The 55988-nt window shown below is 72.4% G+C and carries 49 protein-coding genes (1 of these 49 only partly in view); 20 read left to right on the forward strand and 29 right to left on the reverse strand.

The genetic code is table 11. From position 1 onward, the window contains the following. Together pyrG and QFW77_RS15640 are read right to left on the reverse strand one after the other, a co-directional pair. Positions 1–318, reverse strand: partial view of a CTP synthase gene (gene pyrG / locus QFW77_RS15635; RefSeq protein ID WP_280575713.1) — the 5' portion only. The gene continues 1365 nt to the left of window position 1, outside the view; only the first 318 of its 1683 coding nucleotides appear in the window; its start codon is at positions 316–318; its stop codon lies off the left edge, out of view. Between the two features lie 150 nt (positions 319–468). Beyond that, positions 469–726, reverse strand: coding sequence for a hypothetical protein (locus QFW77_RS15640; RefSeq protein WP_280575715.1), 258 nt, complete (start codon positions 724–726; stop codon positions 469–471). 307 nt (positions 727–1033) lie between these two features. On the opposite strand from QFW77_RS15640, the gene parE reads away from it, so the two are divergent. The 3 genes from parE to QFW77_RS15655 all read left to right on the forward strand — a co-directional run bounded on the left by parE (position 1034) and on the right by QFW77_RS15655 (position 4487). Continuing rightward, positions 1034–2923 (forward strand): DNA topoisomerase IV subunit B, encoded by a 1890-nt coding sequence (gene parE, locus QFW77_RS15645; protein WP_280575717.1) that lies wholly within the window; start codon positions 1034–1036, stop codon positions 2921–2923. Positions 2924–2933: 10 nt separating this feature from the next. Continuing rightward, positions 2934–3812, forward strand: a complete 879-nt coding sequence (locus QFW77_RS15650; RefSeq protein ID WP_280575719.1) for a helix-turn-helix transcriptional regulator — start codon at positions 2934–2936, stop codon at positions 3810–3812. Between the two features lie 117 nt (positions 3813–3929). Then, complete coding sequence (locus QFW77_RS15655; protein WP_280575721.1) at positions 3930–4487, forward strand: hypothetical protein; 558 nt, start codon at positions 3930–3932, stop codon at positions 4485–4487. A 21-nt stretch (positions 4488–4508) separates the two neighbouring features. Here the strand turns inward: QFW77_RS15655 and hutG are convergent, their stop codons facing one another. The 5 genes from hutG to QFW77_RS15680 all read right to left on the reverse strand — a co-directional run bounded on the left by hutG (position 4509) and on the right by QFW77_RS15680 (position 9772). Then, positions 4509–5294, reverse strand: a complete 786-nt coding sequence (hutG, locus tag QFW77_RS15660) for an N-formylglutamate deformylase (protein ID WP_280575723.1) — start codon at positions 5292–5294, stop codon at positions 4509–4511. 65 nt (positions 5295–5359) lie between these two features. Next, positions 5360–6727, reverse strand: coding sequence for a glutathione-disulfide reductase (gene gorA, locus QFW77_RS15665; protein ID WP_280575725.1), 1368 nt, complete (start codon positions 6725–6727; stop codon positions 5360–5362). Continuing rightward, positions 6724–7971, reverse strand: a complete 1248-nt coding sequence (locus QFW77_RS15670) for an NAD(P)/FAD-dependent oxidoreductase (RefSeq protein ID WP_280575726.1) — start codon at positions 7969–7971, stop codon at positions 6724–6726. Before QFW77_RS15670 ends, gorA begins: the two co-directional genes overlap by 4 nt. Before the next feature lie 9 nt (positions 7972–7980). Then, entirely contained in the window at positions 7981–9222 is a 1242-nt protein-coding gene (locus QFW77_RS15675) for a DUF418 domain-containing protein (protein WP_280575727.1), read from the reverse strand. A gap of 70 nt (positions 9223–9292) precedes the next feature. Beyond that, a complete protein-coding gene (locus QFW77_RS15680; protein ID WP_280575728.1) occupies positions 9293–9772 on the reverse strand; it encodes an FKBP-type peptidyl-prolyl cis-trans isomerase in 480 nt (159 codons plus the stop codon). A gap of 38 nt (positions 9773–9810) precedes the next feature. Between QFW77_RS15680 and QFW77_RS15685 the strand changes: the two genes are divergently transcribed. The 4 genes from QFW77_RS15685 (at position 9811) to QFW77_RS15700 (ending at position 12657) form a co-directional block, all read left to right on the forward strand. Continuing rightward, positions 9811–10395, forward strand: coding sequence for a C40 family peptidase (locus QFW77_RS15685; protein ID WP_425603360.1), 585 nt, complete (start codon positions 9811–9813; stop codon positions 10393–10395). A gap of 107 nt (positions 10396–10502) precedes the next feature. After that, positions 10503–11180 carry a C40 family peptidase gene (locus tag QFW77_RS15690; RefSeq protein WP_280575730.1) on the forward strand — a complete coding sequence of 226 codons (678 nt, stop codon included), beginning with the start codon at positions 10503–10505 and terminating at the stop codon, positions 11178–11180. A 154-nt stretch (positions 11181–11334) separates the two neighbouring features. Then, positions 11335–11754 (forward strand): hypothetical protein, encoded by a 420-nt coding sequence (locus QFW77_RS15695; protein WP_280575732.1) that lies wholly within the window; start codon positions 11335–11337, stop codon positions 11752–11754. A 33-nt stretch (positions 11755–11787) separates the two neighbouring features. After that, positions 11788–12657, forward strand: coding sequence for a bile acid:sodium symporter family protein (locus tag QFW77_RS15700; protein WP_280575734.1), 870 nt, complete (start codon positions 11788–11790; stop codon positions 12655–12657). Positions 12658–12750: 93 nt separating this feature from the next. Here the strand turns inward: QFW77_RS15700 and QFW77_RS15705 are convergent, their stop codons facing one another. Further along, positions 12751–15504 carry a protein kinase domain-containing protein gene (locus tag QFW77_RS15705; protein ID WP_280575736.1) on the reverse strand — a complete coding sequence of 918 codons (2754 nt, stop codon included), beginning with the start codon at positions 15502–15504 and terminating at the stop codon, positions 12751–12753. A 119-nt stretch (positions 15505–15623) separates the two neighbouring features. Next, positions 15624–16901, reverse strand: coding sequence for a dicarboxylate/amino acid:cation symporter (locus QFW77_RS15710; protein WP_280575737.1), 1278 nt, complete (start codon positions 16899–16901; stop codon positions 15624–15626). A 142-nt stretch (positions 16902–17043) separates the two neighbouring features. Between QFW77_RS15710 and QFW77_RS15715 the strand changes: the two genes are divergently transcribed. Both QFW77_RS15715 and QFW77_RS15720 read left to right on the forward strand, forming a co-directional pair. Then, positions 17044–18717 (forward strand): alkaline phosphatase, encoded by a 1674-nt coding sequence (locus QFW77_RS15715; protein ID WP_280575738.1) that lies wholly within the window; start codon positions 17044–17046, stop codon positions 18715–18717. A 194-nt stretch (positions 18718–18911) separates the two neighbouring features. Beyond that, positions 18912–19697 carry a 3-hydroxybutyrate dehydrogenase gene (locus QFW77_RS15720; protein WP_280575739.1) on the forward strand — a complete coding sequence of 262 codons (786 nt, stop codon included), beginning with the start codon at positions 18912–18914 and terminating at the stop codon, positions 19695–19697. A gap of 161 nt (positions 19698–19858) precedes the next feature. On the opposite strand, the gene QFW77_RS15725 is transcribed toward QFW77_RS15720, so the two are convergent. Further along, positions 19859–20281 (reverse strand): CopD family protein, encoded by a 423-nt coding sequence (locus QFW77_RS15725; protein ID WP_280575740.1) that lies wholly within the window; start codon positions 20279–20281, stop codon positions 19859–19861. A gap of 88 nt (positions 20282–20369) precedes the next feature. On the opposite strand from QFW77_RS15725, the gene QFW77_RS15730 reads away from it, so the two are divergent. Together QFW77_RS15730 and QFW77_RS15735 are read left to right on the forward strand one after the other, a co-directional pair. Then, entirely contained in the window at positions 20370–20960 is a 591-nt protein-coding gene (locus QFW77_RS15730; protein WP_280575741.1) for a class I SAM-dependent methyltransferase, read from the forward strand. 53 nt (positions 20961–21013) lie between these two features. Then, a complete protein-coding gene (locus tag QFW77_RS15735) occupies positions 21014–22354 on the forward strand; it encodes a polyhydroxyalkanoate depolymerase (protein WP_280575742.1) in 1341 nt (446 codons plus the stop codon). Positions 22355–22390: 36 nt separating this feature from the next. Here the strand turns inward: QFW77_RS15735 and QFW77_RS15740 are convergent, their stop codons facing one another. After that, a complete protein-coding gene (locus tag QFW77_RS15740) occupies positions 22391–23329 on the reverse strand; it encodes a sensor domain-containing protein (RefSeq protein ID WP_280575743.1) in 939 nt (312 codons plus the stop codon). Then, positions 23326–23703, reverse strand: coding sequence for a PadR family transcriptional regulator (locus QFW77_RS15745; protein WP_280575744.1), 378 nt, complete (start codon positions 23701–23703; stop codon positions 23326–23328). The genes QFW77_RS15740 and QFW77_RS15745 overlap by 4 nt, the downstream gene beginning before the upstream one ends. Positions 23704–23988: 285 nt before the next feature. On the opposite strand from QFW77_RS15745, the gene QFW77_RS15750 reads away from it, so the two are divergent. Then, on the forward strand, positions 23989–24891 hold the full coding sequence (locus QFW77_RS15750) for a peptidylprolyl isomerase (protein ID WP_280575745.1): 903 nt from the start codon (positions 23989–23991) through the stop codon (positions 24889–24891). A 436-nt stretch (positions 24892–25327) separates the two neighbouring features. Continuing rightward, positions 25328–25621, forward strand: coding sequence for a hypothetical protein (locus QFW77_RS15755; RefSeq protein ID WP_280575746.1), 294 nt, complete (start codon positions 25328–25330; stop codon positions 25619–25621). 12 nt (positions 25622–25633) lie between these two features. Here QFW77_RS15755 and QFW77_RS15760 read toward each other — a convergent pair whose 3' ends face one another. The 11 genes from QFW77_RS15760 to QFW77_RS15810 all read right to left on the reverse strand — a co-directional run bounded on the left by QFW77_RS15760 (position 25634) and on the right by QFW77_RS15810 (position 39845). Continuing rightward, a complete protein-coding gene (locus QFW77_RS15760) occupies positions 25634–26500 on the reverse strand; it encodes a DUF4349 domain-containing protein (RefSeq protein WP_280575747.1) in 867 nt (288 codons plus the stop codon). Continuing rightward, positions 26497–26847 (reverse strand): GFA family protein, encoded by a 351-nt coding sequence (locus tag QFW77_RS15765; RefSeq protein ID WP_280575748.1) that lies wholly within the window; start codon positions 26845–26847, stop codon positions 26497–26499. Before QFW77_RS15765 ends, QFW77_RS15760 begins: the two co-directional genes overlap by 4 nt. A gap of 29 nt (positions 26848–26876) precedes the next feature. After that, complete coding sequence (locus QFW77_RS15770; RefSeq protein ID WP_280575749.1) at positions 26877–28730, reverse strand: carboxypeptidase regulatory-like domain-containing protein; 1854 nt, start codon at positions 28728–28730, stop codon at positions 26877–26879. Beyond that, positions 28727–31060 carry a hypothetical protein gene (locus tag QFW77_RS15775; RefSeq protein WP_280575750.1) on the reverse strand — a complete coding sequence of 778 codons (2334 nt, stop codon included), beginning with the start codon at positions 31058–31060 and terminating at the stop codon, positions 28727–28729. Before QFW77_RS15775 ends, QFW77_RS15770 begins: the two co-directional genes overlap by 4 nt. Further along, positions 31057–32229 carry a BatA domain-containing protein gene (locus QFW77_RS15780; RefSeq protein ID WP_280575751.1) on the reverse strand — a complete coding sequence of 391 codons (1173 nt, stop codon included), beginning with the start codon at positions 32227–32229 and terminating at the stop codon, positions 31057–31059. The genes QFW77_RS15775 and QFW77_RS15780 overlap by 4 nt, the downstream gene beginning before the upstream one ends. Further along, positions 32226–33119: a DUF58 domain-containing protein gene (locus QFW77_RS15785; RefSeq protein WP_280575752.1), complete on the reverse strand. Its 894-nt coding sequence runs from the start codon at positions 33117–33119 to the stop codon at positions 32226–32228. The genes QFW77_RS15780 and QFW77_RS15785 overlap by 4 nt, the downstream gene beginning before the upstream one ends. An 11-nt stretch (positions 33120–33130) precedes the next feature. Further along, positions 33131–34129, reverse strand: a complete 999-nt coding sequence (locus QFW77_RS15790; RefSeq protein ID WP_280575753.1) for an AAA family ATPase — start codon at positions 34127–34129, stop codon at positions 33131–33133. Positions 34130–34259: 130 nt separating this feature from the next. Then, positions 34260–34958, reverse strand: a complete 699-nt coding sequence (locus QFW77_RS15795) for a DUF4159 domain-containing protein (protein ID WP_280575754.1) — start codon at positions 34956–34958, stop codon at positions 34260–34262. Between the two features lie 81 nt (positions 34959–35039). Continuing rightward, entirely contained in the window at positions 35040–36374 is a 1335-nt protein-coding gene (locus QFW77_RS15800) for a TldD/PmbA family protein (RefSeq protein ID WP_280575755.1), read from the reverse strand. A gap of 25 nt (positions 36375–36399) precedes the next feature. Next, entirely contained in the window at positions 36400–38034 is a 1635-nt protein-coding gene (locus tag QFW77_RS15805) for a TldD/PmbA family protein (protein ID WP_280575756.1), read from the reverse strand. Between the two features lie 167 nt (positions 38035–38201). Beyond that, the gene (locus tag QFW77_RS15810) at positions 38202–39845 is read right to left on the reverse strand and encodes a TldD/PmbA family protein (RefSeq protein WP_280575757.1); all 1644 of its coding nucleotides are present in this window, start codon (positions 39843–39845) and stop codon (positions 38202–38204) included. Between the two features lie 166 nt (positions 39846–40011). Between QFW77_RS15810 and QFW77_RS15815 the strand changes: the two genes are divergently transcribed. After that, positions 40012–41829, forward strand: coding sequence for a DUF885 domain-containing protein (locus tag QFW77_RS15815; protein WP_280575758.1), 1818 nt, complete (start codon positions 40012–40014; stop codon positions 41827–41829). A 238-nt stretch (positions 41830–42067) separates the two neighbouring features. Beyond that, positions 42068–42910, forward strand: a complete 843-nt coding sequence (gene fdhD, locus QFW77_RS15820) for a formate dehydrogenase accessory sulfurtransferase FdhD (protein ID WP_280575759.1) — start codon at positions 42068–42070, stop codon at positions 42908–42910. Here fdhD and QFW77_RS15825 read toward each other — a convergent pair. Beyond that, on the reverse strand, positions 42899–44140 hold the full coding sequence (locus tag QFW77_RS15825; RefSeq protein WP_280575760.1) for a putative bifunctional diguanylate cyclase/phosphodiesterase: 1242 nt from the start codon (positions 44138–44140) through the stop codon (positions 42899–42901). The genes fdhD and QFW77_RS15825 overlap by 12 nt on opposite strands. Before the next feature lie 34 nt (positions 44141–44174). Further along, a complete protein-coding gene (locus tag QFW77_RS15830) occupies positions 44175–45398 on the reverse strand; it encodes an HD-GYP domain-containing protein (protein WP_280575761.1) in 1224 nt (407 codons plus the stop codon). A 207-nt stretch (positions 45399–45605) separates the two neighbouring features. On the opposite strand from QFW77_RS15830, the gene QFW77_RS15835 reads away from it, so the two are divergent. From QFW77_RS15835 to QFW77_RS15850, 4 genes are all read left to right on the forward strand, one after another. After that, positions 45606–46601: an aldo/keto reductase gene (locus QFW77_RS15835; protein WP_280575762.1), complete on the forward strand. Its 996-nt coding sequence runs from the start codon at positions 45606–45608 to the stop codon at positions 46599–46601. 190 nt (positions 46602–46791) lie between these two features. Continuing rightward, the gene (locus tag QFW77_RS15840) at positions 46792–47784 is read left to right on the forward strand and encodes an acyl-CoA desaturase (protein ID WP_280575763.1); all 993 of its coding nucleotides are present in this window, start codon (positions 46792–46794) and stop codon (positions 47782–47784) included. Continuing rightward, entirely contained in the window at positions 47781–48863 is a 1083-nt protein-coding gene (locus tag QFW77_RS15845) for an SRPBCC family protein (protein WP_280575764.1), read from the forward strand. Before QFW77_RS15840 ends, QFW77_RS15845 begins: the two co-directional genes overlap by 4 nt. A 57-nt stretch (positions 48864–48920) precedes the next feature. Beyond that, complete coding sequence (locus QFW77_RS15850) at positions 48921–50228, forward strand: NTP/NDP exchange transporter (RefSeq protein WP_280575765.1); 1308 nt, start codon at positions 48921–48923, stop codon at positions 50226–50228. On the opposite strand, the gene QFW77_RS15855 is transcribed toward QFW77_RS15850, so the two are convergent. From QFW77_RS15855 to QFW77_RS15870, 4 genes are all read right to left on the reverse strand, one after another. After that, a complete protein-coding gene (locus tag QFW77_RS15855) occupies positions 50225–51892 on the reverse strand; it encodes a sulfatase family protein (RefSeq protein ID WP_280575766.1) in 1668 nt (555 codons plus the stop codon). The genes QFW77_RS15850 and QFW77_RS15855 overlap by 4 nt on opposite strands. A gap of 280 nt (positions 51893–52172) precedes the next feature. Continuing rightward, positions 52173–53069, reverse strand: coding sequence for a cyclase family protein (locus QFW77_RS15860; protein ID WP_280575767.1), 897 nt, complete (start codon positions 53067–53069; stop codon positions 52173–52175). Beyond that, the gene (locus QFW77_RS15865; RefSeq protein WP_425603358.1) at positions 53066–53986 is read right to left on the reverse strand and encodes a DMT family transporter; all 921 of its coding nucleotides are present in this window, start codon (positions 53984–53986) and stop codon (positions 53066–53068) included. The genes QFW77_RS15860 and QFW77_RS15865 overlap by 4 nt, the downstream gene beginning before the upstream one ends. Further along, positions 53967–54338, reverse strand: a complete 372-nt coding sequence (locus QFW77_RS15870; protein ID WP_280575768.1) for a cupin domain-containing protein — start codon at positions 54336–54338, stop codon at positions 53967–53969. The genes QFW77_RS15865 and QFW77_RS15870 overlap by 20 nt, the downstream gene beginning before the upstream one ends. 99 nt (positions 54339–54437) lie before the next feature. Here QFW77_RS15870 and QFW77_RS15875 point away from each other — a divergent pair, with 99 nt between their 5' ends. Continuing rightward, positions 54438–55322 carry a LysR substrate-binding domain-containing protein gene (locus QFW77_RS15875; protein WP_280575769.1) on the forward strand — a complete coding sequence of 295 codons (885 nt, stop codon included), beginning with the start codon at positions 54438–54440 and terminating at the stop codon, positions 55320–55322. The last annotated feature ends 666 nt before the right edge of the window (positions 55323–55988 follow it).

The following is a 55988-nucleotide window of genomic DNA, read 5'->3' on the forward strand; positions in this document are numbered from 1 at the left end:
GCGGATCACGCTCTCGTAGATCTTGCCGGTGGTGATCGAGTTGCGCCCCGACAGCCGCACGTTGACGAAGCGCTCGTAGTGGCCGAGGTCGAGGTCGGTCTCGGCGCCGTCGTCGGTGACGTAGACCTCGCCGTGCTGGAACGGGCTCATGGTGCCCGGGTCGACGTTGATGTAGGGATCGAGCTTCATCATCGTCACCCGCAGGCCCCTGGCCTCGAGGATCGCGGCGAGCGAGGCGGCGGCGATGCCCTTCCCGAGGGAAGAGACCACGCCGCCGGTGACGAAAACGAGCGGGGTGACGGAACGCGGGGAGGTCATGGGCGCAGCAGGTCGCTGGAAAGCCCCATTCTACGGCAAGTGCGGGTCCTCCGGTCCCGAGGGCGCGTGTCCCCGACGAAAAAACGCCCCGCCGGAGCGGGGCGTCGCATTGGCTACGACCCGGCCGGCGGGGGCCGGCCGGCGCATCGATCAGGCCGGATCCTCTTCCTCAGGCTCGGCGGCCTGCTCGGCGTCTTCCTCGGCCTGCTCGGACTGCCACTCGGCGGCGTCGGCTTCCTGCTCGGCGCTGGCGGCACTGGCCTCGGCGTTGGCGGCGTTCCGCTCGGCCTGCTGGGCGGCCTGCTCGGCCTCGCGCACGGCCTGCTCGTCGACCTCCTGGGCGAAGGCGGTCGGGGCGGCGAAGGCCGCGGCGATCATGGCGGTGAACAGGATATTGCGATGGGTCATCGTCGTGTCTCCAGAGAAAGCGTAAGTGAAGCCAAGGGGGGACGCCGCTCGACCACCGCGGCAACCGCACCGTAGCCAGCGCACCCCCGCTCGCGACTGAACAACGGGCGCTTAACGGAATTAACCGGTTACACGCACATTTGCAGGGAATTTCCACGCCGGAACCTCGGGTGAGCCACGGCTTACTCGCGGCTGCCTGACCTGATCCGGGGCGACGCACGGCGCCGGCGGGCCGCCCGGCCGCCCGACCTTGACCGCTCCTCCGCCCCGCCCCATTCTGGCCCGCTTCCCGCAGCAGCCGTGCCGAATGAACACCCGCTACAACGCCGTCGACATCGAAGTCCTCTCCGGGCTGGACCCGGTGAAGCGCCGCCCGGGCATGTACACCGACACCACCCGGCCCAACCACCTGGCGCAGGAGGTCATCGACAACGCGGTCGACGAGGCCCTGGCCGGGCACGCGCGCACCATCGAAGTGAGCCTGTTCAAGGACGGCAGTTGCGAGGTGTCCGACGACGGCCGTGGCATGCCGGTGGACCTGCACCCCGAAGAGAAGATTCCGGGCGTCGAGCTGATCCTCACCCGGCTGCACGCGGGCGGCAAGTTCAACAACCGCAACTACACCTTCTCCGGCGGCCTGCACGGCGTCGGCGTGAGCGTGGTCAATGCGCTCTCCACCCGCCTGCAGGTGCACATCAAGCGCGACGGCAGCGAGTACCGGATGGACTTCGCCCACGGCGACGCCGCCTCGAAGCTGGAGGCGGTAGCCAGCGTCGGCAAGCGCAACACCGGGACCCGGCTGCGGTTCTGGCCGGACCCGAAGTACTTCGACAGCCCGAAGTTCTCGCTGCGGGCGCTGCGCCACCTGCTGCGCGCCAAGGCGGTGCTGTGCCCGGGGCTCGCTGTCACCCTGTACGACGAGGCCAGCGGCGAGCGCGACCGCTGGCACTACGAAGACGGCCTGCGCGACTACCTGCAGGGCGAACTGGCAGGCCGCGAGCTGCTGCCGCCGGAGCTGTTCGTCGGTGCCCTGGCCAAGGACACCGAGACCGTCGACTGGGCGGTGGCCTGGGTGTCGGAGGGCGAGCTGGTCCAGGAGAGCTACGTCAACCTGATCCCGACGGCCCAGCACGGCACCCACGTCAACGGCCTGCGCAGCGGCTTCACCGACGCGCTGCGAGAGTTCTGCGACTTCCGCAGCCTGCTGCCGCGCGGGGTGAAGCTGGCGCCGGAGGACGTCTGGGACCGGGTCTCGTTCGTGCTCAGCCTGAAGATGACCGACCCGCAGTTCAGCGGCCAGACCAAGGAACGGCTGTCCTCGCGCCAGGCCGCCGGCTTCATCGAGGGCGCGGCGCACGACGCGTTCTCGCTGTGGCTCAACCAGCACGTCGAGCTCGGCGAGCGCATCGCCCAGCTGGCGATCGAACGCGCCAGCGCACGGCTGAAGACCGAGAAGCAGATCGTCCGCAAGAAGGTCACCCAGGGCCCGGCGCTGCCCGGCAAGCTCGCCGACTGCATCAGCCAGGACCTCTCGCGCACCGAGCTGTTCCTGGTCGAGGGCGATTCGGCCGGCGGCTCGGCGCGGCAGGCCCGCGACAAGGATTTCCAGGCGATCCTGCCGCTGCGCGGCAAGATCCTCAACACCTGGGAAGTCGCCTCCGGCGGCGTGCTCGCCTCGCAGGAGGTGCACGACCTGGCGGTGGCGATCGGCTGCGATCCCGGCAAGGACGACATCTCCGGGCTGCGCTACGGCAAGATCATCGTGCTGGCGGACGCGGACTCCGACGGCCTGCACATCGCCACCCTGCTGGCGGCGCTGTTCCTGCGCCACTTTCCGGCGCTGGTGGCGGCCGGCCACGTGTTCGTGGCGATGCCGCCACTGTTCCGCGTCGACGTCGGCAAGCAGGTGTTCTACGCCCTGGACGAGGAAGAGAAGCGGCTGCTGCTGGAGAAGATCCAGCGCGACAAGCTCAAGGGCACGGTCAACGTCACCCGCTTCAAGGGCCTGGGCGAGATGAACCCGTCGCAGCTGCGCGAATCGGCGATCCACCCCGACACGCGGCGGCTGGTGCAGTTGACCGTCGTCGACGGCGACCAGACCCACGCGCTGATGGACATGCTGCTGGCGCGCAAGCGGGCGCCGGACCGGCGGGAGTGGCTCGAAACCAAGGGCGACCTGGCGACCCTGGAGGTCTGAGTCCAGGCCGATGCCGCAGCCAGCCTCTTCCGCCGCGCCGGTGCTGCGCTCGCGGCCGGTCTGCCCCGGCGCCAGCGTGCACGTCCACGACGTGCATTGCCGAGCCTGCCGCGGCCGCCATGCCGGGCCGGCCGAATGGGTTCCGGATACCCGCATCGTGCTGGCCTACCGCGGCGCGTTCGTGTACCGCGCCGGTCGCCGCGCCGCGCTGGCGGATCCGAATCGAGCCCTCGCCTTCAATGCCGGCGACGAATACGCGATCGATCACCCCGCCGACCACGGCGACCGCTGCCTGTCGATCCGGTTCGCGCCGGAGCGGCTGCGGGAGCTCGCCGGCGGCGATGTGGACGAGGCCGCGCAGGGCGAGCGCCTGCGGCGCCGGGCGTGGCCGGTGGACGCAGGGGCCCAGTGGCTCGCAGCCCGGCTGCGCGCCTGCGGTTCCGCCGATCAGCTGCGGGCCGAGGAACTGGCCCTGGCGCTGGCGCGACGAATCCTGCAGCCGGACCCGGCAGCCCGCCCGCGGCGCGCGGGTCCCGGCCGGCAGCGCCTGCTCGAACGCACCCGGCTGCTGCTGCAGGAGGATCCGGCCCGCCGCTGGACCCTGGGCGATCTGGCCGCGCGGGTGGGCGCGTCGCCTGTGTACCTGACCCAGAGCTTCAGCCAGGTCGAGGGCATGCCGCTGTACCGCTACCAGACCGGCCTGCGGCTGGCCCGGGCGCTGGAGCAGCTGCCGCGCGCGGACGACCTCACCGCGCTCGCGCTGGCGCACGGCTTTTCCGGCCACAGCCAGTTCACCGCCGCGTTCCGGCGCGCCTACGGGCTGACGCCGTCGGCCGCGCGGCGGGCGCTGCGCGCGATGATGGCGCGGCCGATCGGCGCCGGAGGCTAAGGAAACGGACAGCGGTCGCACGCGATCGCGCACATCCTGGCCAAACCCGATCCGGAGCCATCGCCGATGCCGCTTCGCCGTATCCACTTCGCCACCCTGTGGCTTGCAGGAGCCCTCATGTCGACCACCGCGCCCGCCCTGGCCGCGGAGCCCGCCTCCGCCTCCGACTTCGCCGCCGCGCTGCTCGACCCCGGCCCGGCCCACCCCATTCCGCCGCAGCACGACCTGTATGCACCGCTGCTGGGACACTGGCGGGCGCGCGTCACCGACCATCTCGGCGAGGGCCGTACGCGCAGCCTCGAGGGCGAGATCGTGTTCGCGCGGGTGCTCGAGGGCCGCGCGGTGCAGGATCTGTGGATCTTCCCGCAGCGCGCCGCCCGCGATGCCCAGGCCCCGAGGGAAGGAAACCGCTACGGCACCACCCTGCGGGTGTTCGATCCGGCGCGCGGGATCTGGAACGTCGACTGGTTCAATCCGGTCACCGGCGTGCACACCCGGTTGACCGGCCGGCGCTCGGGCGACACGCTCCTGCAGGAAGGCTTCCACGCCGACGGCACGCCGATCCGCTGGATCTTCGAGGAAGTGAGCGAGCAGGGATTCCGCTGGCGCGGCGAACGCTCCGACGACGGCGGCCGCAGCTGGATCCTCGAAACCGAATTTTCGGCCTGGCGTTGACAGCCGTGTGCGGCGTCGGCCCTAGCCGCCCTGATCCAGCGCAGCCTCCAGCAGCCACCCGATCAGCGCCTCCACCGGCGCCGCGCGCTCGGGCAGGAACGCGAAGCTGTCCTCGTCCATGTAGATGCGCTGGCTGATCTCCAGCTGCACCGCTTCGATGCCGTCGGCGGGCGCGCCGTAGTGGCGGGTGATGTAGCCGCCCTTGAAGCGGCCGTCCACCACGTGGTCGTAACGCGACTGCGCGGCGAGCACCGCCTCCAGCCGCGCGCGCAGCGCCGCGGTGCAGCTGCCCCCCCCGGCGGTGCCGAGATTGAGGTCCGGCAGCCTGCCCTCGAACAGGAACGGCAGCTCGCCGCGGATCGAATGGCCCTCCCACAGCAGCACGCGGCCGTGCGCGGCGCGCAGCCGGTCGAGTTCCGCGCGCAGCGCGCTGTGGTAGGGGCGCCAGTACTTGTCCACGCGCAGGGCCACTTCGTCGGGCGTCGGCGCTTCGCCTTCGCGGTACACCGGCTCGCCGGTGAAGCGCCGCACCGGGCACAGGCCGGTGGTGTTCTGACCGGGATACAGCGACACGTCGTCCTCGGCGCGGTTGAGGTCGATCACGTAGCGCGAATGGTGCGGGACGAGCATGGAGGCGCCGAGCGCGCGGGCCACCGCGTAGAGCCTGGCGATGTGCCAGTCGGTATCGGGCACGCAGCGCGCTGCGTCGGTCAGGCGCAGCGCGATGTCGTCGGGGACCACGGTGCCGTCGTGCGGAACGCTGACCAGCAGCGGCGCGGTGCCGCGGTGCAGGGAGAAGATGTCCATCCGCCCATGCTACCGGACCGGCGCGCCGCGATGGCCCACGCGGGCGGCGACAGCCGCCGCGCGGCTCAGCTCATCAGCACCAGCTCCTCGGCGCTGGTCGGATGGATCGCCACGGTGTCGTGCAGGTCCGCCAGGGTCGCGCCGAGCTTGAGCGCCACCGCGAAGCCCTGCAGGATCTCGTCGGCGGCCTCGCCGAACAGGTGGATGCCGACCACGCGCCGCTCCTCGCCCACGCACACCAGCTTGAACAGGCTGCACAGCGGCGTGTCCACCAGCGCCTGCAGCATCGGCCGGAAGCGAGAGCGGTACACCCGCACCGCGTCGCCATGGCGTTCGCGCGCCTGTGCCTCGGTCAGCCCGACGCCGCCGATCGGCGGATGGGCGAACACCACGGTGGGCACCAGCTCGTAGTCCAGCCGCGCGTCCTCGCGGCCGCCGAACAGGCGATCCATCAGCCGCCGCGCCGCGGCGATCGCCACCGGGGTCAGGGTCTCGCGGCCCACCACGTCGCCGACCGCGTACACGCCTTCGGCGGTGGTGTTCTGGAACGCATCGACCGCGATGTTGCCGCGCGCGTCGGTCGCCACGCCGGCCCGGTCCAGGCCGATGCCGGCGCTGTTGGCGCGGCGGCCGATCGCGTACAGCAGCGTGTCGAACGCCTCGGTGGCGGCGCCGTCGGCGTCGAGCAGGCGCACGCGGCCGTCTTCGCCGGGCTCCACTTCGCGCAGGCGGTAGCCGAAGTGCAGGCCGACGCCCAGCTGCCGGTAGTTCTCCTCGAGCTGGGCCACCACGTCCTCGTCGGCATGGCTGAGCAGGCGCGGGCCGCGCACGAAGAGTTCCACCCGGCTGCCCAGCGCCTGCAGCACCCCGGCCAGCTCGACGCTGATGTAGCCACCGCCGACCAGGGCCACCCGCGCCGGGGCCCGGCGGAGGGCGAAGAAGTCGTCCGACACCCCGCCCAGTTCGGCGCCCGGAATCCGCGGCCTCAGCGGGTGGGAGCCGGTGGCGATCAGCACGTGCCGGGCGTGCAGGCGGGTGCCGTCGTCGGCGACCACGGTGCGCGGACCCTGCAGCGCGCCGCGCCGCGGCATCAGCACGACTCCCGCCTGGTCCAGGCGTCTGCGATAGCTCTCGTGGATCCCGTCGATATAGCGCTGGCGATCGGTGATGAACTCGGGCCAGTCGAATCCGGGCACCGCCGGCACGTCGAACCCCAGCTCCGCGGCGGCACCGATCTGCGAGGCCAGCTGCGCCGCCAGCCACATCGCCTTCTTCGGCACGCAGCCGGCGTTGACGCAGGTGCCGCCGAGTTCCGCCGGTTCCAGCAGCGCGACCCGGGCGCCATGCGCCGCGGCGCGGAACGCTCCGGCGAGCCCGCCGGAGCCGCCGCCGAGCACCACCAGGTCGAACTCGAGGGGATCGGTGGCGCTCATCCGAAACGCGCCGGGTCGTAGGGCGCCGGATCGATGTGCGGGGGCCTCCCGCACATCAGTTCGGCGATCAGTTGTCCGGTGGCCGCGCTCATGCTGACGCCGAGCATACCGTGTCCGGTCGCCAGCCATGCGCGCCGATGGCCGCGGGCGCGGCCGATGATCGGCAGGTCGTCGCAGCTCAGCGGACGCCAGCCGTACCACTTCTCCTCCACCGACGGGCCGACCGGCTCGCGCAGGTATTCGCGCGCGCCGCGCTCGAGCGCGGCCAGCCGCCGTCGGTTGAGGCTGCTGTCGTAGCCGGAGAACTCCATGGTGCTGCCGAGCCGGTAGCCGCTGTCCCACGCGGTCACGCAGACGCTGCGCTCGCGCAGCACCAGCGGCCGCTTCGGCACCAGCGCCGGGCGGCTGTAGGTGATCGAATAGCCCTTGCCCGGCTGCACCGGCACGCGCAGGCCGAGTCCACGCGCCAGCTTCGGCGACCATGCGCCGGTGGCCAGCAGCAGGTCGCGGCCGCGGAACTGGCGGTCGCGGGCGGTGACCGCCGCACCCGAACCGTCCGCGGCCAGGGCCGTCACCTCGCACTGTTCGACGATCGTGCCGCCGGCGCCGCGTACCGCGCGCGCCAGTTCCGCGACGTAGCGGTTCGGGCGCAGCCGCGCATCTCCCGGGAAGCGCACCACCCCCGCCACCCCCGGCAGCAATGCAGGCTCGTCGCGCACGTATGCATCGCCATCGATGACCTCGGTAGGCACGCCGATTCCGGCCAGCAACTGCAGATCCTCGTCGAACGCCTCCAGCTCCGCGGCATCGCGGAACACGTAGTCGACGCCCGAGGCCTCGAACTCACAGTCGAGCCCGTAGCGGGCGATCCAGTCCGGCAGGGCCGTGCGCGAGGCGTCGAGGATCGCCGCCCGCGCCGAAGTCGCCGCGCGCCAGTCGCGGCGATTGCAGCGCGCCGCGAAGCGCAGCATCCAGCCCCACAGCGCCGGATCGAAGCGGGGCTTGACGTAGAACGGTGCGTCCGGGGCCGCCATCCAGCGCAGCGCCCGGGCCACCGCGCCGGGCGCCGTCAGCGGCGGCGCGTGGCTGGGGGTGATGGTGCCGCAGTTGCCGTGCGAACTGCCGCAGCCCGCACTGCCCGATTCCAGCACCCGCACGCCGCGGCCGGCCCGCAGCAGCGCCAGCGCGCTGGCCAGGCCGATCACCCCGGCGCCGACGATCAGCACATCGTCCCGTGTCTCCATGCGCCGAGTCTACGCGGACGACCCCGCCGGCTGCCGCAGCGGCGGGCGCGCCCCGTAGGTCGCCCAGCGCCACAGCCACTCCGCGGGGCCGAAACGGAACCGGGCCAACCACCAGCGGCTCGCCGCCACCTGCAGCGCGAACACCGCCAGCGCCAGCAGCAGCAGGCCGGCATGCCCGAGGCGCCCCCACAGCGCCAGACCATAGCCGTAGAACAGCAGGCTGCCGGCCAGCGACTGCAGCAGGTAGTTGGTGAGCGCCATTCGCCCTGCCGGTGCGAGCGGGGCCAGCAGGCGGGCGCCCGCAGCGGAACTCCATGCCAGGGCGAGCGCGGACAGGTAGGCGAGCGCCAGGGGCAGCGCGCCGATCGACATCACCGTGCTCGCCAGCAGCCAGCGCGCCTCGCCCCCGGCGTCCGCCACCCCGGTGCCGAGCGCCGCGCTCCACAGCGCCAGGGCCAGCCCGGCCGGCCCGCCCAGCAGCAGCAGACGCAGGAAAAAACCCCTGTTCGCGGCGACGTCGCGGATCCGCCCGCTCTGCACCAGCCAGCTGCCGACCAGGAAGATCGCCACCACCATCGGCACCAGGAACAGGTTGTAGCCGACGAATCCGGCGAAGTCGCCGGCGCGCTGGGCGGTGATCTCGGCGAATCCGCCGCTCGAGTAGACCCGCGCGGCGGCCGCGGCGGCCAGCATCGTGGCGCGTTCCAGGTCGGGATCGGCGAGCATGTCCGCCGGCGCCAGGTTCATCAACGCGTAGGTCGCCAGCAGCAGCGCGCACAGAGCGTAGTACGCGCTCAGGCCGGCGATCAGCCGGGTTCGCGGCCGCATCCCACGCAGCGCCAGCAGCAGCAGCGCCGCCAGCGCATAGGTATGCAGGATGTCGCCCACCCACTGCAGCAGCGCATGCGCCAGACCGAGCGCCAGCAGCACCAGGCTGCGGCGCAGATAGGGATCGCGGAACGGCCGTGCGGCGGCAGCGGCGCGTTCGGCCATCACCGCGAAGCCCATGCCGAAAAGCAGCGAGAACAGGATCCAGAACTTGCCGGCGACGAACACGTGGACCACCCACGCCGAGACCATGTCGATGCCCGCCTGGCCCGGGGCGATACCGCGGCCGAATTCTTCCCAGGGCCGGTTGAACCACTCGATGTTGACCAGGAAGATCCCGAGCAGCGCGACCGCGCGCAGCGCATCCATGAACCCGATCCGGTCCGGCGCGTCGATCGGCGCGAACCCGCCGCGTTCATCCATCCCCGTGCCCCTCGTGTCCCGTGCCGCGACTTCGCGCCTGCCCCGCGCGCGCGACCGCCGCCGGCTGCGATCAGTGCTGGTGGCCGCCCTCGCCGTGCACGTGGCCATGCTCCAGTTCCTCGGCGGTGGCTTCGCGCACCTCGACGATCTCGATCTCGAACTCCAGGTCCTTGCCGGCCATGGGGTGATTGAGGTCGACATCCACCACGCTCATGCCGACCTTCTGGATGGTCACCGCGCGCGGCCCGAAGTTGGTGTTCAATACCACCTGCATGCCGGGCGCCAGGCGCTGGCCGCCGAAGTGCTTCTTCGGCACGCGCTGGCTCAGCCCTTCGCGGCGCTCGCCGTAGGCGTCGGCGGCTGCGATCTCGGCACTGAAGCTGTCGCCGGCCTCGTGTCCCTCCATCGCCCGCTCCAGCCCGGGAATGACGTTGCCGTGCCCGGCCAGGATCGCCAGCGGCTCGCGCTCCTTCGAACTCTCGCTCGGCGGCTGCCCGCGCTCGGCCACGGTGTAGTGGAAGCGGACGACGCGATCCTTCTCGATCTTCATTGACGATCACCTTGCTGGAGCGGCGCCTGCGGCCGCTTGTGCGGAATGGAGGGATTGGCCAAGATGCGGCCGTGACGAACGCGCATTATCCGGGCTCCACCCGCTCCAGGCCAATCTTCCGTGCCATCGGCCCGGCGGCCGTGGCGTTGCTGCTGGCGGCGTGCGGCCACGACAACGTCCGCCCGGGGCCACCCGGCGACCCGCATGCGGGCCGGCACTGGCCGGTGGTGGCACCGGCGGACCCCGCCGTGGCCAATGCCGTGGTGATCCGCGCGCTCAGCCTGGTCGGCACGCCCTACCGCTACGGCGGCAACACCCCGGAAGGCGGCTTCGACTGCAGCGGGCTGGTCAACTACGTCTATCACGACATGCTCGAGCTGCGCCTGCCGCGCACCTCGCGGCAGCTGTCCGAGTACCAGGGTCCGCGCATCGCCCCCGAGCGCCTGGCGGCCTCGGACCTGGTGTTCTTCGGCAGCGGCGGCAACGTCACCCACGTCGGCATCTACGTCGGCGAGGGGCGCTTCGTGCATGCCCCCAGCAGCGGCGGCACCGTGCGCCTGGACCGCTTGGACGGGCACTACTGGCGAGACCACTATTCAGGTTCGCGAAGAATCCTCCGCTGAAATATCCCGGCAATTCAGCGACTTGTGTCGCATTCATTTACCGAGATTTAACATTTGCATCACGCTGGTCGGGCACCATCACGCCACCGCAACAAACTTGAATCCGCGTGACGACAGACGACCCGCAGCACGGCCGCCCCGCCGCCACACCTCTGCCCCGCGCCGATCGCGCCGGCAAGACCCTCCCATTCCTGCTCGCCGCGGCGCTTTCCGGCCTCGCGATGCCTGCATTGGGTGCCGGGCTGGCGGGGGATTCCGCCGACCAGCTGCCGCAGGTCGCGCACGTCAGCCAGAGCCTCACCCAGCCGCTGCCGGCTGCGATGGGGCGGGAGCTGCTGTTCGCCGCCGACGTCAACCAGCTGATCGCGGCCGGCGCCGGTGCCGCTGGGCCCGAGCCCGAACGGGCCGGCCGGCAGAACCTGCTGCAGCGCGGCCTGGCCCTGCTGGGCACCCCGTACCGATGGGGCGGCACCTCGCCCGAGGGCGGCTTCGACTGCAGCGGCCTGGTCAGCTATCTGTTCCGCACCGCGCTGGGCATCGAGCTGCCGCGGGTGTCGCACGACATGGCGTCCGCCGGCGAGCAGGTGGAACGCACCCAGCTGGATGCCGGCGACCTGGTGTTCTTCGCGCGCCGTGCCGGGCGCATCGACCACGTCGGGATCTATCTGGGCAACGGTCGCTTCCTGCACGCGCCGCGCACCGGCCGCGACGTCACCGTCTCCAGCCTGGACACCGGCTACTGGAGCCGCAAGTTCACCCAGGCGCGGCGCATCGGCGGGGTGTGACCGCCCAACGTTCGAACCGCTCCGCTCCCAGAAGGCCGCCCCGCGCGGCCTTCGTCGTTTCCGGCCCTGGCCGATCGTGCGCTGCGGCTTGCAGCAAGCGGGGCGCACGGGCGATGCTCGTGGCGGTCCGGTCGACGCCAGGGGAACACTGACGATGCTGCGTACCTTCGGGGCGATCCTGCTGGGGCTGGCGGCCGCGGTGGCGATCATGCTGGCGCTGGAGTACGCGGCAATGGCGGTGTTCCCGCCGCCCGCAGGGCTCGACCTGCAGAGCGAGGAGGACCTGGCACGGCTGGTGGAATCGGCCGGCACCGGCAAGCTGCTGTCGGTGCTGCTGGGCTGGTGCGCGGCCAACTTCGGCGGCGCCTGGCTGGCGGCGCGCGTGGCGCACGGGCATCGGGCGGTCGCGGCCTACGCGGTCGGCGCGTTGATGGTGGCCGGCGTCGCCATCAACGTGGCCATGCTTCCGCATCCGCTCTGGACCACGGTGGCCGGGCTGGCGCTGCCGCTGCCGCTGGCGTGGCTGGCGCTGCGGCTCGTCGCGCGCCCGCGCCCGCGCCCGCGGCCAGATTGACCCCTCACCCACCTCACCTTCCAGGAGCCGCCCGTGCAATCCACGCTGCTGACCAGCCTGCTGCTGCCGCTCGCCCTCGGCGTGATCATGCTGGGGCTGGGGCTGGGCCTGGGCATCGAGGACTTCCGCCGCGTCGCCCGCTATCCGCGCGCGGTACTCACCGGGCTGGTGCTGCAGACCGGCGTGCTGCCCTGGGTGGCGCTGGGCCTGGCGCTGCTGCTGCGGCTGCCGCCGGAGTTGGCGGTCGGGCTGATGCTGCTGGCGGCCTCGCCGGGCGGCGCCACCGCCAACATCTACAGCCACCTGGCGCGCGGCGACGTCGCGCTCAACATCACCCTGACCGCCGTCAACAGCGTGCTGTGCCTGCTGACGCTGCCGCTGATCCTCAATCTGTCGCTTGAGTTCTTTCTCGGCGCCGGGCAGTACGTCCCGCCGCCGGTGCGCAAGATCGTCGAAGTGGCGGTGATCATCGTGCTGCCGGTGGCCATCGGCATGGGCATCCGCGCCCTCGCGCCGGGCTTCGCCGCGCGCATGGAGAAGCCGATCCGGCTGCTTTCGGTGCTGGTGCTGGCGCTGCTGATCGCCGGGGCGGTGGTGCAGGAATGGAACACCCTGCTGACCCACTTCGCCGCGGTCGGGCTGGCCTGCCTGCTGTTCAACCTGGCCAGCATGGGCGCCGGCTATGCCGCGCCGCTGGCGCTGAAGCTGCCGCGGCGCCAGGCGATCGCCATCGCCATGGAGATCGGCATCCACAACGGCACCCTGGCGATCTTCGTCGCGCTCAACGTGCTCGGCAACGCCGCGGTCTCGGTGCCGGCGGCGATCTACAGCCTGATGATGTTCTTCACCGCGGCCGGGTTCGCGTTCTGGGTCAACCGCGGCCGCGAGCCGGCGCCGGCTTGACTCGTTGCGGCCACGTGGCAGGCCGGAGCGCTGCCGCCGGGCGCACGGCCGCTCCTCTCGCGACGTTGGCCGACGAGCATCACCGCGCATGGACTACCGCCGTTCGTGGGCCGTAAGTCGCGCAAGATAGGTCTCGGCTACCGAACGCGCATGCAGGTTGTTGGGCTCGCTGTGGCGCAACCCCGCGTCGCCCGAGCGAATGAGGCGAGCCGCCTGGAGTCCCTGCCCCGTCGCCAGCAGGCACCCTCCGAGCACGATTTCGGCATAGGCGTGCTGACCGTCGCCCTTCTTGCGCAGGATCGCGATCGCGCGACGCGCACTCGCGCAATCGGGTTCCGGCCGATTGCGTTCGACCTGCAGGCGCGCGAGTTCGAGCAACGGACCGGGCAGGCGCGTCGACTCCACGCCATGAACGCGTTCGAAGATGGCGATGGCGCGTCGCAGATCCGATTCCGCCTTCTCCAGCTCGCCGAGCCCGAGCTGCGCCCGGCCCAGCCCGTCGGCGACGATGCCCGCCACCATGTCCTCCCGGCCGTAGTGGCGGAACACGAGCCGCTGCGCCTCCTGGTAATGCGCCCTCGCTTCACGATAGCGCCCGAGCTTCGTCTCCACGCGGGCGAGATTGTTCAGCGGGGAGGCGATGTCCTTGTGCCCATCCCCGAGCTGCTTGCGCCGGAGCGCGACGACCCGGGTCAGGACCTCGATCGCCTGCTCCGGCTTGTCCGCGGCATCGAGCACCGTGCCCAGGCCATTCAACGTCACCAGCGTCTGCTGATGTTCCTCGCCGAACACCTGTCGTTTGAGTTCCAGCGCTTCCCGATACAGCGGTTCGGCTTCGGCATGGCGTCCCTGGGCCTGCAGGTCCTGAGCGAGACTGGCCAGGAGCGAGGCGATGGCCGGATCGTTGGCCGGCAGCCGCTCCCGGGCGAGCGCCAGGGCCGCTCTCGTGAAACGCTCCCCTTCCCTGGCGCGCTCGGTCACCCGCAGCAGGGTGACGAAATTGATGACCGTCTGCGGCTTGTAGTGGCCGTACAGGCTTCTTTCGCGCGACAGGGCGCGGCGGTAGAGCGCTTCGGATTCGGCGTGCTCCGACAGGTTGTACAGCTGCGTGGCCTGGCGATACTCCACTTCGGCCAGCAGCGCGGCGTTCGCGGCGACGTCGGGCAGCAGCGCGGCGGCTTCGCGCATCAGGGCGAGGTCCTCGCGCATGCGTCCGGCTTCGGCCAGGGCGCGTCCGTAGTCGAACAAGGCCCGCACCAGGGCGTCGCGCTCGCCCCCGGCGCGGCGCAGCCGCAGGTTCTCGGCCAGCAGCGGTTCGGCCTCGTCGAACAGGCCGAGACCGAGATAGGCGTTGCCCAGTGCGCCCAGCAGGGCCGCGCGCGCATCCGGCGCGTCCTTCAGCTCGGTGTCGATCTGGCGCTTGCCTTGCGCCAGCAGCTCGCGTGCGGTGACGTTCGCGCCGAGGTTGCGGTGAGGGTCGGCCAGGTCGAACAGGCCGGTCAGGAAGCGCAGCGTCTGCTCCGATTTGCGCATCTCGTAGCGCGCGACGTCGCGCTGCACCCGCGCCTCGTGCGCCTGCCAGAGCGCAAGCCCCAGTCCGATGGCGAGGCCACAGACCGCGGTGGCCGCGGCGGCAATCGCCAACGCATGCCGCCGCAGGAAGCGCGCCGCACCGTAGCGCCAACCGCCGCGCCTGGCCGCCACCGGGCGGTGCTGCAGCCAGGCGCGCAGGTCCGCGGCGAGGTCCTGCACCGAGCCGTAGCGCTGCGCCGGCTCCTTGCGCAGCGCCTTGAGCATGATCGCGTCGAGGTCGCCGCGCAGTTCGCGCTTCAGCCGCTGCGGCGTCAGGCGGCGCTGCGCGGACAGCGCCGCGGCGGCTCCCTCGGCGCCGTCCCGGGTGACGGCATGGCTGGGCCGCGTCGGCGCCTGTTCGAGCACGGCCCGCTCGTAGGCGGCCGGCGTGGCGTTCTCGGGCCGGTAGGGATGGCGACCGGTCAGTAGCTCGTAAAGCAGCAGGCCGAGCGCGTAGACGTCGACCGCCGTGGTCACCGGTTCGCCGCGGACCTGCTCGGGCGCGGCGTATTCCGGGGTGAACACGCGCGTCGTACTGGCCTGGGGAAACTGCGCGTCGACCAGTTTGGCGATGCCGAAATCGAGCAGCTTCACCGAGCCATCGCCACTCACCAGGATGTTGGAAGGCTTCAGGTCGCGGTGGACGACCAGGCGCGCATGCGCATGGGCCACGGCTTCGCATACGGAGAGGAACAACTGCAGGCGCTGTTTCAGGTCCAGCCGGTGGCGCTCGCTATAGCGGCCCAGGTCGATGCCGTCGACGTATTCCAGCGCCAGCCAGGGTTTCCCGTCCGGGGTCACGCCGCCATCGATCAGATGGGCGATCCGCGGATGCTGCAGGCCCGCCAGGATCTGTCGTTCGGCGCGAAAGCGGGCTTCGGCTTCGGCTTCGTCCCAAACGCTACGGATCAGCTTGATCGCGACCTTCTGCGCGAACTCGCCGTCCGCCCGCTCGGCCAGCCACACCGCACCCATGCCACCATGGCCGATCGGGTGCAGGAGCCGGAATGGGCCGAGCCGAGTGCCGGCCAGGCGCTCCAGCTCCGCCGCTTCGTCGCGCCACACCAGATCGGCGAGCAGGGCGATGCCTTCGGCGGCGAGGCGTGGCGGCTCGGCCCGGATGCCGGCGTCGGCCGCGAGCAGCGCCAGGACTTCCTGCTCGAGCGCCGCGTCGCCGGCGCACGTGTCGGCCAGGCGCCGCTGCCACTGCTCCCGCGGCAGCTCGACCAGGCGATCGAACAGCGCCCGCACCCGTTTCCAGCGCTCAGCGTCCATGACCCGCTCCCCGACCCGCCTGCGCCGAGTCTACGCGCGACGGCGCGGCCTGGGACGCCGACGCCGGGAGCGGCCGAAGCCGCCGCCGCGGCCGGTTCGGCCGCCGTCCAGGACGGCGCTCAGCGCGGTGCGGCGGACTCCTCTTCCGGGCCTTCCATCCCGACGTTGCTCGATGCCGCGTCGTACACCTCACGATCCAGCAGCCCGGTCTCCTTGGCTACCAGCACCGGCACCAGCATCTGCCCGGTCACGTTGGTCATGGTGCGCATCATGTCGAGGATGCGGTCGATCGCCAGCAGGATGCCCAGCACCTCCAGCGGCAGCCCGGCCGCGCTCAGCACCACGGTGGCCATGACCACGGCAGTGCCCGGCACCCCGGCGGTGCCGAAGCTGCCCAGCACGGATGCCAACAGGATCACGAGGTACTGGGCGAAGCTGAGTTCGATGCCGTAGTACTGCGCGGCGAACACCGCCGCCAGCGACGGATAGATCGCGCCGCAGCCGTCCATCTTGATGCTCGCGCCCAAAGGCACCGCGAAGGCGGCGTAGTCGCGGTTAACGCCCAGGTTGTGGGTGACGCTGCGCAGCGCCGCCGGTAGCGCGGCGAAGCTCGACGAACTGACGAACGCCACCTGCATCCCCGGGGCCGCGCCGCGGAAGAACTTGAGCGGGCTGAGCCCGTGCGCCAGCAGCAGGCCGCCGTAGACGAACACGATGTGCAGCGCGCAGCCCAGGTACAGCGCGACCACGAAATTGCCCAGCGGCAGCAGCCTGCCGAAGCCGTAGGCGCCGACCAGCCCGGCGATCAGGCCGAAGGTGCCGATCGGGGTGACCTCGAGCACGAACCGGGTCACCTGGATCATCGCCTCGCTGGCCTGCCCGACCAGCCCGCGCAGGCCGGCGGTGCGCTCGCCCAGCTTCACCAGCGCGAAGCCCAGCAGCCCGGCGAAGAAGATCACCTGCAGGATCTTGCCCTCGGCCAGCGCCGCGAACGGGTTGGTCGGCACCACGTCCAGCAACACCTGCACCGGGGTCGGCACCACGCGCGGCGCGTAGTCCGGGGGCGGCGCCAGCTCGACGCCGACCCCGGGGTCGAACAGGAACGCCATCGCCAGACCGACGCCGACCGCCAGCACCGCGGTGATCGCGAACCAGCCGAAGGTGCGCCCGCCCAACGCCGCCACCGAGCGCTGGCCGTGCAGCGCGGAGACCGCGTTGACCACGGCGAAGAACACCAGCGGCACCGCGATCATCCGGATCAGGTTCACGTACAGCGTGCCGAGCGGCTGCAGCCAGATCTCGGCGGCCGGCCCCATCAGCCAGCCGGCCAGCGCGCCGAGCACGAACCCGCCAGCGACGCGCTTCCAGAACGGAATGCGGAACCACCATGTCAGCATCGGGTCAGGGTCCGGCGGGCTCGAACCCGGAACGATACCCGAGTCCCGCCGGTCCGGCAGTCATGCCGGTGCAACACTGCGGCGCACACGCGCCGGCATAATGCGCGCTTTCGTCCGCGGTGCCGTCCGTATGCGCTTCGCCATGTTCTGCCTCCCGGTCATTCTGTGCGGCTGCGCCGTCGCGCCCGCGGCCCCGGGCCCGGCGGCGCCCCCTGCCGCGATCGAAGTGCCGGCCATCGCCAGGCCGGGCGGCGAGACCGCGCAGTGGTGGTTCCGCAGCGGCGCCGCCGCTGCCGCCGAGCGTGGGGCGATGGCCGGCCGCGCCCGCAACGTGATCCTGTTCGTCGGCGACGGGATGAGCCTGACCACGGTGGCCGCTGCCCGCATCCTCGCCGGCCAGCGCGCCGGCGGCGCCGGCGAGGAGTACCGGCTGGGCTGGGAGGACTTCCCCCACACCGCGCTGGCGCGCACCTACAACACCAATCTGCAGACGCCGGATTCGGCAGGCACCATGACCGCGATGGCCAGCGGCGTGAAGACCCGCGCCGGCGTGATCGGCCTCGGCCAGGCACGGCCGCGCGGCGACTGCAGCGCGATCGACGACAACGCCCTGCTCTCGATCCTGGAGCTGGCCGGCAGTGCCGGCATGGCGACCGGCATCGTCACCACCACCCGGATCACCCACGCCACCCCCGCGGCGACCTACGCGCGCTCGCCCGAGCGCGACTGGGAGAGCGACGCGAAGCTGCCGGCCGCGGCCCGCGCGGCGGGGTGCACCGACATCGCCAGCCAGCTGCTCGAGCCGCGCTTCGGCCGCGGACCCGACGTGGTGTTCGGCGGCGGCCGCAAGCATTTCCTGCCGGTGGATCGGGCCGACCCCGAACACCCGGGGCGGAACGGCGTGCGCCGCGACGGTCGCGACCTCCTGGCCGAATGGCAGGCGCGCCATCCCGGCGGCGCGTTCGTATGGAACCGCGAACAGCTCGCCGCGGCGGCGGGCAGCAGCCCGGTGCTGGGCCTGTTCGAGTACGACCACCTGCACTTCGAGCACGATCGCCCCGGCGACCCCGGCGAACCGTCGCTTGCGGAGCTGACCCGGGAGGCGATCGGCCGCCTGCGCGCGGCGGGCGGCGAGGATGGCTTCGTGCTGCTGGTCGAGGGGGGCCGCATCGACCATGCCCACCACTTCGGCAACGCCCACCGCGCGCTCACCGACACCATCGCCCTGGCCGAGGCGGTCGATGCCGCGGCGGAGCTGACCTCCACGGAAGACACCCTGATCCTGGTCACCGCCGACCACGCCCACACCCTGACCTTCGCCGGCTATCCCGCACGCGGCAACCCGATCCTCGGCAAGGTGCGCGGCAGCCTCGACGATGCCGACGGCGACACCTGGGCACGCGACCTGACGGGCCTGCCCTACACCACCCTGGGCTACGCCAACGGGCCGGGCTACACCGGCGCCAGCAACAGCCAGCCCGGCGGCAGCAAGCGTTTCCTCCACAAGGCGGACTCCTACCAGGCCGCGCATGGACGGCCGGATCTCGCCGCGGTCGACACCGGCGGTCCGGACTACCTGCAGGAGTCGGTGCTGCCGCTGGTCGACGAGACCCACGGCGGCGACGATGTCGGCATCTGGGCACGCGGCCCGGGCGCCGCCGCGGTGCGCGGCAACGTGGAGCAGCACGTGGTGTTCCACTTCATGGTCCAGGCCACGCCGAAACTGCGCCAGCGGCTGTGCGAGGCCGGCCTGTGCAACGCCGACGGCGTGCCGGTGGATCTGCCCCGGCCGCAACAGTTCAGGCAGGCGCGCTGAGACGACCGGCGCGGGTTGTCCGCGACGCATCGGGGCCGGGCGCGGCGCTCGTCCCGGGCGCCGACGCGCACCGCTGCCCTCGACGGCTCGCAGCCGGCCGACCCGCCGGTCATGCACCTTGGTACGACGGACCGGCGCGCTACCAGCGGCTATGCTGCCCGCTGCGATCCGGCCAACGATGGAGCAGAAGTACCATGAACCGACTCGACGGCAAGGTCTGCGTGGTCACCGGCGCAGCCAGCGGCATCGGCAGGCGCATCGCCGAGGTCTACGCGCGGGCCGGCGGCCGCGTCGCCATCGCCGACCTCCAGCTGGAGGCGGCCGAGGCCGCGGCGCGGCAGATCCGCGACGACGGCGGCGACGCGCTGGCGGTGGCGATGGACGTCGCCGACGAGGCGCAGGTGGTGGACGGCATCGCCGCGGTGGTCGCGCACTACGGCCGGATCGACGTGCTGGTGTCCAACGCCGGCATCCAGATCGTCAACCGGCTGGTGGACTTCAGCCTGGCGGACTGGCGCAGGATGCTGGCGATCCACCTCGACGGCGCGTTCCTGACCACCCGCGAGTGCCTGCGCGACATGGAGCGGCGCGGGTCGGGCGGCGCGATCATCTACATGGGTTCGGTGCACTCGCACCTGGCGTCGCCGCTCAAGGCGCCGTACGTGACCGCCAAGCACGGCCTGCTCGGGCTGGCGCGCACGGTGGCCAAGGAAGGCGCGCGCCATGGGGTGCGGGCCAACGTGATCTGCCCGGGATTCGTGCGCACCCCGCTGGTCGACAAGCAGATCCCGGAACAGGCGAAGGAATTCGGGATCAGCGAGGAGGAGGTGGTGCGCAACATCATGCTCAAGGACACGGTGGACGGCGAGTTCACCACCGTCGACGACGTCGCCAACGTCGCCCTCGCCCTGGCCGCGTTCGAGACCAACGCCCTGACCGGCCAGAGCCTGGTGGTCAGCCACGGCTGGTTCATGCAGTAGCGCTTAGGTCGACTTCGGTCGTTCACCGCAGGAGCGTGCCATGCACGCGAAGACCGGCTTGGTCGGCGATGCCGGGAATCACCGCCGACCCGGCCAGAGCCTCCCGCGGCCTTCGCCGCCATGGGCCGCTCCTGCGAGAGCCGCTCCGGCGAAGCGGCCGTTCAGAACGGCTTGGCGAGCGCCAGGTACACGATCGCGACCAGCAGCAGCACCGGCGGCTCGTTGAACCAGCGCAGCGCCTTCGACGAGGGCAGCGGGCGGCCGAGATCGACGCCCTTCAGCCAGCGCCCCGCCAGGATCGAGTGGGCGAACACCAGCGCCACCAGCGCCAGCTTGGCATGCAGCCAGCCGCCGGCGATGCCGAAGTGGAACCACAGCGCCAGGCCGAACCCGAGGGTCAGGCCGAACATGATGTGGCCGAAGCGGTACAGGCGCCGCCCCATCAGCACCAGCCGCGCACGCACCGCCGGCTCGTCGCCGGCCTCGGCGAGGTTGACCAGGATGCGCGGCAGGTAGAACACGCTCGCCATCCACGCCACCATGAACACCAGGTGCGCGGTCTTGACCCAGAAATACGGCTGCATCGATACCTCCTCGGCAGCACCCAGGATCGCACACCCGCCGCCCGCGCCGCACGCTTCCCGCCTCCCCAATCACCACTATCCTGCCCCGATGACCAAACGCTACGATCGCGACTACTTCGACCGCTGGTACCGCGGCGGCGGCATCGGCGGACGCCAGCGCCTCGCGCGCAAGGTCGCGCTGGCGGTGGCCAATGCGGAATACCACCTGGAACGTCCGCTGCGGACCGTGCTCGACATCGGCTGCGGCGAGGGCGCCTGGCGCGCGCCGCTGCTGCGGCTGCGGCCGAACGCGCGCTATCTGGGCTTCGACGCCAGCGACTACGCGGTCGCCCGCCATGGCGCGCGGCGCAACCTGCGCCTGGCGCGCTTCGCCGACTTCGAGCGGCTGCGCCCCTGTCCCCCGGCCGACCTCCTGGTCTGCAGCGACGTGCTGCACTACCTGCCGGCGCGCGAGCTCGACCGCGGCCTGCCCGGACTGGCCGAGCTGTGCGGCGGCGTGGCGTTCCTGGAGACCTTCGGCCGCGAGGACCACGCCGAGGGCGACGACGATGGCTTCTTCAGGCGCCCCGCGGCGTTCTACCGGCGCCGCATCGAGGCCGCCGGCTTTCGCCAGGTCGGCTCGCACTGCTGGCTGTCCCCGGCCCTGGCGGGCGGCGCGACCGCGCTCGAAACGACGTAGCGCCGGGATCCGCGGCACTGGCCCGGTTCACCCGGGGCCCCCGCGGATCGGCTATGCTGCGTTGCAACAACAGCTCCGGACCAGCGATGTTTCTCTACCAGCTCCATGAAGCCGGCCGCTCCTGGATGGCGCCGCTGACCTACTGGGCCGAGGCCAACGCCAAGGCGTTCTCCGCCGCGGGCAGCTGGCTGTCCGCCCTGCCCGGCGCCGAGCGGGTGTCGGCGGCCAACGAACTGCTCTATCGCATCGGCAAGGACTACGAGAAGCCCGCCTTCGACATCCATTCGGTGGAGATCGAAGGCAACGCCTATCCCGTGGTCGAGAAGCTGGTGCTGGACAAGCCGTTCTGCCGGCTGTTGCGCTTCAAGCGCTATACCGACGACGCCGAGAGCATCACCGAACTGAAGGGCCAGCAGCCGGTGCTGGTGGTGGCGCCGCTGTCCGGGCACCACGCCACCCTGCTGCGCGACACGGTGCGCACCTTGCTGCGCGACCACAAGGTCTACATCACCGACTGGGTCGACGCGCGAATGGTGCCCAGTGAGCGGGGCGATTTCTCGCTGGACGACTATGTCGCCTACGTCGAGGAGTTCATCCGCACGATCGGGGCCGAGGACCTGCACGTCATCAGCGTCTGCCAGCCCACCGTGCCGGTGCTGGCGGCGGTGGCGCTGATGGCCGCGCGCGGCGAGCCGACACCGCGTTCGCTGGTACTGATGGGCGGACCGATCGACACGCGCGAGTCGCCGACCGCGGTCAACAACCTGGCCACCCAGAAACCGCTGTGGTGGTTCGAGCACAACGTGATCCACCAGGTGCCCGCCAACTACCCCGGCAGCGGCCGCCGGGTCTACCCCGGCTTTCTCCAGCACACCGGTTTCATGTCGATGAATCCCGAGCGGCATTTCCAGTCGCATTGGGATTTCTACCAGGACCTGGTGAAGGGGGACATGGAGGACGCCGAGTCGCACCGCCGCTTCTACGACGAATACAACGCCGTGCTCGACATGCCGGCCGAGTACTACCTGGACACGATCCGCGTGGTGTTCCAGGAGTTCCTGCTGCCGCGCGGCCTGTGGGACGTGGCCGGCGAGCGGGTGCGGCTGGAAGCGATCACCGGTACCGCCATCCTGACCGTCGAGGGCGAACTGGACGACATTTCCGGCCAGGGCCAGACCCGCGCCGCGCACAAGCTGTGCACCGGCGTAGCCGCCGCCGACCAGGCCCATCTCACCGTCGAGGGCGCCGGGCACTACGGCATCTTCAGCGGGCGCCGCTGGCGCACCCTGGTGTACCCCCAGGTCCGCGACTTCATCGCCCGCTACGCGGCAAAGCCGGCCAGCGGAGCGCCGCGGAAACGGCGCAGGCCGGCGGCGGGCAAGCCCCGCCGCTGAGCGCCGAGGCCGGCCGCCCGGGGAGAGCGACCGGCCCTAGCCGTGCTGGGCCGTCTTCACCAGCAGGTGCTTAGCCAGCAGCCCGTGCAGCCGGCCGATGCCGCGCGCCAGGTGCAGGGTCGCGAACAGCAGCAGCACGCCGGCGACGAACAGCAACGGCAGCGCCCAAGCCGGCGCCCCGGTGCCGATGGTGTCCGCGTCGATGTACAGCAGCTGCCAGCCCTGCATGGCGATGCCGGTGTCGGCGATGCCCAGCGCCGCCAGCACCGGCGCCGCGACCAACGCGGCCGCGGTCGCGAGCAGCGTCACCGCCACGGTGAAGTACGCGATGCCCAGCGGCAGCATCAGCAGCATGTAGAGCAGCGTGGTCCAGCTGCGCGGGTCGGTGAACATGTCGCCGATGCGCTGCATCAGGCTGCGCCCGCGGGCGCTGTACAGCGGGCGCCTGGGCATCCGCTCGCCCAGCATCACCTCGACGATGCGTCCTTCCACCAGCGACAGCACCCGCACCGAGCCGAAGAACAGGATCACGAAGGGGATGCCGATGATCAGGATCGCCAGCCCCGCCGACAGCGACAGCCCGGTGACCACCCAGGTGAAGTAGAAGATGCCGGTGGCCAGCGCCAGCACCATGTAGAACAACCCCGCGTAGGCGCGCGGATCGGCGGCCACGCCGAAGAAGCGCCCGGCCAGCGACTTGCGCCGCGGCTGCGGCGGCGGTCGCAGCGCGGTCTGCACCTTGGTCTCGGTGTCGCGGTAGATGTCGGCGACCTCCTCGGGGGCGCCGTAGCTCGACGCCACCGCGGCGATCACCTCGGCCTCTGAGCGGCCGGGGTGCTCGGCCAGTTCCGAGCGCAGGTATTCCTCGGCGTCGTACAGCGCGTCCTGGACCAGCGCCGGGTCGGCGCCGGCCAGCGAGCGCCGCAGCTGTTCCAGGTACTGGGGAATCGTGCTCGGCGTGGGTCTGGTGTTCATGGCTGGACTCCCCTCAGGACGTTATCGACTGAATCGCGGGTCGCAGACCACGCGGCGCTCCACTGCGCCAGCGCGTCGCGGCCGGCGGCGGTGATGCGGTAGTAGCGGCGCGGCGGCCCCGCCACGGACGGCTCGACGTGGCTGTCGAGCAACCCGGCGGCGCCGAGATTGCGCAGCACCGGGTACAGCGCGCTCTGCTTGCCCGCCAGCACCCCGTCGCCGAGGCGCTCGAGGCGCTTGGCGATCTGGTAGCCGTACATCGGCTCGGGCGCCGCCGCCAGCACCGCCAGCAGCACCAGCGACACCGTGCCCGCGCTGAGCTCCTTCTGGAACTTGCGCAGCTGCGGTTCGGGCTGGATCGCGGCGTCCGGCATCGCCCACCTCCACTAGGTCTGAGTCGATGCTACTGCTGACTTCGACATAGTGGATGTGCCGGACGTCATCCGCCCGATTGGCCAGAGGCGCGCGGCCGGGCGAGAATCGCGGCTTCCCCGCCATCGGTTCCCGCCATGCGCCCAAGCCCCGCCCGCGCAAGTTGCCTTCCGCTCCTCGTCCTGGTGCTCGCCGCCTGCAGCGGCGGCGCACCCGGCCCGGGCGAGGGCGGCACCGAACCCGCGCCAGCCGGGCCCGCACCGACCGCGGCGGCGCCGGCCCGGTCCATGGACGAACTGCTGGAGGCGTCCGGGCCCGAGCACTGGCGCACTCCCGCCCCCGAGGACCTGCTCTACATGAAGCTCGATGCGGGCCGGGTGGTGATCGAACTGGCGCCCGGCTTCGCGCCGGAGCACGCGGACAACCTGCGCACCCTGGCGCGCGAGGGCTACTGGGACGGGCTGAGCATCTACCGCTCCCACGACAACTTCGTGGTGCAGTGGGGCGACCCGACCGAGGCGCAGGACGCCCGCAAGCCCATCGGCGGCGCGCGCGCGCAACTGCCGGCGGAATTCGCTCGCGGCGGCGGGGAGCTCGCCTTCCATCCCCTCGCCGACGCCGATGGCTGGGCGGCCGAAGTCGGCTTCGTCGGCGGTTTCCCGGCGGCGCGAGACCCCGCCACCGGCGAAGCCTGGCTGGCCCACTGCTACGGCATGGTCGGCGCCGGGCGGGACATGGCGGCCGACTCCAGCAACGGCACCGAGCTGTACGCGGTGATCGGCCAGTCGCCCCGCCAGCTCGATCGCAACATCACCCTGGTCGGCCGGGTGCTGCAGGGCATGGAACTGCTGAGCGCGCTGCCGCGCGGCAGCGGACCGCTCGGGTTCTACGAGGACCCCGCGCGGCGCACCCCCATCCGCTCGGTGCGGCTGGCGGCGGAACTGCCGGCCGCCGAGCGGATCCCGCTGCAGGTGCTGCGCACCGACACCGCGCTGTTCGACGAACTGGTGGAATCGCGCCGCAACCGTGGCGACGAGTGGTACAAGCGTCCGGCCGGCCACATCGACCTGTGCAACGTGCCGCTACCGGTGCGGGAAGCGGACCACCCGCCCGCTCCCGAAGACGCGGGCGATCGGGCAAGCGGCAGCGGCGGTCCCGAGGACGACACCGTCGAGGCCCAGCGGGGCTGATCCGGCCTCCGGCTGGCGAGTGCCGCGCGCTACCGTTTCGACCGATGAGGCGACCGCTCCGCGGACCGCGACCGCATTCGAGACGCGATCCCCAGCCCAGGCTTCGCCAGCCCGGTCCGAAGCGCCCGCGCGACACCCTGGGCCGGTGCGGCGCGCCGGTGCGGGACCATCGACGCCATGGATGGCGTCGATGAGCCTCCAAGGACGGATTCACGGCGTGTCCCGCACCGGGGGTGCCGCGCCGGCCGGCCCGCGAACACGCCCTACGAATCGGGCACGTCGACGCATGCATGTCGCGGAGCCGCGAATATCCTGGCGCTCCAACGGCAACGATGATGCGCTGCGCTCGCACCAGAAAAGTCGACGGTACCGCCGCCATCACGCAGGCTTAGCCGCCGGCTGCCTAGCCTGCGGCATCCCCGAACGAGGACCGGCAATGGCCCTGCTCCGCATCCGCATCACCGGCGAAGACGACGCCGTCCGTGGCGTCATGAACCTGCTGCAGAGTCTCGACGGCATCGAGCACGTCGAGGAGGTCGACGACCTGATGCCCCACCTGGACGACGACGACTCCAGCTCCGCCGGGCTGAGCGACACCAGCGGACCGAACACCCACGAGATCGAGATCGACGCGCCCAACCCGTCCACCGCGCGCAAGGTGCGCGAAGCGGTGGAGGCGCTGGCCTTCGATCTGGACGCAATGGTCGAGTTCGAGGAAGACGAGGGCTGAGGCGGGGCGACGCTACCCGTGATGCGCCCCGGAAGCCTGGTGCATCCGGCGCGCACCGCGCCGCCGCCACCGGCGGACGGCCAGCACCACCACGACCAGCAGCGCCGCGAGCGGGATCAGGAACGCCAGCGCCCGGATGGTCCAGGCGGTGCCCATCGACAGCGTGGCGCCGAAGTCGCGTAGCGCCTGGCCGATCTCGCTGCGGCCGGCCTGCCCGTCGGGCGGGCGGAAATCCAGGCTGAGCAGTTGCGTGTCGATCCGCCTGCGGTGCTGCGCGGCCTCGCGTTCGGCGGCCTCCAACTGCGCCTGGGTCGCGGCCATGCGCTCGGACAGCGCGATCATGTCGGCCACCGCCAGGTCGGGCCGCTGCTGGAATTCCTCCAGCCGGCGCAGCTCCCGCTGCAGCCGGTCCCGGGCCAGGGCGTTGTCGCGCACCACCACCGCCAGGTCCTCGGCGCGGGTGCTGCGCTCGCCGAGCTCGGCGCCCTCGCCCGCGAGCGCGATCATCGGCTCCACGCCTTCGGGCACGATCCGCACGGTGATGCTGGCCGACGGGTAGTCGCCGCCCTGCTGGTGCATGGCCAGCACCACGCATTCGCCGAACTTGCGCGCGCGGCAGGCATCCTGCACCGCGCGCTGCCGCGGCGCGATCGCCGCGGCCGGCAGCCGCACCCCGGCGCTGTGCTCGTAGGCCAGCATCGACCCGGCCGCGGCGTCGGCATCGCCATCCTCGGCTGCGCGTACCGCGTCGTCCAGCTTGGCCGCCGCGGGCGCCGCGTAGGACAGGCGCCGCTCCGGCGCACCATCGCCGCAACCGGCCAGCGCGGCCGGCAGCAGCAGCGCGGCGAACAGCGCCGCGACGCGCGCCGCGGGCGTCACAGGCTGGCGCCGTCGATCTGCACCACCTTCAGCGCCGCCAGATCGACGCCTTCCAGGCAGCGAACGTTGACCGCGGCGGTCGGTGCGCCGGTGCGCGGGTCCGCAGCCTCGCTGTACGGCGCGATCCCGCAGTCCGGGCAGAAGCGGTGCGCGATGTGGTGCTTGTTGAACCGGTAGGTGCCGGCCGCCTCCTCAGGCGTGCGCAGGGTCAACGCCTCGCGCGGAACGAACGCGAGCAGGCCGCCGCGCCGGCGGCACATCGAGCAGTTGCAGTCGTAGACCTCGGCGATCTCGGCGTCCAGATCGAACGCGACGCGCCCGCAGTGGCAGCTTCCGCTGAGGTTCATGGCTGGTTTCTCCCGGCAGTTGTCGGCGTCTAGCCTAGCGCGGCGCGCGCCGGCGTGGATGTACCCGGCGCTGCATGCCGGCGGCCCGCAGGGACGCGTTCCAGCCACCACAGCAGCGCGACCGCGCCCAGCCAGCCCAGCAGCCACGGCCAGGAGCGGCCGCGCCGCGGCTGCCCGGTCACCGCCGCACCGGCCGGGCGCATGCCGCCGCCCACCAGCGCCAGGGTGCCCTCGCGCAGCGCCGCCGCGGCCAGCCCCGGCGCCGCCTCCGCCGCCAGCACGTGGAACGGCCAGGTCCGCTCGCCCTGTCGCACCAGGTGCCAGCCGGAGGCGCGCGGCCAGTAGCCGGCGCAACGGTCGGTTCCGGCAGCGGAATCCGGAAGCAGTGTCGCCTCTTCGCCGTCCGGCGCCAGCACCTGCGCGCCGTCGGCGACGCCGCATATCGCGACACGTTCGCCCGCGCGCGGATGCGGCCCGACCCGCGGCGCGGCCGCGGCGTCGGGTCGCGCCACCACGGCGAACGCCTCGCTCCACAGCGCGGCGTGCAGCGCCTCCTGCCCCGCCAGCACCAGGCGCCAGCTGTCGACCAGGGTGGCGAGTGCGACCCGGCCGCGGCCGTACGCGCGCCAGCGCAGCCAGTCCGCGCTGGCCGGTCCGGCCTGCGCCGCGTCGGCGGCGCCGAAATCGAGGTCGCGGCGCAGCAGGGTCGGCACGGCTTCGCCCGCCGGCACCGGCGCGTCCTCGGCGGCGCCGGGATCCGGCCGTTCATCGGCGCCGCCCGCGTTCGCGCCTGCCAGGGCGAGCTCGGCCGTGGTGGCGCCGGCAGAGGGCTCGAAACCCAGCGTCCCCAGCTGCCGGCGCGTCGACTCCTGCAGCGGCCCGGTGACCCGCAGCAGCAACCCCAGCCCCTCGCGCACCGCCTCGGCGAGCCGGGCGCGCCGCGCCTGGCCGAGCCCGGCCCAGGCGCGCTCGTCCAGCACCACCAGGTCGAACTCGCGCAGCTGCGCCGGGTCCAGCGCCAGCGGCGCGTCGCCCAGCGCCACGCCGCCGCCGACCTCGATGCGCACGTGCGCGGGCAGGCCGGCATCGGCGGTCCAGCGCCGCAGGAACTTGAACTCCGGATTCGGTGCGCCGGCCAGCATCAGCACCCGCGGCGGAGATTGCGGCTCCACCCACAACGGCACCGCGAATTCTTCGAGCGTGGCGCGGTCCGCATCGCGCACGCGCAATGCGAAAGGCGCGGTGCCGGCCGCTCGCGCCGTGCCGGAAACCACGAACCGGCCGTACTCCTCCGGCCGGGCCAGGCCGATGCGGCGCCCGGCCGGATCCAGCAGTTCCACCGCACCGCCGGCGGCACCGTCGACGCGCCCGGCGATGCGGAAACTCGCGCCGGGCGCGATCCGCGCCGGGGCCCACAGCTCCGCCACCCCGGGCCTGGCAGGCGGCGGCTCGAACGTCAGCGCCAGCGTGCCCACCGCTTGCCGGTCGCGTGCCGGCAACCCCGCACCGACCACCTGCAGGCGCGCGGTGCCGGGGTGCAGGCGCAGCGCGGTGCCCAGGTCCGGCACGCGGCTCGCGTCCGCGAGCTGCGGAGCCTCCGGCAGCGCCACCAGCACCTCGCCGCGTGGCGCGGAATCGAGCTGGGCGCGGGTGGCGCCGGCGGTGAGGACAGTCATGGTGCCGGCGCGGGTCGGCAGTTCCGGCGGCAGCAGGGTGCGATACAGCAGCCACGCCGCCACCGGCTGCAGCGCCAGCAGCAGCGCCAGCCGCCAGGCGCGCGCGCGCGCCGCCGGCGCCGCGCGCCACTGCCGCAGCAGCAGCCGCGCGCATGCCAGCACCACCGCCAGCGCCAGGATCCCGGGAACGAGCGCCTGCAGGTTCATCGTGCCCGCTCCCGGTCGAGCGCGCCCGGGCCGAGCGCGTCGAGGTAGCGCCGCGCCTGCGCGTCGCCGGCCTCGCGCCGCGGTACCGCGGCCGGCGGCGGCGCCAGCGCCGTCCACAGCAGCGCGCGCAGCGCACGGCGGCAGTCGTCGCAGCCCGGCGCGTTGCGGAGCGCGTCGATCGCCGCCACCAGTGCCAGCGGATCCTCGAGGCTGGGTTCGTTGTCGCGCAGCCAGGCCTCCAACGCGGCGAGGTCGGCCGTTTCGGCAGCCGCGTCGGCATCTTCGCCAAGCGCCCGCCACAGGCGCGCCGGCACGTCGGCGTCGCGCTCGGCGGCGGCGGCCGGCAGCGCGCGGCGGGCAATGCCCTCGCGCTCGCCGCCGAGGCGGCGCGACGGGTCGATCGGCGGGAGTTCCGGCCCGACCCGGGCCAGGTAGATGCGATCGGCCTGCTGCACCTGCTTGATCAGCTCCAGCGCCCGGTACGCGTACGGCAGCGCCTCGGCCGGAGCGCCCTGGCGCAGGTGCAGTTCGGACTGCCACATCTCGCGCAGCGCGCCGCGTAGCGTTTCGCGGGTCTGCGGATCGAGCAGCGTGGCCGCCTCCGGAATATCGTGGGTATGGCCGAACTCGGCGAGCACGTCCTGCGCGCGGCCGAAGACCATGCCGCCGGGCTCCGCGCCCGCGCCGGCATGATCGTGGTCATCGCCGGGCCCCGCGGCCGCGGACGAACCGGCCGCTTCCTCGACCCCCTGGTGGATCTCCCCGCCATCGGCGTGATCGTGGCCATCCTCGCCATGGCCGGCATCGCCATCGCTTTCCCCGGCCCGCGGCTCCTGGCCGAAGTCGTCGATCGGCAGAACCGGCCCGGTGCTCGCGGCATCCTCGTGCGCATGGTCGTCGGCGTCGGCGGTCGGCAGCGGCCGCGGCCCGCCCTCGGACTCCTCGCCCAGGAACTGGCCGTAGCGCAGCCGCAGCAGCCGCTGGTCCACGCCGATCCGGTCCGAACGCGCCAGGAACGCCTCGCCGTCCAGCCGTGCCCGCTGCGCCAGCAGCGCCTCGGCATCGATGATGATCTGGCGCTGGCTGCGGAAGTACGCCGGCAGCACCTTGCGCGCCAGCCCCTCGAGGCCCGCAACGTCGGCCACCGGCTCGGCCGGCCGGCGCAGGATCAGGCTGGGGCTGCGCGCGGACTGCGGTCGCGGCGCGCGGTTGTCGCGCACCTCGAGCTGCACCACCAGGTCCTCGCCCGGCGCCAGCGCCAGCTCCGCCAGGTCCAGGCGCGCCTCGAAGCGCCGCTCGGTCCGCTCGCCGGCGCCACGCAGGGTGCGGCCGCGCTCCTCGAAGCTGATGTTCTCGCCGGTGCCGCGGGCCAGGGTGACGCGCAGCCGCGCCTCGGTCGCCACCCCGTAGTCGTCGCTTGCCTGGAACGCCAGCGCCCAGCTGCGCTGGCCGGGCTGCATCTGGGTCAGGGTGCGCTCCGGGGCCAGCACCCGGACCCGCGGCGCCCGGTCCACGATGGCGTCCAGCCGCTGCAGCGGCGGCGGCGGGCGCGCCGGCGCGCCCTCCGCCACCACCCGGTACAGGGTCGCGCGCTCGAGCACGTGGCTGGCCCGCCAGGTGTCGCCGTCGCGCGCCAGCTCCAGGCGCGCGCCGTCGTGGAAGACAAGCGCGGCCGCCGCCGGCCGCGGCGAGAAGCGCAGCGCCCAGCGCAGCCGGGAACCCGTCGGCGCCTTCGCTTCCAGGCCGTCGACTTGGCGCGCGGGCAGCGCGGTGTAGGCGGGCGGCTCGATGCGCAAGGTATGCGCGACCAACCGCGGCGCCGCGGCGCCGGCGCCGCCCGCCGCCGCGGTCTCCCGCACGGCCGCGCGCTCGCGCTCCGGCACCGGCCACAGCAGCACGCCCGCCGCCAGCGGCAGCGCCAGCAGCCAGGCCAGGAGGTTGCGGCGTCGCGACCAGGGCAGCCGCAGGTCCGGTGCGGGCGCCTCGCCCAGGCGCTGGCGCAGACGCTCGCGCTGCAGCCGCTGCAGCGGCCCGAGCGACGGTTCGCCGGCCAGCAGCAGCCCGGCGCTGTCCTCGAACTGGCGCTGTCGCGCATCCAGCCGGCGCAGCAACCGCGGCAGGTCCTCGCGCCGCAGGCGCCAGACCAGCACCGCGCCGGTCGCCAGCAGCGCCAGCGTGGTCGCGATCGCGGCAGCCGGGCCGCCGCCCGCGCGCCAGCCGACGGCCGCGGCCAGGCCGGCCAGCGGCAGCGCGCACAGCGCGACGTCGAGCGCGCTGCGCCAGCGAGCGGCGCGCAGCGCTTCGGAAAGGCGCCGGTCGGCCGCGTTCACGGCGCGCCCCCGCGGCGGCGCGAGGTCGCCAGCCAGCGTTCGGCCAGCACCAGCAACGCCACCAGCAGCGCCCACCAGGGCCGCAGCTCGCGCGGCGGTTGCGGCCATGCCGCGGCCCCGCCGAGCGGCGCGTGCTCGGCGGCGAGGGCGCGCGCAGGCGGCGGCGGGGGCGGCTCCAGCACTGCGCGCAGGCGGTGCGGGAACTCCGGTTCCAGCAATTGCGGCATCGCCGCCGGCCGCAGCGGCCGGGTCAGCCGCAACAGCCGCCCGCGTCCGGAGGCAGCGCCCTCCGCCAGCGGCATGCCGAGATCGTCGCGCCAGAGCGGCTGCAGGCGCGGCGCATCCTCGATCGTCGCCGCGGCATCGAGCAGCGCGGTGCCGCCGGCCTCGATCCAGCGCCGCACCCGCTCGGGGAGCGGGCCGGGCACCAGCCACACCAGCACCTGGCCGGCCGCCGGCAGCGCGGCGTCCGCAGCGCCGGCAGCCAGCCGCGGCTGCGCGCCGTCATCGCCGTGCCACGCCTGCGCGGCCGCGCGCAGGTAGCGCAGCGCGGGAGCGCGCTCCGCCGCATGGCGCACCACCAGCACCGGTGGCCGCCGCGGCGCCACCGCCGGCGCCGGCATCGTGCCCGGCAGCACCCGCCAGTCCACCGCGCGCGAAAGCCGCGGCCGTTCGGCATCGACGCCGGACAGGCGCTCGGGCACGAGCACGGTGAGCGCGGCCTCGGCGGGCAGTTCGGCGTCGAGCTGGCGCAGCAGGCTGGACAGCGCCACGGACCCGCGCGGCTCGGGCTCCGCCAGCGGCGGAAACCCCGGCGCCAGCCAGCGCCGGGAGATCTCGTCGCCGCCATCCGCGGCGACCGCCCCGGCCAGCGCCGCCGGCTCGACGCCGGGGGCGGCGACGATCCAGCGCGTCGCCGCCGGCGCGCCGTACAGCACCGGACGCGCCAGCCATAGCGCCAGCATCGCCAGCAGCAGCAAGCGCAACAGCAGCAGCGGCCATTCGTCGAATCGCACGCGATGCCGCGGCTTCGGCCGCTGGCGCAGCCAGCGCAGCGCCGCGAATACCGTCGGCCGCTGCTCGCTGCGGCGCGCCAGGTGGATCGCCAGCGGCAGCAGCAGCGCCGCCAGGGCGGACAGTGCCGCGGGCAGCAGCAACCCGAAGCTCATGCGCCCCCCGGTTCCCGGCGCGCGCCGAACAAGCGCCGCAGCGGTTCGTCGAGCGGCCGATCGAGCACGTACCCCGCGTGACGGATCCCGGCGGCGTCGAAGCGCGCTTGCAACGCGCGCTGCGCCGCGCCGAAGCGCTGCAGGAACTCGTCGCGCAGCGCGGCACCGTCCCCCAGCAGCTCCTCGCCGGTCTCCGGATCGATGAAGCGGCGGCCCTCGCGGAACGGGAAGTCGCGCTCCTCCGCGGTCAGCACCTGCACCGCCAGCACCTCGCGCCGCGCCGCGGCCAGGCGCTCGGCCAGCGCCACGCAGTCCCCGTCGAAGCAGTCGGACAGCAGCACCACCATATCGTCGGGCGCCACCCGCTCCCAGACCGGCGCCAGGCGCTCGGGGTCGGGAAATCCGCCGTCCGCGGTCACGCTCCGCAGCGCCAGCAGCAGCCGGTCGCGCTGGCGCGGACCGGTGCCCGGCGGGACCAGCTGCGGGCCGGCCGCGCGCAACGCCACCAGCCCGCAGGCGTCGCCCTGGGCCATCGCCACCTCGGCGATGCAGGCGGCCAGCGCCCTGGCGGCGTCGAGCCGCGTCCATTCGGGACGGCCGGCGTCGGCCTGGCCCATCGACGCGCTGGCATCCACCAGCACCCACACCGTCAACGGGCTCTCGCGTTCGGCCTCGCGCACGAAGAACCGGTCGCTGCGCGCGTACAGCTTCCAGTCGATCTGGCGCGGCTCGTCGCCCGGGTCGTAGGCGCGGTACTGGGCGAACTCCAGCCCCGCGCCGCGGCTGCGGCTGTGGTGCGCGCCGATGCCCCGCCCGCCGGCCGCGCGCCGCGGCCGGATCCGCAGCGCGCGCAGCCGCGGGCGGACCTCGGGCGGGATCGGGTCGTACACGCGGTCGCCGCTCAGGCGTCGGGGAACGGCACGTCGCGCAGCAGCCCGGCGATCACCGCGTCGGCGTCGACCTGCTCCGCCTCGGCGGCGAACGACAGCAGCAGGCGGTGGCGCATCACCGGCGCGGCCAGCGCCTGCACGTCCTCGCGGGTGGCGGCGAGGCGCCCGCGCAGCAGCGCGCGCGCCTTGGCCGCCAGCACCAGCGACTGGCCGGCGCGCGGGCCCGCGCCCCAGCGCACGAAACCGCGCACCGCCTCCGTCGCGCCCTCGCCGGGGCGGCTGGCGCGCACCAGCCGGGTGATCCAGGTCAGCAGCTCCTCGCCGACGTGCACCTCGCGCACCAGCGCCTGCAGCGCCAGCACCTCCTCGCCGCGCATCACCTGCGGCACCTGCGCGGCCGCCGCGCCGGTGGTCTGCGCCAGGATCGCGCGCTCTTCGGCTTCGTCGGGATAGGCGACCCGGATCTGCAGCAGGAACCGGTCCAGCTGCGCCTCGGGCAGCGGATAGGTGCCGGCCTGCTCGATCGGGTTCTGCGTGGCCAGCACGAAGAACGGCGACGGCAGGGCGTGGGTGACCCCGGCATAGCTGACGGTCCGCTCCTGCATCGCCTCCAGCAGCGCCGCCTGGGTCTTGGGCGGGGTGCGGTTGAGCTCGTCGGCCAGCAGCAGGTTGGTGAACACCGGCCCCTGCTGGAAGCGGAAATGGCGATGACCGGTGCCGTGGTCCTCCTCCAGCAGTTCGGTGCCGAGGATGTCGCTCGGCATCAGGTCCGGGGTGAACTGCACGCGATGGAAGTCCAGCGCCAGCGCCTGCCCGAGGGTGCGCACCAGCAGCGTCTTGCCCAGGCCGGGCACCCCCTCGAGCAGGCAGTGGCCTCCGGCGAACAGGCCGATCAGCAATTGCTCGACCACGTCGGCCTGGCCGACCACGGCCTGCGCGATCGCCTCGCGCAGATCGCCGAGGCGGGCGAGATGGGTCTGAACGTCGGTTTCGGAAACGATGTCGGTCATGCGGGGTCCGGGCTGAGTGGTGCGTTTCCCGCCCCGGGCGAGAGATCGCCGACGGGCGCGTGAGGCGGCAGTGCCGCCACTTCGGTCGCTCCCACGGCCGGCACCGGGGTCGCCGGCGCGCAATGCCGGGTCACGAGGTCAGGGCGTACATGACGATGTTGACGGCGAACTTGGTGTTGTCCTCGGCCAGGAAGCGCTTGTTGCGCCAGTCGTAGTCCCATTCGCAGCCGTAGTCCTTGTTGCTGTAGAGCACGCCCAGGCGCCGGTCGGTCTCGATGCCCTGCAGGTAGTCGTGGATCAGGTCGTCGCCCCAGCCGTTGAGCTCGTAGCTGGTCGCCGGCGGGCCGTCCGGAAAACGGAAGAAGCTGCGGTACAGGGCGTGGTCGTTGGGCAGCCTGCGCAGCGCCCGCGGGCCGAAGATCGCCGCCATCTGCGCCGCGAACGACTTGGCGAACAGACCGTCGATATCGTGGTTGCAGTCGTCGGCGAAGACGAAGCCGCCGCTGCGCACGTAGCGCTCGAAGTTGCGGCGCTCGGCCGGGTTGAACTCGACCAGCTTGTGCCCGGCCAGATAGCAGAACGGCGCCTGCAGCATCGCCGGGTCGGCCAGGTCCACCACCCGCTCCTCCGGATCCACGCGCAGGTTGGTGTAGTCGATCAGCGCGGTGATGACGTTGGAGGGCATGCGCGCGTCGACGTCCCAGTCTCCGGAGTCGTAGCGCAGCCGGGTGAACCAGAAGTCGTACGCGGCGGCGGCGCGCAGCGGCGCGGGCAGCGCGGCGAAGGCGGCCCCACCCAGCGCCAGCCGCAGGAATTGGCCGCGCGTCATGGGTGCCCCGTCCCGCCGCTTCCCGCGACCCGCGGAAGACGGCGGGAGCCTAGGACCGGCACTGAGCCGCGCGGCGCATCGCTACACCGCGTCCGACAGCGAGGTGAAGGTGAAATCGCGCAGCTTCATCGGCGGCAGCATCATCACGAAGCTGGACTCGTCGCCGGCGACCCGCACCGGGCGGCCGAGCTCGTCGATGTTGTTGAGCATGATCACCGGCGACTCGTTGAAGCGGAAGTTCTTCACCGGGTACTTGAGCTCGCCGTTCTCGATGTAGAAGGTGCCGTCGCGGGTCAGCCCGGTCAGCAGCACCGTCTGCGGATCGACCATGCGGATGTACCAGGTGCGGGTCACCAGGATGCCGCGGTCGGTGCCGGCGATCAGCTCCGCGGTGGACTTGTCGCCGCCCGCCATCAGCAGGTTGCCGGGCCGGCCGACAGCGCGCTTGCCCTGTTCCTTGGCCCAGAAGCGCGAATAGTCGAGCGCCGCCACCTTGCCGTCCTCGATGATGGCCATGCGCTCGCGCGGCAGGCCCTCGCCGTCCCAGGGCAGGACCGGTGCGTCGGCGTGCCACGGGTCGGAGACGATGTTGACCCGCGGATCGTAGACCTGCTCGCCGAGCTTGTTGCCGCCGCCCTTCTTCGACAGGAAGCTGCGGCCCTCGTCGGCGGTACGGGCGTCGAAGAACCGCATCATGAACGAGACCAGGCCCGCGGCCGCGGCCGGTTCCAGGATGACCGTGTACTTGCCCGGCTCCAGCGCGCGGGCCTCGGCCGATTCGCTGGCCTTGCGCATGGCCACGCGGATGTCGCGCGAGGCCTGGAAATCGCTGGCGTCCTTCAGGTTGCGCCCGACCCAGCCCGAGCCGCGGCCGTCCTCGGTGCGCACGGTGCAGGTGTAGTTGAAGTTGGTGGTCTTCTGGTAGCCGAAGTTGCCGTTGCTGTTGGCGAACGCCTGGAAGCCCTGGCCGTCGTCGAGGAACCCGGCGGCCACCAGGTTTTCCTCGCGGCACGGGGCGATCGAGTCGGCCGCCACCTGGGCGCGGAACTCCGGGGTGATGCCCGCGGTGGACTCGCTGAAGGTGGGACTGGGGCGGTACTCCTGCTTGCCGATCGCCGGCATGAACTCCGGGTTCTCCGGCGCCAGCCGCGCCAGGTCCTCGGCGCGGCGCACCACGCGCTCGAGCGCGGCGTCGTCGAACTCGTTGACCGTGGCGGTGCCGACGCGCCGGCCGAACGCCACCTGCACGCCGAGCTCGGCGTTGGTGACCAGGCCGCTGGTGGAGACATTGTTGAGCGCGAAACGGATATTGCCGTCGATCGAGCCCGCCAGCGTCGCGGTGCATTCGTCGGCGGTCGACAGGGCGATGACCTTGTCGAGGATGGCCTTGGCTTGCTCTTCGGTGAAGATGGTCATGTGCTTGGAATCTCCTGGGCGCCGGTCAGCCGAGCGAGCGGGCGGTGTTGATCACGTTGATGCCGTTGAAGCGCGCGGTGGCCGAGCCGTGCGAGACCGCCGAAACCTGGCTGGGCTGGCCCTTGCCGTCGAAGAACGAGCCGCCGAGGCGGTAGTCGCTCTCGTCGCAGATCGCGGCGCAGGCGTTCCAGAACTCCGGGGTGCGGATCTGGTAGGCGACGTCCTCGACCATGCCGGCGATCTCCCCGTCCTTGATCTCGTAGAACAGCTGCCCGCCGAACTGGGCGTTGTAGCGCTGCTGGTCGATCGAGAACGAACCGTCGCCGATGATGTAGATGCCGTTCTCGACGTCCTTGATCATGTCCGCCACGCTCAGCTCGTCCTTGCCGGCGGCCAGCGACACGTTGGGCATGCGCTGGAACTGCACGCTGGACCAGGAATCGGCATAGCAGCAGCCGTCGGACTCGGTCTTGCCGAGGATGTGCGCCTGGTCGCGGATGGTCTGGTAGTCGACCAGCTTGCCGTCGGCGATCAGGTTCCAGCGCTTGGTCTTGACGCCCTCGTCGTCGTAACCCACCGCGCCGAGGCTGCCGGGCTGCACCTTGTCGGCGAACACGGTGACGATGTCGCTGCCGTACTGGAAGCGCTGCTCGCGCTTGTCGAGGGTGGCGAAGCTGGTGCCGGCGTAGTTGGCCTCGTAGCCGAGCACCCGGTCCAGCTCGAGCGGGTGGCCGATGGATTCGTGGATGGTCAGCCAGGTGTGCGAGGGATCGAGGACTAGGTCGTACTGGCCGGGCTTGACCGAGGGCGCCTTCAGCTTCTCCTGCGCCTGTTTGGCGGCGGCCACCGCGTCCTCGCGCATGTCGTAGGACATGCCGTACACGACCACGCCGTTGGGCAGCGTGGTCTTGCCGGAGGCGGCGCCGTCCAGGTATTCGAAGCCCATGCCCATCGGCGATGACAGGCCGTCGCGAGTGCGGAACTTGCCGCTCTCCTTGTCGATCGCGGTCACCGTCATCGGCGCCCAGATCCGGTGCACGTCCTGGTCGATGTAGGAGCCGTCGGTGCTGGCGAAGTACTTCTGCTCGTTGACCAGGAACAGCATCGAGTTGACGAAGCTGGCGCCGGCCTCCAGCGCCGCGGCATTGACCCCGAGCAGCAGGTCCACCTTGTCCGCGACCGGCACTTCCATCGCGTTGCGGCGGATCGGCGTGCGCCACGACACCTCGCCCACGCCCTGCACCGGCGCCAGCCGCACCGGCTCGGTCTGGATCTTCGCGTTGGCCTTGGCGATCGCGGTGGCCTGCCGGGCCGCCTCCGCCACGCCCGCCTCGGTCAGCGTGTTGGTGGCCGCGAAGCCCCAGGCGCCGCCGGCGATCACCCGCACCCCGACGCCGGTGGACTCGGTGCTGACCACGTTCTGGACCTTGTCCTCGCGGGTCATCACGAACTGGCGCAGGTAGCGGCCGATGCGCACGTCGCAGTAGCTGGCGCCGTCGCCGCTGGCCGCGTTCAGCGCGGCATCGGCCAGGCGCTTCTTGAGCGCGGGATCGAAGGTCGACAGCAGCTCCTCGGCGGCGATCGCGCGGCCGAAGTACGAGGGCAGGACCAGCCCGCCCAGTCCGAGGCCGCCGAGGGCCAGGAAGTCACGTCGTTGCAAGGCAGCTCTCCCGTGATGGCGCCGCGGCGCGCAGGCGGCCGGGCTGAATGGGTTGCGGAGGCACGCGCGACGTCCGTCGCCATGACCATTCGATTCTTGCCGCCAGCCGCAGGGGCGTCAAATGACTTTTGGCATAGACGCGAGCGCAAGCGCGCGGCCGGCCCGCCCTACCCCAGGTTGCGCGCGGTGTTGATGACGTTGACGCCGTCGAAGCGGGTCGTCGCCGTGCCGTGCGAGACCGCCGAGACCTGGCTGGGCTGGCCCTTGCCGTCGAAGAACGAACCGCCGAGGCGGAAATCGCGCTCGTCGCAGATCGCCGCGCAGGCGCCCCAGAACTCCGGGGTGCGGATCTGGTAGGCGACGTCCTCGACCATGCCGGCGATCTCGCCGTCCTTGATCCGGTAGAACAACTGCCCGCCGAACTGGGCGTTGTAACGCTGCTGGTCGATCGAGTACGAGCCGCGACCGAGGATGTAGATGCCGTTCTCCACCCCCGCGATCATTGCCGCCGGATCCAGCGGCTCGCGTCCCGGCGCCAGCGACACGTTGGGCATGCGCTGGAACTGCACGCTGGACCAGGAATCGGCGTAGCTGCAGCCGTGCGAGCGCTCGTGACCGAGGATGTGGGCCTGGTCGCGGGTCGCCTGATAGTCGACCAGCACGCCGTCGCGCACCAGGTCCCAGCGCCTGGCCTTGACGCCCTCGTCGTCGTAGCCCACCGCCCCCAGGCTGCCCGGCTGCACGCGATCGGCGAAGAAGTTCACCCGCTCGCTGCCGTAGCGGTAGCCCTGCTCGCGCTTGTCGAGGGTGGCGAAGCTGGTGCCGGCGTAGTTGGCCTCGTAGCCGAGCACCCGGTCCAGTTCCAGCGGGTGGCCGACGTTCTCGTGGATGGTCAGGAACAGGTTGGTGGGATCGAGCACCAGGTCGTACCTGCCGGGCTCGACCGAGGGCGCCTTCAGCTTCTCCTGCGCCTGCCTGGCGGCGGCCACCGCGTCCTCGCGCATGTCGTAGGATCCGGCGTACGCGACCACCCCGCCGGGCAGCTGCACCCGGCCGGCCGCATCGCCGTCCAGGTACTCGTAACCCAGCCCCATCGGCGAGGCCAGGCCGTCGCGGGTGCGGAACCGGCCGCTCCGCTTGTCGATGGCGGTGACGGTGAACGGCGCCCAGATCCGGTGCACGTCCTGGTCGATGTAGGAGCCGTCGGTGCTGGCGAAGTACTTCTGCTCGTTGACCAGGAACATCCGCGAGGCGATGAAGTCGGCGCCGGCCGCGAGCGCCGCGGCGTTGACCCCGAGCAGCAGGTCGATCTTCTCCGCGACCGGCACTTCCATCGCGTTGCGGCGGATCGGCGTGCGCCACGACACCTCGCCCACGCCCTGCACCGGCGCCAGCCGCACCGGCTCGGTCTGGATCCTCGCGTTGGCCTTGGCGATCGCGGTGGCCTGCCGGGCCGCCTCCGCCACGCCCGCCTCGGTCAGCGTGTTGGTGGCCGCGAAGCCCCAGGCACCGCCGGCGATCACCCGCACCCCGACGCCGGTGGACTCGGTGCTGACCACGTTCTCGACCTTGTCCTCGCGGGTCGTCAGCGCCTGCCGCAGATAGCGGCCGATGCGCACGTCGCAGTAGCCGGCGCCGTCGCCGCTGGCCGCGTTCAGCGCGGCATCGGCCAGGCGCTTCTTGAAGGCGACGTCGAACCGCTCCGGCAATGCCTCGGCGGCGATCGCGCGACCCATGAACGGCGGCAGGACCAGGCCGCCCACGCCGAGGCCGCCGAGGGCGCCGAGGGCGAGGAAATCACGTCGTTGCAATGGGCGTCTCCAGGAAGTGCGCCGGGCGCGGCGCCGGCAACCGGGCCGGTCGCGTCGGCCCGCATTCTTGCCCCGCCCCCTCCGACCGTCAAACCACGGCTTGCGGCACATGCGCCGGGCCCCGCCCGCCCCTATGCTGCCCGGCTGACCGCCCCGGAGCCCACCCATGCGTCATCGCCTCCTCGCCCTCGCCCTGCTCGCCGCGCTGTCGGCCTGCCAGCGCAGCGAAGCGCCCCCTGCCGGTTCCACGGCGCCCGCTCCCACCGAGGCCGACGCTGCGGTCGACGCGGTCGCCGACGCGCGCTTCGCCCAGCTCTCGCAGCGCGCCCTGGACGGCTGGTTCGCGGTTTCGCCGGTCTCGGCCACCCAGATCGGCGACCATCGCTACGACGGCGAACTCGACGACCTGAGCGCCGAGGGCCGCGCCCGCGCGCTGGAACTGGCGCGCGAGCTGCTGGCCGAACTGGACGCGATCGATGCCGCGCGCCTGTCGCGCGAGAACCAGGTGGACGCGGCGATCCTGCGCAACCAACTGGAAGGCGAGATCTGGACCGCCGAGACGCTGCAGTCGTGGGCCTGGGATCCGCTGCTCTACAACAGCCTGGCCGGCGGCGCGATCTACGGCCTGATGGCGCGCGAGTTCGCGCCGCTGCCCGAGCGCCTGCAGTCCGCCACCGCGCGCATGGAGAAACTGCCGGCGCTGTTCGCGCAGGCGCGCGAGAACCTGGACCCGGCGCGGGTGCCCAAGATCCACGCCGAGACCGTGGCGCAGCAGAACCGGGGCATCCTCGCCCTGGTCGACGAGTTCATTACCCCCAACCTCGACCAGCTGGACGGCGCGCAGCGCGAGCGCCTCGATGCGGCCGTCGCGGGCCTGCGCGCGGCGGTCGCCGAGCACCAGACCTGGCTGGAGGAGACCCTGGTACCGAACGCGGCCGGCGACTTCCGCATCGGTGCCGGGCTGTACGACCAGAAGCTGCGCTTCGCGCTCAATTCCGAGCTCACGCGCCAGGACATCCGCCAGCGCGCCGAGGCCGACATCGCCCGCGTCCGCGACGAGATGTACTCGATCGCCCGGACCGTGCTGAAGGACGCGCCCGGCGCGCCGGCGCTGCCGGAGCGGCCCGACGACGACCAGCGCCAGGCCGCGATCGAGGCAGCGCTGGAGCTGGCCTATGCAGAGAAGCCGGGGCGCGAGGAGGTCGTCGACTTCGCCAGGCAGACCCTGGAGCAGGCCACCGCCTTCACCCGCGAGCACGACCTGGTGACGGTGCCGGACGATCCGGTCCAGATCATCCTGATGCCCGAATTCCAGCGCGGCGTGGCGGTGGCCTACTGCGATTCGCCCGGCCCGCTCGACAAGGGCCTGGACACCTACTACGCGATCTCGCCGATCCCCGACGACTGGAGCGACGAGCAGACCGATTCGTTCCTGCGCGAATACAACGACCGCATGATCCATCTGCTCTCGATCCACGAGGCGATGCCGGGCCACTACCTGGAGGGTGCGCATTCGGTGAAGCACCCCTCCACCCTGCGCGCGGTGCTGCGCTCGGGTCCGTTCGCGGAAGGCTGGGCGGTCTACACCGAGGACATGATGGCCGACGCAGGCTATCTCGGCGGCGACCCGCTGTTCCGCCTGGTGCAGCTGAAGTTCTACCTGCGCGCGGTGGCCAACGCGATCCTCGACCAGGGCGTGCACGTGGACGGCTGGGACCGCGAGCGGGCGATGGAGCTGATGGTCCGGACCACCTTCCAGCAGGAGCGCGAGGCGGCCGGCAAATGGGTGCGCGCCCAGCTCACCTCCGCGCAACTGCCCACCTATTTCGCCGGCGCGCAGGAGCATTTCGACATGCGCCGCGCGGTCGAGCAGGCGCGCGGCGAGGCGTTCGACCTGAAGGCCTACCACGACGAGGTCCTGGCCACGGGCGCGCCGCCGGTGCGCTTCGTGCGCCAGCTGATCCTGGACGAACCGATCCGCTGACCCCGGCGAGCTGCGTTCGCCCCGGGGCGGGACGGTCGGCGGGGTTGCGATGTCGCGAGTTCCATCGCTCCCATCGGGCGCTTCGCGCCTGCACTTCGCGGGGGTGGCGGCCGCATCCGTCCGGGCGCCGCCTTCGCAGCGCAGGGACGCGGCGTGCGTTAAGGTCGGCGGGCCGCGACCGGGCAACCGGCGCGCGGCCGACGCGGCATCCGCCGCTGGCCGCCGCCGCCATGCCGCCATGACCCTGCCCAAGCGCCCCGCCGTACCGATCGCAGCCGTGCCGGGCAGCGTGCTGCGCACCGTGGAGCGTTGGCACGGGTCCGGCCGGCTGCGCCACGGCGACCACGTCGCCGAGGAGGTGCCGGTGGCGCTGGTCTGCAACGGGGCGCCATTCGCGGTGATGATGGCGACGCCCGCGGACCTGGAGGACTTCGCCATCGGCTTCGCGCTCAGCGAGGGGATCGTCGCGGCTGCCGCCGACGCGGCGATCGAGGGCGTCGAAGAGCGCGTCGAAGGCATGGAAGTGCGCCTGTCGATCCCGGCGGCGCGCGCCGAGGCGCTGCTGCAACGGCGCCGCACCCTGCCCGGGCGCAGCGGCTGCGGGATCTGCGGCAGCGAGCTGCTGGAAACCGCGCTGCGCCAGCCGCCGCCGGTGGCCGCGGGGCTCCGGGTCGAAGCCGCGGCGGTGCGGCGGGCGCTGCGCGAACTGGCCGCGGCGCAGGCGCTCAATGCCTTGACCGGCGCCACCCACGGCGCCGGATGGGCCGATGCCGAAGGAGGCCTGAAACTCGCGCGGGAGGACATCGGCCGCCATAACGCGCTGGACAAGCTCATCGGTGCGATGCACCGGGGCGGCGAGCGCCCCGACCGCGGCTTCCTGGTGGTCACCAGCCGCGCCAGCTACGAGATGGCGATGAAGGCCGCCAGCGCCGGCATCGGCCTGATGGCGGCGATGTCGGCGCCCACCGCGCTGGCGATCGCGGTGGCCGAACGGGCCCGGCTCACGCTGCTGGGCTTCGCCAGGGACGACGGCCATGCCGTGTATGCGCACGGTTGGCGCCTGCTCGACTCAGGCGGCTGAGGCCGCCACCGCCACCGTTTCCGTGGCCGGGGCCGGCCGGCCGATCAGGTACCCCTGGGCGTGGTCGCAGCCGAGTTCGCGCAGCAGCGTGAGCGTGGCCGCGTCCTCCACGCCTTCGGCCACCACCTCCAGCCCGAGATGGTGGGACAGGTCGATCATCGAGCCGACCAGGCGCCGCGAACGGCGGTCCTCGGTCATGTCGGCGACGAAGCTGCGGTCGATCTTCAGCTCCCCCGCGGGCAGCTGCCGCAGGTAGGCCATCGACGAGTAACCGGTGCCGAAGTCGTCGATCGAGATGCCGACCCCGGCGTCGCGCAGCGCCGCCAGCAGCGCCTGGCAGCGGGCGACGTCGCGCATCAGCGCGCTCTCGGTGACTTCCAGCACCAGGCCTTCCGGCGGCACCTCCCAGAAGCGCAGCAGGTCCAGTACCTGCGGCACGAATCCGGGCAGCTGCAGCGCGGCGGCCGACAGGTTGACGTTGACCCGCACCGGGCGGCCGGCGCGACGCATCTGCGCGACCTGGCGCAGGGCGACATTGAGGCTCCAGCGGGTCAGCTCGCCGATCAGGCCGGTGCGTTCGGCGGCACCGACGAAGTCCGGCGGCGCCACCGGGCCGATGCGCGGGTGCGCCCAGCGCGCCAGCGCTTCGTAGCCGACGACGCGCTCGGCACGCAGGTCCAGGATCGGCTGCAGGTACAGCTCCAGGCGGTTGCCGGCGAGCGCGTCGCGCAGCTCTTCGTGGGTGAACTGCGCGGCGATCGCGGGCCGCTGCCAGAACGCGAACCCCTCGCCGCCCGCGAGCGCGTCGTCGCAGGCGCGGTCCGCGCGCCGGCACAGCTGCTCGGGATCGTCGCCGTGGTCCGGGCACAGCGCCGCGCCCACCGCGATCGAAGGCTGCACCTGCCAGCCGTCCAGCGACACCGGCTGCTGCAGGGTCCGCACCAGCTTGGCTCCGGCCAGCGCAGCATGCTGCCGGCTGCGCAGCGCGGGCAGCAGCAGCAGGAAGTCGTATTCGCCGATGCGCAGCACCGCGTCGTGCGGGCGCAGCGCCGCGACCAGCGCGGCCTCCATCGCCGCCGCCACCCGCTCGCCGACGGCGTAGCCGAGCGCCAGCTCGGTCTCGCGCATGCGCTGGCTGCGCACCACCAGGACTCCGAGCGCGCCGGGGCCGGGGCGGCCCGAATCGATGGCCGCGGCCACCGCCCGCAGCACGGCGGCGCGGTTCAGCATGGGCGCGCCGCCTTCGCCCCGGGCGCCCGCATGCTCACAGGAACAGCTCGACCGGGTCGAGCCCGTAGGCGCCCGGCGGCAGCGGCGCCGCGATCCGGACCGCGACGTCGCGGTCGCCCTGCATCATCAGGTCGAGCGTGCCGAAGTCGCGCAGCGGCTGCTTGTCGGGGGCCGTCAGCAGCATCACCCTGGGCATCAGCCGCCGCGCCGCGTTCTGCGCCATCACGATGGCCACCTCGCCGCTGCTCAGTTCCACCAGCGAGCCGACCGGGTACACGCTCATGCACTGCATGAACTGCTCCACCACCTCGGCCGAGTACAGACGATCGCGGCCGCGGTAGAGTTCCTGCAGCGCCACGTGCTGACCGGCCGCCTTGCGGTGCGGGCGGTCGCTGGTCATGGCATCGTAGGAGTCGATCACCGCGGCGATGCGCCCCAGCAGCGGGATCCGCTCGCCCTCCAGTCCGCCCGGGTAGCCGCTGCCGTCGATGCGCTCGTGGTGGGTGCGGATCATCTCGCGCACGTGGGCCGGGACCGCGGCGCTGTCGTCCAGCACTTCGAGCGCCCTTTCAACGTGGGCCCGCACCGCGCCCATCTCGGCAGCGTCGAGCGGCCCGGGCCGCGCCAGCAGTTCCGGGGCCACCTGCAGCTTGCCGATGTCGAGCAGCAGCGCGCCGCTGGCCATGTCGACCAGCAGCGGTTCCGGGAAGCCGACGTGGCGGCCGAACGCCGCCGCCAGCGCGCTGCAGTTGAGCGCATGGCCGTACTCGTAGGCGCCGCGCGTGCGCAGGCGGTCGATCCACAGGAAGGCGTCGACGTTGCGCACCATGCTCCGCACCATCGGCTCGACCGCGCCGCGCACGTCCTCGGGCGAGATCCTGCGCCCCTCGCGCACATCGTCCAGGATCCGGCCGGCCAGCCGCGCCGCCTGCGCCTGCGCGTCCCGCGCCTGCGGCAGCTCGGCGTCGAAGCTGGCCAGTTCGGGATAGACGCGGCTGTGCTGCAGTGCCTCGATCTCGTGGGCGGCGTAGGCGCGCCCCGGGGCGCCGCCCACGGCCCGGGCGGCCGGCGCCACCCCGAGCAGGACGTCGACGTAGACCCAGCTGCAGTGCCGCGCCAGGGCATCGATGTCGGCCTGCGAGCGGATCGCCACGCCCTGCAGCGGGAACGGCGTGCCCTCCCACTGCCGGTCGAGGCGGCAGACGTACATGCCCTCGGTGAGATCGGCCACCGCGACCCGGCACTCTTCGACTTTCAATCCGAACTCCCGGTTGATGCCCACGGCCGGCCCGCCGCAGCGGCGGTGGCGTGCCCCGCCCGGTGCCGGCGCATGCGCTGCGCCGCCCAGACCGGCGTCCCGCGCTACCGCCACGGTATCGACCGCCGCTGCCAGGCCTTGAGCACGCCGTATTGCGTTCTTCCGGCCCCGCACTAGGATGAAACACCGCCCCGCCGAGGAACCGCGATGACCTCCCGCCGCGACTTTCTGAGCTCCGCCTCGCTCGCAGCCACCGGCCTGGCGCTGGCACCGCTGGCCGCCTGCGGTCGCGAGGCGGCGCCGGCGCCGGCGCCGGCGCGGGCCCGGGCCGCGCCCGCCGCCGCTGCGGCACCGGCCGCCGCGGCCGCGACCGACGCCGGTCCGCTGATCGCCCGCCTCGTTCCCGCCACCGGCGAGGCGCTGCCGGTGATCGGCGCCGGCACCTCGGGCAGTTACGAGGTGCCGCTGGATTCCCCGGAGTTCGAGACCCTGAAGGAGACCGTCCGGGTGTTCTTCGAGGGCGGCGGCAGCGTCTTCGACACTTCGCCCAACTACTCCAACGCCGAGGAGGTGCTCGGCGCCCTGCTCGACGAGGGCGGCTGGCGCGACCGCTGTTTCCTCGCCACCAAGATCGCCGCCGACGACCGCGCCGCGATGGAGGCGCAGTGGGCCGGGTCGCTGCGCCGGCTGCGCACCGACCGCGTCGAGCTGCTGCAGGTGCACAACCTGCGCGCCTGGGAAATCGCCCTGCCCTACGCGCGCGAACTCAAGGAGCAGGGGCTGACGAAGTACGTCGGCCTGACCCACTACCTGGAGAGCGGGCACGCCGAGCTGGAACGCATCATGCGCGCCGAGCGGCCGGACTTCATCCAGATCAACTATTCGGTCAGCGCGCCGCAGGCCGCCGAGTCGCTGCTGCCGGCGGCGCAGGAACTGGGCGTGGCGGTGCTGATCAACCGCGCCTTCGACGATGGCAAGCTGTTCGCGCAGGTCGAGAACAGGCCACTGCCGGACTGGGCGGCCGCGGTGGGGGTCGGCTCCTGGGCGCAGATGTTCCTGAAGTTCGCGCTCAGCCACCCCGCGGTGACCGCGGTGATCCCCGCCACCGGCAAGCCGCATCGCCAGCGGGACAATCTGCGGGCCGGCGTCGGCCCCCTGCTCGAGCGCGAACAGCAGGACGAACTGCTCGCGCTGTTCGCCTGATCCGCGTGGAGAATGCGCGCCCGGACCGCCGCGGCGCCTGTCTGTCGCGGAGGCGAACCAGCCAGCCGTTGACGGGCTTCGGGTCCGGGAATTCCCCGCACGCCGGGCCCGCTCGAACGAGACGGCAGGCGCGCGGGCAGCCGGCGCATGGCATCCTCACGCCACGCACGCCGCGGCGAAGGAATAACGCATGGGGAAGGCAGGAATGGCGATGCTGCCGCAAAGCCTCCAGGATCACCGCGTTCGCGCAGCGGACGGGCGCAGCGTGCTGGACGGCACCGTGCACTGGGAACCCGTCCGCTCGCTCTGGCTGACCGCGATGGCGGTCGGCGCGGTGGCCGGAGGCGCACTGACCTTCCGCTGGAGTGCGTTCGCGCTGTTCGTCGCCTCCACCGCTGCGATGCTCCTGCTGGGGCACTCGCTCGGCATGCACCGCAAGCTGATTCACGACAGTTTCCAGTGCCCAAGATGGCTGGAGTACTTCCTCGTCTACTGCGGCGTGCTTGTCGGACTGGCGGGCCCGCTCGGGCTGCTGCGCACGCACGATCTGCGCGATTACGCGCAACGCCTGCCGCACTGCCACGACTATCTCGGGCACGGGCGTTCCCTGTTCCTGGACGGGTGGTGGCAGCTGCACTGCGAGCTGCGGCTGACGCGGCCGCCGCGCATCGAGCTCGAATCGCGCGTCGCCGGCGATCCGGTCTACCGCTTCCTGCAGCGCACGTGGATGCTGCAGCAGCTGCCTTGGGCGCTGCTGCTGTGGTGGTGGGGCGGCTGGGCGTTCGTGTTCTGGGGCGTGTGCGCCCGGGTGACGGTGGGGGTCTGCGGGCACTGGCTGGTGGGCTGGTTCGCACACAATCACGGCCCGATGCCCCAGCAGGTCCGCGGGGCCTGCGTGCAGGGCCGCAACGTGCGCTTCGCGTCGCTGCTGACGATGGGCGAATGCTGGCACAACAACCATCACGCGTTTCCCGGTTCGGCCAGGCTCGGGCTCCACCCCGGCGAATGGGATCCCGGCTGGTGGGCGCTGATGGCGCTGCAGCGGATGGGCCTGGCCTGGGACATCCGCCTGCCAGACGATCTGCCGCATCGGTCCGAGCTGGTTGGAACGGCGCCGGCGCGCGGCCGTGCGCCGGCTGGCGCCACCGCCGACGCACAGGCCTGCAGGAGCCTTCACCGATGAGCGAAGACGAGACGCCCGGCCACCGACAGCCTGGAGCGCCCCCGGGCGAACCGGCAGCCCCCGTCCGGCTGCGCGACTCCCTGCCGTTCCGGCTGCCGTGGCCGATCCTGGCCGGCGCCGGCGTCGGCTTGGTGCTGCGGCTGTTCTTCAGCGCATCGCCGGGACAGGCGTACTCGGCGATGGCCGGCAGCTTCATCCTCCTGACCCCCATCGTGGTCGGGGCGGTGACCGTCTACGCCGCGGAACGGCAGCGGCGCCGGAGCTGGCGCTATTATTTCTTCGCGCCGTTCCTGGCGAACGTGCTGTTCGTCGTCGGCACCCTGCTCATCCTGATCGAAGGCTGGATCTGCGCGATCCTCATCGTTCCCCTGTTCGCCACGCTCGGCGGGCTCGGCGGGCTGGCGATGGGCGCGATCTGCCGCTGGACACGCTGGCCGCGGCACGCGACCTACAGCATCGCCGTGCTGCCGCTGCTGCTTGGCGCGTTCGAGCCGGGCACCGGCCTGCCGCGGCGGCTCGACGGCGTGGAACGCACCGTCGTCATCGCCGCCCCGCCGGCGGAGGTCTGGAAGCAGATCCACCACGCCGATGCGATTCGCCCCGAGGAGGTCGACCGCGGCTGGATGTATCGCATCGGCGTGCCATTGCCGGTCTCGGGCATCACCGGGGAAACCGCCGAGGGCCGGGTCCGCCGCATCCGCATGGGCAAGGGGATCCGCTTCGAGCAGGTGGTCACCGAATGGATTCCGGAGCGCCGGGTCCGGTTCCGCTACCGCTTCGACGCGGACTCCATCCCGCCGCGCGCGCTCGACGACCACGTCCGCATCGGCGGCGACTATTTCGATCTCGGCGATACCATCTACACGCTGGAACCGACCGGCGACGCCACCAGGCTGACCCTGCGAATGGACTACCGCGTCAGCACCCGCTTCAACTGGTACGCCGAGCCGCTGGCGAAGCTGCTGATCGGCAATTTCGAGGACACCGCACTCGAGTTCTACCGCCAGCGCAGCGAAGCCGCGGTCGGGGCCGCGGGATCCGTCGCGCCGACGCCGGAAGCACCGCATCCCGCCGGATAGCCGGCATTCCCGCGCGCTGTCGCCAGGCAGCGCTCCCGAACCGCGATGGAGGCCTGTATGCGCGAGCGGATCGCTGGACTGTTCAACCTCCGCCGCGAGGAGATCGCGCCGGTGCTCGTGGCCGCGGTGTTCTTCTTCTGCATCCTGACCGCGCTGATGATGCTGCGCCCGGCGCGCGATGCGCTGGGCATGGAACGCGGCATCGAGAGCGTGCGCTGGCTGTTCATCGGCACCGCCCTGGCGACCCTGCTGGTCAACCCGGTGTTCGGCTGGCTGGTCGCCCGCTTCCGTCGCCTGCACTTCATCTCCGCGACCTACGGCTTCTTCGTGCTGAGCCTGGTCGGCTTCTGGGCGCTGTTGCAGTTCGCACCCGGCGCCGTGGGCGAGCGCAGCGGGCAGGTGTTCTACGTCTGGTTCAGCGTGTTCAACCTGTTCGTGACGATGGTGTTCTGGGCGCTGCTCGCCGACCGTTTCTCCAGCGAACAGGCCAAGCGCTTCTTCGCCCTGATCGCGGTCGGCGGGACGCTCGGCGCGATCTTCGGGCCCTGGCTGGCCTCGCGGCTGGCCGGCCCGCTGGGAACGCCGAACCTGCTGCTGGTGGCGGGGCTGTTCCTGACGCTGGCGATCGCCCTGGCCTGGCTGCTGGTGCGGATGCGGCCGGATCGCGGGCAGGCCACCGGCCCGGCGACCGCCCTGGCCGAGGAAGCGGTGCGGATCGGCGGCAGCGCCTGGGCCGGGGCCCGCGCGGTGTTCTCCTCGCCGTACCTGCTGGGGATCGCCGGCTACGTCGTCATCATGACCATCGTGGCGACCTTCATCTATTTCACCCGGCTGCAGATGGTGGCGGCCGCCGAGACCGATCTCGATGCCCGCGCCGGCTTGCTCGGGAGCATCGACATGTGGACCCAGGTGGCGGTCCTGGCGCTGCAGCTCACGCTCACCGGCCGCATCATCAGGCGGCTGGGCCTGGCGTTCGCGCTGGCGCTGCTGCCGATCGCGATGGCGATCGGCTTCGTGGGGCTGGCGATCTACGGCTCCTTCGCGGTGCTGATCCTGCTCGAGGCCACCAACCGCGCGGTACAGCGCGGCCTGACCCGGCCCGCGCGCGAGACCCTGTTCACCGTGGTCGGCCGCGAAGACAAGTACAAGGCGAAGGCCTTCATCGACACCTTCGTGTACCGCGCCGGCGACGTGATGGGGGCGCAGACCGAGGGCCTGCTCGGGCGCCTGGGGCTGGCCCTGGGCGGTCTGGTCGGCGTGGTGGTTCCGCTGGCCGTGGTCTGGGCCGCGCTCGGCCTCTGGCTGGGGCGGGCGCAGGGGCGGCGCGCCGACGCGCCGGCCGCGGCGCCCGGCACGCACGCCTAGGGGACGGCCGGCCCGGGCCGGGGAATTCGCCCGTCCCGGCCCGGAGGGCCGCGCCGGAACGGCCGGGTCGTCCTGGGTTCGACGGTGTCATCCCGGTGGTCGTTGTAGGTGAGGAACTTGCGGTGCAGCCTGGCGACGGTCTCGCGGTAGGCGGGCAGACCGGACAGGTCGTGCTCCTGGGCCGGATCGGCGGCCAGGTCGTACAGTTCCCTCGCGCCCGCCTTGTCGTCGACCACCAGCACCAGGCTACCCTCGCGGATCGCGCCTTCGTAGGCGTCTCCGCCCTGGTACAGGGCGAACTCGCGCAGCGGCTCGTCCTCCGGCTGGCGCCCGGTGAGGACCGGCAGCAGCGACACGCTGTCCAGCGCCTGGTCCTCCTGCATGTCCTGGCCGGTCAGCTGGTACATGGTGGCCACCCAGTCCTGGCCCATGATCAGCTGGTCGGACACGGTCCCGGGCGGGACGACCGAGCCGCCGGCGGTGCCGTCGCCCCACCTGGCGATGAACGGCACGCGGTGGCCGCCCTCGTAGACGGAGGCCTTGTAGTCCCGGAACGGGCCGTTGTTGTCGTGCGCCGGATCGCCGTAGTGGGCGACGTGCGGCCACAGTGCGCCGTTGTCGCTGGTGAAGAAGATCAGGGTCCGATCGGCGATGCCCTCCTCCTCCAGCTTGGCGACGATCCTGCCGACCTGCAGATCGAGTTCGTACAGCACGTCGGAGGTCATCGCGCCGGTCCGGCCGTACACCTGCTCGTCGATGGTGGACGGATCCCCGTCGAAATCGAACGGCGGCGAATGCGGCACGTGGATCGCCTGCGAGGCGAAATACAGCAGGAACGGCCGCTCGCGCCCGCGCTCCCGGTTCTCCTCCACGTGCCGGTCGATGAAGTCCACCGCGGCGTCGGTGAGCCGGATCCCGGCCTGGCTCGAATCGTAGTCGACATCGCCGCGCGCCGGGACCTTCGCCGCCTCGACGATTTCCGACAGGCCGTTGCCGCTCACCAGGTAGAAGCCGTCCTCGAGCAGGCGGGTGCTGGAATTGTCGGCGGGCCTGGCGGGATCGACCGGCGCGAAACGCCCGTTCTCGAAATAGGCGTAGGGCTCGTGCTGGATGCCGCTGGGCAGCCCGAGCCAGTAGTCGAAGCCGTGGCGGTCGGGACCGTCGCCGATCCCGCGGCTGAAATCCATGGTGTTGAGCGCGTTCTTGTCGCGGATCACCCGCCCTTCGCTGTCGTAGACGTCGCCGCCCAGGTGCATCTTGCCGAAGAAGGCGGTGCGGTAGCCGGCGGCGCGCATCACCTCGCCGACGGTGATGTGGCGGCCCGCGCGAGTGCGCGCGCCGTTATGGCTGAAGCCGGAACTGTTGTTGATGTCCCAGCTGCCGCCGGGGCGGCCGTTGCGGTAGGGATGGCTGCCGGTCATCAGGCTGAAGCGCGAGGGCGCGCACAGGGCGGCCGGCGAATGCGCATCGGTGAAGCGCATGCCCTGGCGGGCGAGGCGGTCGAGATTGGGCGTAGGGACCTTGCCGCCGTAGGCGCCCAGGTCCCCGTAACCGACGTCGTCGGCGAGGATGAAAACGACGTTGGGCGCGCCGCTCCCGGGCGGCGGTTCGTCCCCGGCGGTGCCAGCCTGGGCGCCCGCCATCAGCAGCGCCGCCAGCGACATCGCCGCGCCGATGCCGGCGCCGGCGTTCGCCAGCCCGCGGCGATTTACCGGATCCGTCGCCCGGCTCGGTGGTACTCGGCTGCGCACCCTGCCCTTCCGGAATGAAAACGTTTTCAGCCCAGGGTAGGCAGCCTCGCCCGCACCAGTCAACCGGCCGCGGTCCATAGCCGCGCCGTCACCACGCGCGTGCGGCCGTGACGTGACGGGACCGCCACCGTCTCGCGGCCACCGTCACGGCGCGGCAACCGCCACCGCGCGCGAAGTCCGGGCCGCCGCGCCGCTAGCCGCGCCCGCCCAGGGTCGCGATCGCGCGCACCGGGAAGGTGCCGACCCCGGCGAAGCGCGGCGGCAGCGCGGTGAACCGGAAGCCGTCCTCGGGCAGCGCCGCCAGGTTGCACAGGTGTTCGACGATGGGAATCTCCGCGCCGAGCAGGCCCGTGTGCACCGGGCGCTCGCGGCCGCGGGTGTCGTCGATGTTCATCGAGTCGATGCCGACCAGGCGCACCCCGCACTCGCGCAGGTAGTCCGCCGCGTCCGCGGTCAGATGGGGATGGTCGAGCGCATACGACGGCCGGGTCCAGTGTTCGTCCCAGCCGGTGTGCACCAGCACCGCCCGGCCGCGCAGCTCGCGGTCGCGGAAATACCCGGCATCGATCGCGCGAACCCGACGGTGGTCGGCGCGCACCACGACCGCCTCGAGGTCGGCGAAGGCCTCGGCCGGCATCTGCGCCAGGTCCCTGCCGTCCGGGTAGCGGTGGAACGGACAGTCGACGTAGGTGCCGGTGTTGGCGACCATCTCGATGGCCGCGATCTGGAACTCGGTCCCCGGCGCGTAGTGCTCGCGCGAGCGCTCGCGGCTGAGGAAGTCGCAGATCCGCGGCGCCGGCAGGCCCGGGTAGGTGACCGTGCCGTCGGCGATCACGTGGCTGAGTTCGACGATCGCCCGCGGCTGCGGGTCGACCGCCCGATTGCGCTTGTGCGGCTCGATGATGATGCGCTTGCGGAGGATCCGCGCCGGCCCCACCATCAGCAGCCGCAGGTCGCGCACCACGTAGTCGATCAGCGCCGCGTCGTCGATCTCGTCGCCGTCGAGGTCGAGGCGGAAGCCCTGGCCCTGGATGCCCCCGCCGTTGGTGAATTCGATCGCGAAGTCGAATTCCACCCGCCTGTCGCTCATCGCGGCGCGCCGCGCTGGCTCAGCGCCACGCTGCCCAGGATCAGCGCGCCGGCCGCGGCCATCGACCAGGTCAGCGGTTCGCCCAGCAACATCCACGCCCAGGTGACGCCGAACAGTGGCACCAGGTAGGTGACGCCGGCCGCGCGGGCGCTGCCGACGCGGCGGATCAGCCGGTAGAACAGCACGAAGGCCACCCCTGTGCAGAGCACTCCCAGCGCCGCCGCGGACAACCAGGACGCCGCCGGGATCGGCTGCTGCGGCCAGCGCGAGAGCGCCAGCGGCAGCACCAGCAGCGCCGCGCAGGACAACGTGGCCGCCGCCACCGCGGCCGGCGGCAGCCCGGTCAGCTGCCGCCGCACCAGGTTGGCGCCGATGCCGTAGAGGAACGCCGCCGCGGTGCCCGCAGCCACCGCCCAGCCGGTGCTCGCGCCGGCGGTCTTGCCGCCCGCCAGCACCAGCACGCCGGCGAAGCCCGCCACCAGCGCGACCGCGCTGCGTCGGCCGATCCGCTCGCCGAAGAACAGGAAGCCGACCAGCGCGGTGAACAGCACCGCCATGCTGTTGGTGATCGCGCCGATGCCCGCCGGCGCATGCCGCGCGGCCCAGGCGAACAGCACGAACGGCACCGCCGAGTTGATCGCGCCGATCAGGGCCAGCCGCGGCCACAGCGTTGCCGGGAACGCGGCGCGCGCGCGCCACAGGAACGGCAGCAGCACCAGCGCGCCCAGCGCGAGCCGGACCTCCACCAGGGCCACCGCGCCGAAGTCCGGCGCGGCCACGCGCATGAACAGGAAAGACGCGCCCCAGATCGCGCCCAGCAGCGACAGTTCGAGCGGCGTCAGCCAGTCGCCGGCGAGGCGACCGCGCGGTGCGGCCGCGGCGCCGGCGGCCAGGGTGCTACAGGAGTCGGGCCGCATACGAGATTCCTTCGGGGCTGGACGGGCGCGGATCGATCACGAGCAGGGTGCCGTGGCTGCCGGTGGCGACGCCATGCACGGTGCCCGCCGGGACCATGACGAGCTCGCCTGCCTCGACGGCGACCGGGCGACCTTCGACCTCGAGCAGCATCCGGCCATCGAGCACCAGCAGGGCCTCGTCGTGCGGGTGCGATTCGGGGGGGTAGGCCCGGGCATCCATCCGCAGCACCTTGAGCCGTGCGCCGCCGACGGTGGCGAGGGCGGTGGAGGCCCAGGTCCGCGCCAGGCCGGCCGCGACGGCGGACAGCGCGACCGGGTTCGGGGCCGTTCCCGGCCGGGGGTGGGTGATCATCGAGGGCTCCGGCAGTCGTCTGGCTTGCATTGTCGGCTTTGCCAATGGCCGCGCAAGCGCGTACTTTCAGCGCCAGACTCAAACGACGCTTTTGGCTCGATGAAGACACGGACCGATTGGCTGCCGGCACTGGCGGCGTTCGAGTCGGCGGCCCGGCACCAGAATTTCGCCCACGCCGCCGAGGAGCTGCACCTGACCGCGAGCGCGGTCAGCCATCATGTTCGCAAGCTCGAGGGGCGCCTGGGCGTGGCGCTGTTCCAGCGCCACGCGCGCGGAGTCTCGCTGACCGCAGAAGGCCGGCAGCTGGCCGATGCCGCCGGCAGTGCGCTTACCGACATCGACAGCGTGGTGTACGACCTGCACAGCGGCCGCGACGACCGCCGCGTGGTGCGCCTGACCACCCTGCACTCGTTCACCAACAGCTGGTTGACGCCGCGGCTGCCGGCCTTCGCCGCCGCGCACCCGGACATCCGCCTGCATATCGACACCGAGATCGCGCTGACCCGTTTCGACGAGGGCGGCCCCGACCTCGGCATCCGCCACGGCCCCGGGCACTGGCAGGGTCTGTCGGCGATGCGGCTGATGGACGAGACGATGTTCCCGGTCGCCGCGGCCGGATTGCCGGGCGCCGAGCGGATCGAATCGGCCGCCGACATCGCAGCGCTGCCACTGATCGCCGACAACACGCGCCAGGGCTGGCACGACTGGTTCCGGCATGCGGGATTCCACGGCGTGCAGGTCGACCCGCGCTACGTCTTCAGCGACAGCACCGCGGTGCTCGAGGCCGCGGCGCACGGCTTGGGCGTGGGGCTGGCGCGGCAACGCATCGTGGCCCCCTGGCTGGCGAACGGGCGGCTCGTGCGGCTGCCGGGGCCGCAGATGATGGGGCGCTTCGCCTACTACATCGTCCATCCCTCGCACCGCCGCTTGCGCCCCGGGGCGCAGGCGCTGGTCGACTGGCTGCTGGCGCAGCCGCCCGATTGACCGCTGGCGGGGATTCGCCCGGGAGGAGCGAGCGGTCCGGGTGCATCGCATGCCGGCCGATCCGGATGCGAGGCTCGAAGCGGTGAGTGCCCGGGCTTCGGAACCGGCGGCGCCCGGGCCGCGGAGGTTCGCCGGCGGAATCGGGCGATCCAGGGCGAGCACCGGGCGTGGCGCGTGCCCACGCGGCCAACCAGTGCTCGATCGAGAAGCCGGTGCGTGGGCTTCGGAGCCGGTGCGTGGGCTTCGGAGCCGGTGCGTGGGCTTCGGAGCCGGTGCGTGGGCTTCGGAGCCGGTGCGTGGCTTCGGAGCCGGTGCGTGGGCTTCGGAGCCGGCGGCGCCCGGGCCGGGGGAGGCTCCCCGGCGGAGTCGGGCCATCCATGGCCCGATCCGCCGCCGCAGGCCGTCCATGGCCTGCTGTCCGCCTCCCCCGGCCCGGGCGCCGCGGTGGTGATTCGCTTTCGGACGCTCGGTAGCCAATCCATCCGAAGCCCACCAATGCCGACAGCGGGAGACGTGCCGGGGGGGTTGCGGAGAGCTGCACGTGGATGTGCAGCGGCCCTGACTCCGGCCATGGATGGCCGGACGGAAGGGCGGAGCAATGCCCCCGGCGCGGCTCACGCCCCGCACAGCAGGCCGAAGGCGCTCTTGAAGAACCCATCCCAGGAG

The sequence above is a fragment of the Luteimonas endophytica genome (assembly GCF_029887875.1).
GTDB classification, from domain to species: Bacteria; Pseudomonadota; Gammaproteobacteria; order Xanthomonadales; family Xanthomonadaceae; genus Luteimonas; species Luteimonas endophytica.

What these genes read in the sequence shown, in the direction of transcription:
- QFW77_RS15640 (WP_280575715.1), bottom strand. Translation starts at nt 726, where the DNA reads ATGACCCATCGCAATATCCTGTTCACCGCCATGATCGCCGCGGCCTTC.
- QFW77_RS15740 (WP_280575743.1), bottom strand. Translation starts at nt 23,329, where the DNA reads ATGAACACCAGACCCACGCCGAGCACGATTCCCCAGTACCTGGAACAG.
- QFW77_RS15725 (WP_280575740.1), bottom strand. Translation starts at nt 20,281, where the DNA reads ATGCAGCCGTATTTCTGGGTCAAGACCGCGCACCTGGTGTTCATGGTG.
- QFW77_RS15755 (WP_280575746.1), top strand. Translation starts at nt 25,328, where the DNA reads ATGGCCCTGCTCCGCATCCGCATCACCGGCGAAGACGACGCCGTCCGT.
- QFW77_RS15655 (WP_280575721.1), top strand. Translation starts at nt 3,930, where the DNA reads ATGTCGACCACCGCGCCCGCCCTGGCCGCGGAGCCCGCCTCCGCCTCC.
- parE (WP_280575717.1), top strand. Translation starts at nt 1,034, where the DNA reads ATGAACACCCGCTACAACGCCGTCGACATCGAAGTCCTCTCCGGGCTG.
- QFW77_RS15815 (WP_280575758.1), top strand. Translation starts at nt 40,012, where the DNA reads ATGCGTCATCGCCTCCTCGCCCTCGCCCTGCTCGCCGCGCTGTCGGCC.
- QFW77_RS15750 (WP_280575745.1), top strand. Translation starts at nt 23,989, where the DNA reads ATGGACGAACTGCTGGAGGCGTCCGGGCCCGAGCACTGGCGCACTCCC.
- QFW77_RS15670 (WP_280575726.1), bottom strand. Translation starts at nt 7,971, where the DNA reads ATGGAGACACGGGACGATGTGCTGATCGTCGGCGCCGGGGTGATCGGC.
- QFW77_RS15710 (WP_280575737.1), bottom strand. Translation starts at nt 16,901, where the DNA reads ATGCTGACATGGTGGTTCCGCATTCCGTTCTGGAAGCGCGTCGCTGGC.
- QFW77_RS15705 (WP_280575736.1), bottom strand. Translation starts at nt 15,504, where the DNA reads ATGGACGCTGAGCGCTGGAAACGGGTGCGGGCGCTGTTCGATCGCCTG.
- QFW77_RS15795 (WP_280575754.1), bottom strand. Translation starts at nt 34,958, where the DNA reads ATGACGCGCGGCCAATTCCTGCGGCTGGCGCTGGGTGGGGCCGCCTTC.
- QFW77_RS15720 (WP_280575739.1), top strand. Translation starts at nt 18,912, where the DNA reads ATGAACCGACTCGACGGCAAGGTCTGCGTGGTCACCGGCGCAGCCAGC.
- QFW77_RS15865 (WP_425603358.1), bottom strand. Translation starts at nt 53,986, where the DNA reads ATGCGGCCCGACTCCTGTAGCACCCTGGCCGCCGGCGCCGCGGCCGCA.
- QFW77_RS15875 (WP_280575769.1), top strand. Translation starts at nt 54,438, where the DNA reads ATGAAGACACGGACCGATTGGCTGCCGGCACTGGCGGCGTTCGAGTCG.
- QFW77_RS15780 (WP_280575751.1), bottom strand. Translation starts at nt 32,229, where the DNA reads ATGAGCTTCGGGTTGCTGCTGCCCGCGGCACTGTCCGCCCTGGCGGCG.
- QFW77_RS15800 (WP_280575755.1), bottom strand. Translation starts at nt 36,374, where the DNA reads ATGACCATCTTCACCGAAGAGCAAGCCAAGGCCATCCTCGACAAGGTC.
- QFW77_RS15770 (WP_280575749.1), bottom strand. Translation starts at nt 28,730, where the DNA reads ATGAACCTGCAGGCGCTCGTTCCCGGGATCCTGGCGCTGGCGGTGGTG.
- QFW77_RS15850 (WP_280575765.1), top strand. Translation starts at nt 48,921, where the DNA reads ATGCGCGAGCGGATCGCTGGACTGTTCAACCTCCGCCGCGAGGAGATC.
- QFW77_RS15680 (WP_280575728.1), bottom strand. Translation starts at nt 9,772, where the DNA reads ATGAAGATCGAGAAGGATCGCGTCGTCCGCTTCCACTACACCGTGGCC.
- QFW77_RS15650 (WP_280575719.1), top strand. Translation starts at nt 2,934, where the DNA reads ATGCCGCAGCCAGCCTCTTCCGCCGCGCCGGTGCTGCGCTCGCGGCCG.
- QFW77_RS15860 (WP_280575767.1), bottom strand. Translation starts at nt 53,069, where the DNA reads ATGAGCGACAGGCGGGTGGAATTCGACTTCGCGATCGAATTCACCAAC.
- fdhD (WP_280575759.1), top strand. Translation starts at nt 42,068, where the DNA reads ATGACCCTGCCCAAGCGCCCCGCCGTACCGATCGCAGCCGTGCCGGGC.
- QFW77_RS15870 (WP_280575768.1), bottom strand. Translation starts at nt 54,338, where the DNA reads ATGATCACCCACCCCCGGCCGGGAACGGCCCCGAACCCGGTCGCGCTG.
- QFW77_RS15745 (WP_280575744.1), bottom strand. Translation starts at nt 23,703, where the DNA reads ATGCCGGACGCCGCGATCCAGCCCGAACCGCAGCTGCGCAAGTTCCAG.
- QFW77_RS15845 (WP_280575764.1), top strand. Translation starts at nt 47,781, where the DNA reads ATGAGCGAAGACGAGACGCCCGGCCACCGACAGCCTGGAGCGCCCCCG.
- QFW77_RS15675 (WP_280575727.1), bottom strand. Translation starts at nt 9,222, where the DNA reads ATGGATGAACGCGGCGGGTTCGCGCCGATCGACGCGCCGGACCGGATC.
- QFW77_RS15790 (WP_280575753.1), bottom strand. Translation starts at nt 34,129, where the DNA reads ATGACCGACATCGTTTCCGAAACCGACGTTCAGACCCATCTCGCCCGC.
- QFW77_RS15840 (WP_280575763.1), top strand. Translation starts at nt 46,792, where the DNA reads ATGGGGAAGGCAGGAATGGCGATGCTGCCGCAAAGCCTCCAGGATCAC.
- QFW77_RS15825 (WP_280575760.1), bottom strand. Translation starts at nt 44,140, where the DNA reads ATGCTGAACCGCGCCGCCGTGCTGCGGGCGGTGGCCGCGGCCATCGAT.
- QFW77_RS15855 (WP_280575766.1), bottom strand. Translation starts at nt 51,892, where the DNA reads ATGTCGCTGGCGGCGCTGCTGATGGCGGGCGCCCAGGCTGGCACCGCC.
- hutG (WP_280575723.1), bottom strand. Translation starts at nt 5,294, where the DNA reads ATGGACATCTTCTCCCTGCACCGCGGCACCGCGCCGCTGCTGGTCAGC.
- QFW77_RS15835 (WP_280575762.1), top strand. Translation starts at nt 45,606, where the DNA reads ATGACCTCCCGCCGCGACTTTCTGAGCTCCGCCTCGCTCGCAGCCACC.
- QFW77_RS15695 (WP_280575732.1), top strand. Translation starts at nt 11,335, where the DNA reads ATGCTGCGTACCTTCGGGGCGATCCTGCTGGGGCTGGCGGCCGCGGTG.
- gorA (WP_280575725.1), bottom strand. Translation starts at nt 6,727, where the DNA reads ATGAGCGCCACCGATCCCCTCGAGTTCGACCTGGTGGTGCTCGGCGGC.
- QFW77_RS15715 (WP_280575738.1), top strand. Translation starts at nt 17,044, where the DNA reads ATGTTCTGCCTCCCGGTCATTCTGTGCGGCTGCGCCGTCGCGCCCGCG.
- QFW77_RS15730 (WP_280575741.1), top strand. Translation starts at nt 20,370, where the DNA reads ATGACCAAACGCTACGATCGCGACTACTTCGACCGCTGGTACCGCGGC.
- QFW77_RS15735 (WP_280575742.1), top strand. Translation starts at nt 21,014, where the DNA reads ATGCTGCGTTGCAACAACAGCTCCGGACCAGCGATGTTTCTCTACCAG.
- QFW77_RS15765 (WP_280575748.1), bottom strand. Translation starts at nt 26,847, where the DNA reads ATGAACCTCAGCGGAAGCTGCCACTGCGGGCGCGTCGCGTTCGATCTG.